Annotated in this window: 34 protein-coding genes and 1 tRNA gene (1 of these 35 running past the window's edge); 16 read left to right on the plus strand and 19 right to left on the minus strand. The window is 48.3% G+C overall.

Features of this window, described 5'->3' with window-relative positions:
• Nucleotides 1-842, plus strand: the 3' portion of a protein-coding gene (locus H6G45_RS03205; RefSeq protein ID WP_190596610.1) for a hypothetical protein. 22 nt of this gene lie to the left of the window's left edge; only the last 842 of its 864 coding nucleotides appear in the window; the start codon falls outside the window, past its left edge; the stop codon is at nucleotides 840-842.
• Nucleotides 843-936: 94 nt separating this feature from the next.
• Here H6G45_RS03205 and H6G45_RS03210 read toward each other — a convergent pair whose 3' ends face one another.
• A complete protein-coding gene (locus H6G45_RS03210; protein ID WP_190596550.1) occupies nucleotides 937-2538 on the minus strand; it encodes a B12-binding domain-containing radical SAM protein in 1602 nt (533 codons plus the stop codon).
• 133 nt (nucleotides 2539-2671) lie between these two features.
• Between H6G45_RS03210 and H6G45_RS03215 the strand changes: the two genes are divergently transcribed.
• The 3 genes from H6G45_RS03215 (at nucleotide 2672) to H6G45_RS03225 (ending at nucleotide 4559) form a co-directional block, all read left to right on the plus strand.
• Nucleotides 2672-3184: a tetratricopeptide repeat protein gene (locus H6G45_RS03215; protein WP_190596552.1), complete on the plus strand. Its 513-nt coding sequence runs from the start codon at nucleotides 2672-2674 to the stop codon at nucleotides 3182-3184.
• Nucleotides 3185-3566: 382 nt separating this feature from the next.
• Entirely contained in the window at nucleotides 3567-3887 is a 321-nt protein-coding gene (locus tag H6G45_RS03220) for a hypothetical protein (RefSeq protein WP_162328734.1), read from the plus strand.
• Nucleotides 3888-3956: 69 nt separating this feature from the next.
• Nucleotides 3957-4559, plus strand: coding sequence for a GUN4 domain-containing protein (locus tag H6G45_RS03225; RefSeq protein ID WP_190596554.1), 603 nt, complete (start codon nucleotides 3957-3959; stop codon nucleotides 4557-4559).
• 158 nt (nucleotides 4560-4717) lie between these two features.
• On the opposite strand, the gene H6G45_RS03230 is transcribed toward H6G45_RS03225, so the two are convergent.
• The 10 genes from H6G45_RS03230 to H6G45_RS03275 all read right to left on the minus strand — a co-directional run bounded on the left by H6G45_RS03230 (nucleotide 4718) and on the right by H6G45_RS03275 (nucleotide 12275).
• On the minus strand, nucleotides 4718-5347 hold the full coding sequence (locus H6G45_RS03230) for a Vat family streptogramin A O-acetyltransferase (protein WP_190596556.1): 630 nt from the start codon (nucleotides 5345-5347) through the stop codon (nucleotides 4718-4720).
• A 65-nt stretch (nucleotides 5348-5412) separates the two neighbouring features.
• On the minus strand, nucleotides 5413-5643 hold the full coding sequence (locus H6G45_RS03235) for a HypC/HybG/HupF family hydrogenase formation chaperone (protein ID WP_190596558.1): 231 nt from the start codon (nucleotides 5641-5643) through the stop codon (nucleotides 5413-5415).
• An 81-nt stretch (nucleotides 5644-5724) separates the two neighbouring features.
• A complete protein-coding gene (locus H6G45_RS03240) occupies nucleotides 5725-6675 on the minus strand; it encodes a heme o synthase (RefSeq protein WP_190596560.1) in 951 nt (316 codons plus the stop codon).
• A gap of 150 nt (nucleotides 6676-6825) precedes the next feature.
• A complete protein-coding gene (locus tag H6G45_RS03245) occupies nucleotides 6826-7767 on the minus strand; it encodes a heme A synthase (RefSeq protein ID WP_190596562.1) in 942 nt (313 codons plus the stop codon).
• Between the two features lie 147 nt (nucleotides 7768-7914).
• On the minus strand, nucleotides 7915-8340 hold the full coding sequence (locus H6G45_RS03250) for an EVE domain-containing protein (RefSeq protein WP_190596564.1): 426 nt from the start codon (nucleotides 8338-8340) through the stop codon (nucleotides 7915-7917).
• Between the two features lie 162 nt (nucleotides 8341-8502).
• The gene (locus H6G45_RS03255) at nucleotides 8503-9249 is read right to left on the minus strand and encodes a phycocyanobilin:ferredoxin oxidoreductase (protein ID WP_190596566.1); all 747 of its coding nucleotides are present in this window, start codon (nucleotides 9247-9249) and stop codon (nucleotides 8503-8505) included.
• Nucleotides 9250-9312: 63 nt separating this feature from the next.
• A complete protein-coding gene (rpaA, locus tag H6G45_RS03260) occupies nucleotides 9313-10038 on the minus strand; it encodes a two component system response regulator RpaA (protein ID WP_190596568.1) in 726 nt (241 codons plus the stop codon).
• Nucleotides 10039-10266: 228 nt separating this feature from the next.
• Nucleotides 10267-10824: a hypothetical protein gene (locus H6G45_RS03265; protein WP_199309549.1), complete on the minus strand. Its 558-nt coding sequence runs from the start codon at nucleotides 10822-10824 to the stop codon at nucleotides 10267-10269.
• 173 nt (nucleotides 10825-10997) lie between these two features.
• Nucleotides 10998-11540, minus strand: coding sequence for a hypothetical protein (locus H6G45_RS03270; protein ID WP_190596572.1), 543 nt, complete (start codon nucleotides 11538-11540; stop codon nucleotides 10998-11000).
• Nucleotides 11541-11639: 99 nt separating this feature from the next.
• Complete coding sequence (locus tag H6G45_RS03275; RefSeq protein WP_190596574.1) at nucleotides 11640-12275, minus strand: ParA family protein; 636 nt, start codon at nucleotides 12273-12275, stop codon at nucleotides 11640-11642.
• A 155-nt stretch (nucleotides 12276-12430) separates the two neighbouring features.
• On the opposite strand from H6G45_RS03275, the gene H6G45_RS03280 reads away from it, so the two are divergent.
• The 4 genes from H6G45_RS03280 to H6G45_RS19775 all read left to right on the plus strand — a co-directional run bounded on the left by H6G45_RS03280 (nucleotide 12431) and on the right by H6G45_RS19775 (nucleotide 18714).
• A complete protein-coding gene (locus H6G45_RS03280) occupies nucleotides 12431-13804 on the plus strand; it encodes a HAMP domain-containing sensor histidine kinase (protein ID WP_190596576.1) in 1374 nt (457 codons plus the stop codon).
• A gap of 14 nt (nucleotides 13805-13818) precedes the next feature.
• Nucleotides 13819-15522: an AarF/ABC1/UbiB kinase family protein gene (locus H6G45_RS03285; protein WP_190596578.1), complete on the plus strand. Its 1704-nt coding sequence runs from the start codon at nucleotides 13819-13821 to the stop codon at nucleotides 15520-15522.
• Nucleotides 15523-15943: 421 nt separating this feature from the next.
• Complete coding sequence (locus H6G45_RS03290) at nucleotides 15944-17215, plus strand: EAL domain-containing protein (protein WP_199309550.1); 1272 nt, start codon at nucleotides 15944-15946, stop codon at nucleotides 17213-17215.
• 152 nt (nucleotides 17216-17367) lie between these two features.
• Nucleotides 17368-18714, plus strand: coding sequence for a CIA30 family protein (locus tag H6G45_RS19775; protein ID WP_190596580.1), 1347 nt, complete (start codon nucleotides 17368-17370; stop codon nucleotides 18712-18714).
• A 58-nt stretch (nucleotides 18715-18772) separates the two neighbouring features.
• Here the strand turns inward: H6G45_RS19775 and H6G45_RS03300 are convergent, their stop codons facing one another.
• The 3 genes from H6G45_RS03300 to H6G45_RS03310 all read right to left on the minus strand — a co-directional run bounded on the left by H6G45_RS03300 (nucleotide 18773) and on the right by H6G45_RS03310 (nucleotide 21084).
• Complete coding sequence (locus H6G45_RS03300; protein WP_190596582.1) at nucleotides 18773-19732, minus strand: mechanosensitive ion channel family protein; 960 nt, start codon at nucleotides 19730-19732, stop codon at nucleotides 18773-18775.
• Nucleotides 19729-20967 (minus strand): AsnC family protein, encoded by a 1239-nt coding sequence (locus H6G45_RS03305; protein ID WP_242018024.1) that lies wholly within the window; start codon nucleotides 20965-20967, stop codon nucleotides 19729-19731. Before H6G45_RS03305 ends, H6G45_RS03300 begins: the two co-directional genes overlap by 4 nt.
• 45 nt (nucleotides 20968-21012) lie before the next feature.
• Nucleotides 21013-21084 (minus strand) — tRNA-Gly (locus H6G45_RS03310).
• A gap of 125 nt (nucleotides 21085-21209) precedes the next feature.
• On the opposite strand from H6G45_RS03310, the gene rlmN reads away from it, so the two are divergent.
• The 3 genes from rlmN (at nucleotide 21210) to H6G45_RS03325 (ending at nucleotide 24852) form a co-directional block, all read left to right on the plus strand.
• On the plus strand, nucleotides 21210-22253 hold the full coding sequence (rlmN, locus tag H6G45_RS03315) for a 23S rRNA (adenine(2503)-C(2))-methyltransferase RlmN (RefSeq protein WP_190596586.1): 1044 nt from the start codon (nucleotides 21210-21212) through the stop codon (nucleotides 22251-22253).
• 41 nt (nucleotides 22254-22294) lie between these two features.
• Nucleotides 22295-23563 carry a precorrin-6y C5,15-methyltransferase (decarboxylating) subunit CbiE gene (gene cbiE / locus H6G45_RS03320; protein WP_190596588.1) on the plus strand — a complete coding sequence of 423 codons (1269 nt, stop codon included), beginning with the start codon at nucleotides 22295-22297 and terminating at the stop codon, nucleotides 23561-23563.
• Nucleotides 23564-23667: 104 nt separating this feature from the next.
• Nucleotides 23668-24852 carry a M20 family metallopeptidase gene (locus H6G45_RS03325; RefSeq protein ID WP_190596613.1) on the plus strand — a complete coding sequence of 395 codons (1185 nt, stop codon included), beginning with the start codon at nucleotides 23668-23670 and terminating at the stop codon, nucleotides 24850-24852.
• Nucleotides 24853-25049: 197 nt separating this feature from the next.
• Here the strand turns inward: H6G45_RS03325 and H6G45_RS03330 are convergent, their stop codons facing one another.
• Complete coding sequence (locus tag H6G45_RS03330; RefSeq protein WP_190596590.1) at nucleotides 25050-26861, minus strand: RNA-directed DNA polymerase; 1812 nt, start codon at nucleotides 26859-26861, stop codon at nucleotides 25050-25052.
• 427 nt (nucleotides 26862-27288) lie between these two features.
• Between H6G45_RS03330 and H6G45_RS03335 the strand changes: the two genes are divergently transcribed.
• The 3 genes from H6G45_RS03335 to H6G45_RS03345 all read left to right on the plus strand — a co-directional run bounded on the left by H6G45_RS03335 (nucleotide 27289) and on the right by H6G45_RS03345 (nucleotide 32489).
• Nucleotides 27289-28365 carry a RuBisCO accumulation factor 1 gene (locus tag H6G45_RS03335; protein ID WP_190596592.1) on the plus strand — a complete coding sequence of 359 codons (1077 nt, stop codon included), beginning with the start codon at nucleotides 27289-27291 and terminating at the stop codon, nucleotides 28363-28365.
• Between the two features lie 75 nt (nucleotides 28366-28440).
• Nucleotides 28441-29703 (plus strand): VWA domain-containing protein, encoded by a 1263-nt coding sequence (locus H6G45_RS03340; protein WP_190596594.1) that lies wholly within the window; start codon nucleotides 28441-28443, stop codon nucleotides 29701-29703.
• Nucleotides 29703-32489: a CHAT domain-containing protein gene (locus H6G45_RS03345; RefSeq protein WP_206754986.1), complete on the plus strand. Its 2787-nt coding sequence runs from the start codon at nucleotides 29703-29705 to the stop codon at nucleotides 32487-32489. The genes H6G45_RS03340 and H6G45_RS03345 overlap by 1 nt, the downstream gene beginning before the upstream one ends.
• Before the next feature lie 47 nt (nucleotides 32490-32536).
• Here H6G45_RS03345 and H6G45_RS03350 read toward each other — a convergent pair whose 3' ends face one another.
• A complete protein-coding gene (locus tag H6G45_RS03350; protein ID WP_190596598.1) occupies nucleotides 32537-34972 on the minus strand; it encodes an HD family phosphohydrolase in 2436 nt (811 codons plus the stop codon).
• A gap of 45 nt (nucleotides 34973-35017) precedes the next feature.
• Nucleotides 35018-36025: a hypothetical protein gene (locus tag H6G45_RS03355; RefSeq protein ID WP_190596600.1), complete on the minus strand. Its 1008-nt coding sequence runs from the start codon at nucleotides 36023-36025 to the stop codon at nucleotides 35018-35020.
• Nucleotides 36026-36123: 98 nt separating this feature from the next.
• On the opposite strand from H6G45_RS03355, the gene H6G45_RS03360 reads away from it, so the two are divergent.
• Entirely contained in the window at nucleotides 36124-36768 is a 645-nt protein-coding gene (locus tag H6G45_RS03360) for a bifunctional 4-hydroxy-2-oxoglutarate aldolase/2-dehydro-3-deoxy-phosphogluconate aldolase (RefSeq protein ID WP_190596615.1), read from the plus strand.
• A 271-nt stretch (nucleotides 36769-37039) separates the two neighbouring features.
• Nucleotides 37040-38557 carry an ammonium transporter gene (locus H6G45_RS03365; protein ID WP_190596602.1) on the plus strand — a complete coding sequence of 506 codons (1518 nt, stop codon included), beginning with the start codon at nucleotides 37040-37042 and terminating at the stop codon, nucleotides 38555-38557.
• A 308-nt stretch (nucleotides 38558-38865) separates the two neighbouring features.
• Here the strand turns inward: H6G45_RS03365 and H6G45_RS03370 are convergent, their stop codons facing one another.
• Together H6G45_RS03370 and H6G45_RS03375 are read right to left on the minus strand one after the other, a co-directional pair.
• Complete coding sequence (locus H6G45_RS03370) at nucleotides 38866-40461, minus strand: diguanylate cyclase (RefSeq protein ID WP_190596605.1); 1596 nt, start codon at nucleotides 40459-40461, stop codon at nucleotides 38866-38868.
• Between the two features lie 294 nt (nucleotides 40462-40755).
• The gene (locus tag H6G45_RS03375; RefSeq protein WP_347338240.1) at nucleotides 40756-41067 is read right to left on the minus strand and encodes a helix-turn-helix domain-containing protein; all 312 of its coding nucleotides are present in this window, start codon (nucleotides 41065-41067) and stop codon (nucleotides 40756-40758) included.
• Between the last annotated feature and the right edge of the window lie 133 nt (nucleotides 41068-41200).

Raw genomic sequence — 41200 nt, forward strand, 5'->3', positions numbered from 1 at the left:
CCCTTTTCCGTCAACATTATCCCCAGGGCAGTCTCTGCTGTGACCTGCTCGAAATTGATCGGGGATTATACATCGTCCAAGCCAGCATCACCCTAGAAGGCATTGTGGTAGCCACGGCCCTAGCGGCCCAATGTCCCCTGGAAGCCGCCGAAGACTTGGCCAAGGAAAGGGCGATCGCCAGCCTTGATTTACCCCATGGGTCGCCGACGGAATTTACTCCAAAGGCGGATAAACCGGAGAAGGGAGTCGCCGAAACCGGCCCAGCCCAGCAATCTTCCCAGGCTTCCCCGAGCAAAAAAGAGACCAAATCTTCCAAGCAGAGCAGTAAAAATGTTGCCCCTGCCCCCGTCCCCGCTAAACCTCCGGTTGTAGAGGCGATCGCCGCTCCGGCCCAAACTGTAACCAGTCCAGTCGTTTCCTTTCCCCCCAGCCCCGACCCAGTATTGCCCTTGGAAGAACCTGCCCCGCTCCCGGCAATGGCAAATACTTCCTTTGAGCAACCGGAAGAGCATCCTCCCGTTGACCCTGAACCCCAACTTGACTTTGCCCCCAAGCAATCGCCGGAGACTCCTGAATTACCTCTACCTCTGCCTGTAGAAACCGAACCAGAGCTTTCTGAGCCCGCCATGGCCAGCGCGGAAGCAACGGATTTACCCGAAGGACCCATGGACTTTTCAGAAATTATTGCCCGCAGTAACCTAGAGCTCAAACGATTGGGCTGGACCAGTGAACAGGGACGCAATTATCTGCTGCAAACCTACGGCAAACGATCCCGCCAGTTACTGTCCGATGAACAGTTGATTGAATTTTTAGCTTATTTGGAACAACAGCCCACCCCATAAAGGAAATGAGCAGAAAAAACCTAGTATCTCCATCGGTTGCCATTGGATACTAGGTCTATATTGCTTGCTGTGTATTTTAGACAGAGCGGAGGAACTAACTTGCCAAAACTTTTTCCCCTTTTTCTGCCGTTGTCACAAGGGAGGGGACGGCTTGCTCCTGTTGCTGGTTGTTAAGGTAATCCTTTAACTGTTCGCCAATTTCTTGCCGGACAATTTCCCGATATTGCATGAAATGTTCGTTATGGGCGCAGAGGGTGATGTAATGCTCAAACACGGCTGGATTATGGCGAAGAATACCAAAGGCATGGTGCCAAAAACGCCACCGGGTATCCCGTTTAAAGCCTTGACGCCAAACCACGATCGCCAAAGCTTTCAGATCAACCAAACTGGGCAACTTAGCTGGGGCTTTACATTTAGGCGCACCCAATTTGAGGAAACAACGGTAGTTGCGGTCTAGATAACCGTGGGGATCATATAACTCCCAAAAGGCTTCCACGTATTCATTGGCAATATCTTCCAAGGGCCGGGTGGGGACAAAGTTCATTAACGTGGTCTGGTTAATATTGCCCTTGCTCTCATCCAGTAGACGATTTTCCCGTTTCAGTCGGTGCCACAGCGCCGTATTGGGCAAAGCCTGGAGCATGGCAAAGGTAGTGGTGGGAATGGCAGTCTGTTCGGCAAAGCGGACAATGCGATCGCCAGCGCCCTGTTTTTCCCCATCAAAGCCAATGATGAAGCCCGCCATGGGTCGGAGACCAGCCTTGATGATTTTATCGACGGAATCCGCCAGGGAATTACGGGTATTTTGGAATTTTTTGGTGAACTCCAAGCTTTCTTCGTCGGGGGTTTCAATACCGAGGAACACCGCATCAAAGTAACATTCCACCATTAAATCCATCATTTCTTGGTCATCGGCCAAGTCGATGGAAGCTTCAGTGTTGAAACGGAAAGGATATTTATGCTCCGCCTGCCAAACCTTGAGTTCCTTCAGCAATAATTTCACATTGCGTTTATTGCCGATGAAGTTGTCATCCACCATAAACACCGATCGCCGCCAACCCAACTCATAAAGATAATCCAATTCCTTAAGTAGCTGGGCCGGGTCTTTGGTGCGGGGCTTGCGACCGTAGAGCACAATGATGTCACAGAATTCACACTGGAAGGGGCAACCCCGGGAAAACTGCACCGACATGGAATCGTAGGCGTCCAATTCCAACAGGTCGTAACGGGGAATGGGGGTGGTGGTGACATCGGGTTTTTCTTCCGCCCGGATAATGCCTTGGCGTTCTCCCCGCTCTAGGGCCTCTACGAACATGGGTAGGGTTATTTCCCCCTCATCCAAAATCAGAAAATCCGCCCCGGCATTTTTTACTTCATCGGGCACCGAAGTCGCAAAGGGCCCCCCTACGGCTACCAATTTTCCGTGGGCTTTGGCGGCTTTGATATTTTCCACCATGTCATCCCGTTGCACGATCATGCCGGAGATGATGACCACGTCTGCCCAGTCCCACTCATCTTCTCTTACATTGCGGACATTGCGGTCCACCAGCTTAAACTCCCATTCCTGGGGGAGAATACCCGCCACGGTGATCAACCCGAGGGGAGGTAATAAAACCTTCCGACCCACTAGCTCCAGAATTTTCTCGTAGGACCAGAAAGTAGGGGGAAACAACGGATAGATTAATAGGGCGCGCATGGCTTCTCGCTAAGGGAAGATTTATGTTAAAAAAATCTAGAAATTGATTAGGTATGGGGTTAACTTTAGCTAAAGCTAGCACACCCTCGCCAGGAAGTACCCGAAAGCCAGACTGTTGGCATAGATAAATCCTATGGTTAACCATGGTTATTGCCTAGGCCGCTCCCTCTTCTCCGTCGCTGTGGTGGGAGCATTGTCATTGGTTTTTCCCCTGCCCCTGCCGGCCCAAGACATGGTGGACAGTGATCGTTCCCTACCCTTGATGGGTGACCATCCCCTGGAGGAAAGGCTAATTGATGGCATGGATGAGGGCATCAAAAAAAACTACCGGGGGGCGATCGCCATTTTTACGGAATTAATTTTGCTGGACCCAAGCTATGCCGATGCCTATTTTAATCGGGGTATTGCCAGGGCCAGGATAGCTGATTACCAAGGGGCGATCGCCGACCATAGCCAGGCCATTGCCCTAAACCCCCAATTGGCGGAGGCCTACAAAGCCAGGGGAAAAATTTATTGGCAATTAGGCGATCAAAGCCAAGCCATGGCTGACCTGGAAACGGCCTTGGCCCTTTTCTCCGCCCAGGAAAATATTGTTAGTCAACGGGAAACCTGGGAACAACTACAAACATGGCGCGGTAGTCCTTAATTGACCTCAAGATTTTTTCGCTTACCAAGAAGAGCTAGGGAAGATTAAAACACTATTGTCAAGGAGAGTTAGGGAGATTTGATTGCCAGAACTCAATTTCCCCAACAGGTTCTCAAGCCCGTGGATAAACTTTTAATTACTCCTACCAACGTCCTAATTTCAAGGGATTTCGGCAATTTTTCTGTTGATTTGAGTGGGGCCTTTTTAAAGCAGTTTGCAGAGCTGTCCTGGTTTCCAGACCATTAACTTGAGTTAAACAAAGTTAAGTTTTATGGCATTTTCCTTTCCCTCCAAATACCCTTGCTAAGATGGCGGGAAAGCTGGGTTTCTAGTCCCATGGTGGCTTTTCTGTTGAGTATAAGGTAAGCATAAATACCTAAAAATGAGACATTTTTGTGACGCTTGGATTGAAGAATGGTGTGAAGCCAACGGTTGGACAGATTTGTTCATGGAAAGACTCAATTACTATTGGGCTTTTCCCCCTGGAGCTGTCATGCCGGAGCCAATTCCTGGCAAAATTCTCCGCGCCATTAAACTAGAAAAAGGTCTTTGCGAAGAGGAAAAAGCTTGGTTAACCGCCGCTGTGGCTGTTTCTGCTTTGGCGATCGGTTCTGCTTTTTTGCTCAGAAATCCCATGCCTGTAGTATTGGCCTTTGCCTTTGATGCGGTGACGGCGGGGCGTTTGGAAATGGAAGAAATCTGAGAAATTTGAGAAAATTAATCTATTGCCTGCAATATCAAACACTCTGATTGGAGTGACTAAGCAACATTTATGGCCGATTCCATCATCCCAGATTCTAATGAGCAGAATTATGCCGAACTGGCCCACCAATGTCAGAATTTGGCTAGCCAAGTCCAGAGCCTCAGCCAACGGGTGGAAAACCTGGAAAGCAAACTGACCTTAATCCCAGACATTGAGCGCTATGGCAAGTTACAGGAATGTTTGATGGCCAAGGACTTCAAAAGAGCGGACCACGAAACCACCCGCATTATCCTCGAAACCCTCAATCGTAATCGGGATAATCTGAGCCCGGAAACTTTGTCTGCTCTGCCCTGTACGGTTTTAACGGTAATTGATCGCCTGTGGCGGACCTATAGCGATGATCGCTTCGGTTTTAGCCGTCAATTGGAAGCCTATCAAAAGGTAGGCGGTAACACTGATACTCTCCGGACCCAAGACCGTAAAGTGATGGGGGCCTTTGCCCAAGAAGTGGGTTGGGTGCAGGAAGGAAAGCTTCGTTTTGAGGAATATGACCAATGGGATTTTTCCCTCAACGCTCCGGTGGGTAGCTTCCCGGCCATTTGGTGGAAGTCTCCCTATGGCCTAAAAATGGTGACTTTTTTCTTCATTCGTTTGTTTGAATGTAACGGTTAGGTCAAGGATTTGGCCCTATCTATTTTGCAGTTGGGAGGAAAACGGCGATACAGCGATCGCCAAGTTTTACCCTACCTGTGGAATTGCGTTACTGAATAAGGCTGGAGGTTGTCTCTTTTTGCCAAAATTTACGGGCAGGGGCTTTAGTTAAACCCTTTCTAAATACAAGTTCTTAGAGCTTCAATGTCAGCGGCGACAATTTTATCGAGATTGCGGGTAATTTTGCCAATGTCCCAATGCCACCAAGCAATGGCTAGCAAGGCCTCAATCACTTCGTCTGTGAAGCGTTGACGGAGCAAGCGGGCGGGATTTCCCCCCACAACGGTGTAGGGCAACACGTCCTTGGTAACAACGGATTTGGCGGCAATAATGGCCCCGTCTCCCACCTGTACCCCTGGCATAATCACTGTTTCATAGCCGATCCAGACGTCGTTGCCAATGACCGTATCCCCTTTGTGGGGCGGTTCTTCCTCTGGTGCCACCGTTTGCCAACCATTGGCAAAAATTGCAAAGGGGTAGGTGGAAAACCCTTCCATGGCATGGTTAGCCCCATTCATAATAAATTTTACGCCCCTGGCTAGGGCGCAGAACTTGCCAATAATTAGGCGATCGCCAACGAAGGGAAAATGGTAAAGAACATTGCGCTCAAAATTTTCTGAATCTTCGGGATCATCGTAATAGGTGTAGTCTCCAATGATGATATTGGGATTAGAAACCGTATTTTTAATAAAACAAACCTGGGGAAATCCCACCATGGGGTGCTTGTTTTTGGGGTCTGGCCCGTACATTACTTTTGGCTCCCAAAAGTTCTATAGGATCGACTAGTTGAGTATTTGTTTTGTTACCCCGGATATTAGATGCCCATTTCCGCCAAATCGGTCAAAGTTTCCTGGGCGGCCACTTCATCCACAATGCTAATGGCAAAGCCTACATGGACAATGACGTAATCCCCCACCTTAACCTCGGGCACGTAGGCGAGGCTAACGGTTTTAATGATGCCACCAAAACTAACTTTTCCCGCCAGCAAGAGGGGATCAGGATGGGGAGTTAAACTGACAACCTGGCCGGGCAAGGCTAGACACATGGGGGAAAGGGAGAAGGAGTAGGACGCAAACAAGTCAGCAGAGCCTTGGGTTAAACCAAACCCAAGCCATGATCTTAAACTTTAACCCAACAGCAAAGTTTCCATTTGGGCCACTAACTGATGGGTGACGGGCAAACTGTCAATCACCATGGCCAGGCAGAGCAACATGAGGTAAAAAATGGAGAACTTGAATAATCCCCGGGCTAAGTCCCGATCGCCGGGAGCCTGCTTGAGTTGCCAAGCTTTGACCAGAAATTGTCCGCCCAAAACCATGGCGATCGCCAGATAAAGGATGCCCAACTGGTGGAGGGGATAGACCAGTAATAGGCTGAAGGGCACCACCAAAAGGGAATAGTACCAAATTTGGCTGACGGTTTTTTCTTCCCCCGCAATCACTGGCAACATGGGCACATTCACCTGGGCATAATCATCCTTGATCATCAAGGCTAGGGCCCAAAAGTGGGGGGGAGTCCAGAGAAAAATCAGCGCAAACAGCACCCAGGGAGTCCAGCTTAAATCCCCCGTAACGGCGGCCCAACCCACCAAGGGGGGAATGGAGCCCGCTGCGCCACCAATGACAATGTTTTGGGCAGTGTGTCGTTTCAGCCAATGGGTATAGATCAGCATGTAAAAGACGATGCCGGACAACGCTAAGCAACCGCTGAGCACATTGATGAAGGCAGCAAAAAGAGTAAATGAGAGTACCCCCAAAACTAGGGCGAAAATCAATGCATGGCGGGGTTGGACTTTTCCGGCCGGGATGGGCCTGGCCCTGGTGCGGAGCATCTCATAATCAATGTCTTGGTCGTAAATACAGTTCAGGGTTTGGGCCGACGCAGCGGCAAGGGTTCCCCCCAATAGGGTGATGAACAATTTGGGTAAATCCACCCGACCTTCCGAGGCAATCCACATGGAAGCGGCGGTGGTAATCAGCAAGAGGGGAATAATTCTCGGTTTGGTTAACTGGTAATAACTTTTGCACACCGCCCCCATGGAATCGTGTTGGCGATGAATTTTTGTCGAAGTAACCATAGAGAATCAAAAGAAAGGGTAAGCAGGGGGAAGAGCAAAAATTTTTCTTGAATTTTAAGCGAGTCTTCCCAAACTGGACAAAAAATGGCAGTTAGATTGACCGCAACAGCAGGAACTTCCCTCCCCAGAAAGATTTGAATATTTTTGCCATCAGGCTGTAATGGGGGTCGTCGGTCGATGGTCTCGCACTGCCAAAACGGCGATCGCCAATAGGGTAGCCCAGAGACAAATTCCCACTGTATGGTGGGCTACGGTTAGGGGTTCAATTTGTAAATGGAGTTTTAGCGTAGCAACCCCCAATAGGATCTGTCCCCCCAACAGGGCCAGGGCTCCATTGCCCAACTGGCGTAGGAAAGGGTTCAGGGCCGGAGTGCGCCTGGTACACCAATAGGTCATAGCCACCCCTAAAGCCGTGGGTAAAACCCCCAACAGATGACTATGCAACACTTGGCAAAATTGCGTGCCGGCGATCGCCAAACACTGATGGGCTGCCCACTGGGAGCCCACCAATCCCCCTAGTAAACATTGCAGATAAATGATAGTGGTGCTAGCTAGGGCCACCGGTCTTAACTTACCGGCTGTTTGATTGCTTTGGTAGGGCATCAGGCAGAGGCCAATGATCACCAAAGAGCCCAAAAAAGCCATAGCTGTCCCCAAATGGGCCGTCACAATGTCAAACCGTAGCAGTTCAATCACCGTCAGCCCGCCCAACAATCCCTGCACCAAAATCAGCGCCAGGGATCCCAAGGTAGCCCAGGGCAACCAACTGGGCAAAACCCGACGGAACCACCAGCTCAAACCAACCAAAATTAGGGTGCTAAAACCAATCAAAGCGGCATCCAAACGGTGGAACCATTCTAAAAATACCTGTAAATTCATTTGTTGACTGGGGATCCACTGACCATAGCACAGAGGCCAATCAGGACAGGCCAGCCCCGCATTCATTACCCTGGTGGCACTGCCCACCGCCATCAATAGCACTGTGGCAATAACAATTTTCCACACCAGCCGACGAATCCAGACCTGAACCTGGACAAAAGCATGGGGTTGACTTTGGGAGCGAATGGCATTGGGGAGAATAGACTCAGCCATAGTTTTGATCTGCAACCTCAACAATAGGGGCAAGGGCGGGGAGAAAAACCCCAGTCACCGTCAGATTCTAACCAACACTCTCCCCAGGGGAAAGAAAACTTGGCTACAGCATCGATATTCTTTAGATTTACTTCAGATTTCCCCGACTCAACCTTTGAGACTATAAACCCGTTGCCATTGCTCCTCTGTAACCCGAAAGTTGGTGCTGTTGGGAGCTCGAATAACCAGCAAATCTCGTAGAATCTGATCCTGTTTAAGTTCGTGGCGGCGGAGGGGTTGTCCCAGCAATTTACGTAGAAATCTGAGTTCTACCCTCGGTTTATCTAACTTAGCCTGGTCAGGCATGAGCCAATATTGCTTATCTGGTAGCTCTGTTTGAATTTCCGGTGGCTTAGTTACTTCGGCAATGGCATAAATCCCCGCTTCTGGCCCGGCCATCCAGACCAAAGCCCGATCGCCAACCTGAATTTCCTTGCCATAACGGGTTACTAACCAGGGCAATTCCTCTTGCTCTTCAATGGCCTGAAGAATGCGATAGTACTTAGGATTGCCTTGAAATAACCAGTAGGCCATAGTTGGTTCGCAAATTGAAATAACTGCAGCGAGATTTGGGTCAGGGTAACAAAATTGAGGCTAAGCAGAACTGACTGCGACAGCTACTTTGACCACTAAAAATTAACCCTACCCTACATTTAATTTAAATCCACGCCAACGTAGTAACGAAGACTTTATTCCTTACTGAATAACATCAAATAACACCTCGCTCATATATCTTTCCGCCCAGGCATCCCCAAAGGCTTTTTCCAGTACCCGACGGGTTTTATCATTTTTCTGTTGTTGTTGGCAGTAATGAATTTGTCCCTGACGGTGTTCCGACGTTTGAGTCTTAGACAAAGGTGCAGCAACCGTTGCTTGGTGGCAGTGAATTTGCAAAAAATCCGCTACCCGTTGCACAAACCGTTCTTCTTCAGTGTCATTGCTGGGGCGGATAAATAAACAATACTCAGAAAATATTTCTCCCCAGGGAGGCAATTCTCGTTGTTGCTCAAATTCTGGTTGGCCTAATTCCGCCAATGCTTCTTGGTACGCTTCAGGCAATTGGCGATCGCCTTGGGTGGGGGATAGATCGGCAATGGCCGCACTCACCCCCGCTGGCCCCGCCACAATGTCACAGCCAAATAGGGGCAGACCGTATAGGGGCTCGGGAAACATCACACAATGGAGAATATCCAGTCCCTTGCCCACCTTGGCCAACTCCAAATGCATTTTGCGGAACTGGGGCGTTTGGTAGCACCGATTTTCAATCACCAACTTTTCCCCTTCCAGTCGCCCTTCTACGTAGCCCAAATCCTCCGGTAACGCATAGGGCTTGAGGGATAAACCCTGCCAACTAGCGGCGATCGCCAGGGCTAGCTGTTGAATCATTGGGTTCAACGTCGGCATCAGGGAAGAATTAGTCAAACTTAAATCAGTGACGGCCATGGTAAACATTCAAATCTAGGGCAAATCAATCTGACAATGGGCTGGAAACTTGGAAACTAAAACCTACGCTGGATTGCCGCCCCCTTCCTCCGTTGACAGTTCTAAACAATAGCCCGCTCCATACACCGTTTTAATGAAGCGAGGCCGACGGGGGTTGGGTTCCAACTTGGTGCGGAGGTGGCGAATGTGCACCCGAATGGTTTCAATATCATCATCTGGTTCATAGCCCCACACTTCCCGCAAAATGTCGCTGGGGGAAACCGTTTGCCCATGGCGTTGCAACAAACAGTGGAGCAACTCAAACTCCAAATGGGTCAACTTAATACTTTTGCCAAACCAAATTGCCTCAAATCTTTCCGGTACCAAGGTCAGGGGCCCCTGGTTGAGAATTTCTGAGTGTTTCGCCGCCTGGGGAATGCGATCAGTGCGCCGCAGTAGGGCCCTCACCCGGGCTAACATTTCCTCCACATCGAAGGGCTTAGTGAGGTAGTCGTCGGCCCCGGAGTCAAAGCCTTGAATTTTATCCTGGATCTGACCCAACGCCGTTAGCATCAGCACCGGAATATCGGCCGTGCGTTCATCCCGGCGTAACCGTTGACAGACCGTAAACCCATCCACCTTGGGCAGCATCAAGTCCAACATGATCAAATCCGGTTGCAGTTGCACCGCCAACGCTTGACCCTTAATGCCATCCACTGCTTGTTGGACATCGTAGCCCGCCATTTCCAGGTTAATGGAGACTAAATCAGAAATTGCCGGGTCGTCGTCAATGATCAGTATTCGAGGCATGCGCAGGGACTAAAGGAAAACAAAATAATTTCAAGGCGCAAACCATTATAAGAGCTTTTAAAGGGCCAAGGCCCTAAATCATTGGCTTTTTATTCTTGACTAATGATTTTTATAGTTTTAAGTAACTAGTTTGAACTACATTGCTGGGCAAATTAGCCAGATTACCGCAAAGCTCGGCAATAAAGGGGGTAAAGACAGGGCTCTTTCCCCTTTGCCAGATCTTAGATTCTATTCCTGGGGACCTGGAGCTACGGGAATGGCGGCCCCTTCCACCGGAATGACCTGAATGAGGTGATCTTCTGCCGGATTTTTACTAGCGGGCGGAGCAATGGGAGCTTCACTGGGTAAAGCCTTTTTCGGAGCAGGATTGCTGATAATGGCCGTGTCCACAGCTTTTTGCTCCATGGGTTTACCAAGGGGGCTATGAAGAGGAGGCGAAGAAGGTATTTCGGTAGGGTCGGAAGGTGGTTCTCCATGACTTTCCCCAGCGGGAAGCAGATTCTCACCGATCGCCCCAGTGGTTTCCGTTTCCAGTACTTTGGCAGTTTCAGCGGCCGGGCCAGGGGTCTTATCGGACTTGTCTGCGGTGGACGTGGTGGGACGCAACTCAGAATTGACCAATTTGGCACCACCATTCTGGGGAGCATTATTCTCCGGCCGGGCGATCGCCGGGGGACATTCGGTACTGCTAAGCCCCACTCGACAGCGCAACTCCTCCCTAGCCAAGGAAACAAAAATGCCGGTGCTGGAAAGAAGTAAAGCAAAAATAGTTAAAGCGTTTCTCATAACCACTGACTTAACTTGAATCGGTGTGTTGTCTTTGCCATTGATCCCAGGTGGTTAGCTGAACAACAGCGAACCCATGGCAACCGATCCTAGCCCATGGGAAGAAAAATTTTCATTTTCCAGGGCCATTTTGGCGATCGCCCCTTAGTGGTAGGTAAGAATTTCGCTTTCAGTTAATCAAACCAGCCAATGTCTTCATCGCTCAAATGGGTGGGGGGTTGTTTGGGGGCCACATAACGGGCCGGCATGGCTCGGGGCAGGGTGGTGAGGGCGGTGCTGGTTGGGGGAGTTAAGTCCTCTTCCAAATCCTGAATTTTGCTGTACAGTTTGCCCACCAAATTTTTTTCTTCCGTCAGTTCCGTTTGTAACTTCTCCACCAATTGCACTTCGTTCTGGAGTTTTTTCACCCGAGCCTGTTCTTGTTTTAAACTTTGTTCCAGTTGTTTAACCTTTTCCTGAGCCTTTTTTTCTTGCCGTTGGCGATCGTTTAACTGTTGTAACTGCTCCTTAAGTTTTTCCCCTTGGCTTTTTTCTGCTTGCAGTGCTGCCTTAATATTATCTAACTGGGCTTTGAGCTGGGCCAGATCTGCTGTGGGTTCAGGGATAGAGGTCTCTGGAGTGGGCTCGGGAGCAGGGGAAATCTCAGCCTTTACCTCCGGTTGAGATTGGGCTTTAACTTCTTGTTTGAGGAGATCCGATAAGCTTTTTCTGGCCATGGCAAAGGGAAAATCTAGAAATATAAAAATTAATGATCAAACTATGGGTTTGGGCTAAGGAAATAAACTGGGCCAATGTTGATTAACGGGCCCCCAGGCCTAGAGTAATTCTCGCAAAAGTTCGTCCGCCACCCGTCGATAATCCGATTGGGCCTCCTTAGCATGTTTGCCCTTCCATTGGGTAATGGCCATACCGTCCAACACAGACCGCTCATGGGCTTTATAACTCCGCACGAAGGCGTGGTAAGCAGGAATACCCAGTTCCAAGAGGGTATTCTGGGCTTCTAATGTTTCATTCAGACTGCGGGAGTCCACCTTAGTCAACAGCACCCGATGGGCCACCCGTAGGGGATTAACAGCGCTTTTTACTGTATCGATCAATGCCGTCAAATCCATGGGAGCTGGGGGTGTGGGCAACACTAGGTAATCAGCTAGCCCAATGACCGTCCTCAAAGCCTCAGAGCGGAGGGCCGGGGGCGTGTCCACCACGATAATTTGGTAGTCGCCTACCTGGGGTAAATTTTTCAATGCCTGGGGATTATTTTCTTGACTGAGATGGAAACCCATCTTGTCACCACTGCGTTCCACCCACCAACTGGCAGAGCCCTGGGGGTCCGCATCTACCAAAAGTACTGATCTCTTTTCCGCTAAAATTGCGGCCAAGTTAACTGCGGTTGTGGTTTTGCCAACGCCGCCCTTGCCGTTAACTACTGCCAAAATCTTTGGTGTGGACACCGATTTTCCCTACCTTGACCTATTGCCGTTGCCCCTCAACATACCATATTGCTCCTCACATTTAGGGAATTATACTGGGGTCAGAAGCGGATTTTTACCCATATCCTGGGGAGTTAGCTGGTGCGCGAAAGTTACCCAATTTGTTGATTGTACGAATGGCAAACCACTTTGCTTCCCTTGGCAAGTCCCTCATTGATCTCGTTTGTCTTCCTCCAGGGAACGAGCCGGTGCCTGTTTTGCTGGCTCATAAGTTAGCTCTGGCCCTACAGTCGGAGGTGGTGGTATGGATAGTGGGGCAGGCCCAGCCTTGGTTTTGGTCCTTGGCCGGCAAACATGGCCGTTGGCCCAGTGAAGATTTTTGGCAGGATTGCCCTCCCCATACTCTGGAGGCGATCGCCAACGGTCAAGGATCAACTTTAACGACGGAAGAATGGCCATTGTGGCAAGAACTTTTTCATTTACCTTGCCCCAGGGTAGAGGGGGTTAAAACGTTTTTCCAAGGACGGGAAAATGGGCTAATTCTAACGGCGCATAGTTGCCCAGTTAAGGAAAAATCGGTTCAAAAAAAGCGGCAATTTCCTTTACAAAAGCTTCAGGATGATTTAGGGGTGATTAACCAATTATTATCAGGAATTGAGTTGCCGAACAATGAATTGCTGCAGGATTTATCTTCTGTCAATCTTGCTGAATTTGACCCCATCAGCACGCCCCATTCCTCCCGCAATTTTTTTGAAGAAAGCCCGATTTTAAAAATCTGGTATGAAGCCAGCCATCGGCAATTAGAACAACAAAAACAATGGAATGAGAAATTAATTAACAATATCATTACCATCATGAGTGACCAGACCCGCAATCCCCTGGCCACCATTCGCATGGTAGTTGCAACTTTGCGAGCCACTCCCCCCACTCCAGAAAAGCTAGAGCAAAGGCTAGAAATCATCGATCAAGCGTGGCATAAACTTAATGATATTAACAGCAAAATTTTACAATTAAAACAACTCAAGCAAGAGGGTAACCAGTTAGAAATACAAAACTTAGAGATGATTTCCTTACTAAAGGAGATGATTGAAGACGCCACTCCCTTGAGCAAAGATAATCACAAAATAGAACTCCATTACGACCATGAAATTAATTCCGTGGCCGCCGACGATAAATATTTGCGGCAAATTTTCCAGGAACTGTTAGCTAATGCACAAAAATTTGCTGTGGCTGACAGTCCTATTGTTGTCACCGTAGAACAATGCGATCACACTGCAATGGAATTAAAAAAAAAGGTTAAATGCACTTTTAGCAATCATACGGTGGCCATAGATGCTCAAAATATCCAACATTTATTTGATCCCTTTTATCGGGAGCAATGGACCATTGATTCGGCGATCGCCGGAGTGGGGTTGGGGTTAACCATTGTCCGCACTTTAATCGAACAACTCAATGGTAAGATCAGCGTTGTGGGAAAGCCCTCCAGCCAGCCAGGCCAGAGTATAATAACTTTTACCTTAATGATTCCGGAGTCTGGGGCGACTGAATAATTTTTCCTCCGTTGATGATGGTCATTTCGCAACCGGTGGCGGATCGGCCCCTCAGTTGGTCGGGCTTGTCCCGTAAGCCCTGGCGCAGACAACTGGCGGTCACTAGAGTTTTTCTTTCCTTTGTGTTCTTTTTGTGGTGGGACCGACTCACGGCTCCCCAGTCTGCCCAACGGCGCTATCGTCGGGCCCAATGGTTGGTGCAACAATTACTTTATTTGGGCCCCACTTTTATCAAAATTGGTCAGTCCCTTTCCACCAGGGCCGACATTATTCCTGCTGAATATATCCAGGCCTTTACCCAACTCCAAGACCGAGTACCTCCCTTTGATTCCCGCCAGGCGATCGCCGTGATTGAAGAGGAATTGCACGGGGCGATCGATGAAGTTTTTCAACAATTTGAGGTTACTCCCCTGGCATCGGCCAGTTTAGGCCAAGTGCATAGGGCCGTATTACCCACGGGGGAAGCGGTGGTGGTGAAGGTACAAAGACCGGGATTAGACAGTTTATTAAATCTAGATTTTGAGCTTCTACATCAAACATTACGGCTGGCGAAAAGATGGTTGCCTGGGTTCCGAAATCTGGCTCAAAAATATGAAGTGGAAGCCATTTATCAAGAATTTTTCTCCCTACTATTTTTAGAAATTGATTATATCCACGAAGGAAAAAACGCAGAGAGATTCCGTCAAAATTTTGCTGATTATCCTCGGGTCAGAGTGCCAGAAATTTATTGGCAATATACTACTCGCATGGTTTTAACCCTGGAATATTTACCAGGCATTAAAGTGGACGATCGCCAAGCCTTAGAAACCGCTGGCATTGATTTAGATTTAGTCATTCAAACAGGCATTTGTGCCTATTTAAAACAACTACTCATTGACGGTTTTTTCCAGTCCGATCCCCATCCGGGTAACATGGCGGTGGATAGCCAAGGAGACTTGATTTTTTATGATTTTGGCACCATGGCGGAGGTGAAAATCATTGCCAAAGATCAAATGATACAAACCTTTTTTGCTGTACTGAAAAAGGATGCTAACCAAGTGTTGGAAGCCTTAATTTATATGGGCTTAGTGGAACCCAAAGGGGATCTCAGTCCCGTCAAAAGAATTATTAACTTTTTGCTCGATAACTTTCGGGACAAACCGATTGATATTAAAGCCTTTGACCAAGTGGGGGAAGAGGTCTATGCCATGTTCCAACAACAACCCTTCCGCTTACCTCCCCAAATGACCTTTATTTTAAAATCCATCTCCACCCTAGATGGCATCGCCCGGGCCTTGGACCCCCGCTATAATTTAATCGCCGCCAGTCAGCCCTTCATCCAAAGCGTCACCGTTGCCCAACCCAAACGTTCCCTGGCCATGGCACTGGTGCAACAGGTTAAACAATTTGCCCTCGACCAATTGAACAGACCATCCCGTAACCAACAATTTCTCCAGGAATTAACCGCCAAATTAGAACGGGGCGAGCTCCAGTTTGCCACCCGCTCCCCGGAAGGCGATCGCCTGTTGCGAAAAATCCACTTGGCCTTGAAAAGTCTAATTTTTGCCTGTTTAACGGGGTTTACCCTGCTGTCAGCGACGGTGCTGTTATCCACTGTGTATGCCCGCTTTGCCGTGATTGGCTTTGGCTTAGCGGGTTTATTTAGCCTCTTTCTACTGCGTTCTTTGATCAAGTTGGCGGTGCAGGAAAGGTTAGACCGACTGGTGCAGAAAAGGTAATTGACTTATTGACGCTGGAAACCGAATCAAGTGTGTCCAGATAAACAAGGTATTTTCTCCATAGGCTGCCCTAGGGAAATTTGCATTGTCCTCTTATTATTGGTTTATTGGTTAAATCACCTTACTCAATTTAGTACACAGACTGTGGTACCTTAAAGATTTCTCCTGTGTTTCTATGTATTGAACAACGGGGCCAGTGTAAGGCTATTAAAGGCTATTATATGAATTATGTTAGGTTGCAACCGATTCAGATAACTTATGTTCGGTTGGGCTGCCAAATACCCAGTCTGTTTTGCCCCCGTAAAAACCTTGCTCCTAGCAAGCAGCAAAGTATGCGCACTTCCTTTTTATAGCAGTTACCGGAAGCCTAACAACCGTCCAAGAAAATCTAACAAGATATTTCTTTTATTAGGAGTGGCGAATGAGTTCCCCAATAGACTCAGCTTCTGAAGAATTAGCGGCAGGGCGTCCCTCCACTCCAGAGGCTCTTATGGCTATCAGTTCAGAAAAATTGCCTAGCAATGACGATGATGTCGATTTGGTGTACGATGCGTTGCGCGCTATTCGCTCCCATCTCATGATGGAGGTTGCCTTCATTTCTGAATTTGCTTTCGGCAAAAGATATTTCCGCTACGTAGATTCTATTTCAGAAAATCCACCAATCAGGGTTGGAGATTCTAATCCCCTGGAAGAAAGCTATTGTCAGCAAATTGTTAACGGGAGTCTGCCCGAGGTCATTCCAGATGCCTGGCTGATCCCAGCAGCCATGGATTTTCCAGTCACAAAAGCCCTGCCAGTTAGAGCCCATATAAGTGTGCCCATCCGGTTTAGCAGTGGACAGATCTATGGCACCTTCTGTTGCTTTAGCTCTAAACCCAACTATTCCCTAGACAAACGAGATTTGTTAATGATGCGTACCTTTGCTGATTTTGCATCAAGGCAAATCGAAAGACGGATTGTCAGTGAAATAGCTTGTAAAGAAAAGTTCGAGAGGGTTAGATTCGTCCTGGACACTTCAGCCTATAAAATTGTTTACCAACCCATTTTTAACTTTGAAGACGACCGGATTGTGGGATTTGAGAGTTTAACCCGCTTTTCCCATTTGCCAATGCGTAGTCCAGATATTTGGTTTGCTGAGGCGGAGGAAGTTGGTCTGGGGGAAGAGCTTGAAATGGCTGTCATCAAAAAAGCCATCGTTGCACTCCACCATCTGCCCCAACACATCTACATTTCCCTCAACGTATCTCCAGATAATATTGCCAATGGGGCGATCGCCCGGGTGCTTGAAAATGTGCCACTTGATCGGATTGTTCTTGAAGTGACTGAGCATACCGCCATATCTGACTACCCGAGGGTGTTATCGATGCTGGAACCATTGCGCAGTAAGGGCTTACGTCTGGCTGTTGATGACGCTGGTGCTGGCTATTCCAGTTTTCGTCACATCCTCCAAATGCACCCTGATTTGATCAAGCTCGATATTTATCTAGTTCGGCATATTGATACTGACTGCAAACTCCGTGCTTTAGCCAAAGCCCTGGTCAGCTTTGCCGATGAAACCGCCGTTAAAGTGATCGCTGAGGGGGTCGAAACCCCAGAAGAATTGGATTCTTTGCTACGCATCCGGGTAAATAATGCCCAAGGGTATTTCCTGGGGCGACCCATGGAGATGGAAGCGGCGATGGCACTTTTGTAGATGGGGTGGATTTGTTGGTCTGGCAATAATTGGGGGTCAGAATGGCTTTTCCAACACCCCCTTAGTTTATTGGTTCTGGTCAAAATTGCCTAGCGCAGAGACCCAGGGAAGATTAGATTAGAAACAATGCTGTCAACCAAGGTAAAAATACTGTGATTTTAGTTGTGGGAGCCACCGGCGGCGTGGGCAAACGGGTAGTTAAGTTGCTCGTTGACGGGGGCCAAGATGTGCGGGTATTGGTGCGGGATTTACCCAGGGCCCAAAAACTTTTCCAAGCTTGGTTTGGGGGTCAGCTACCCGATCGCCTGGAATTTTTTGGGGGCGATTTAACTATTGCTGAAAGTCTGACTCCAGCATTAATGGCGAGAGTGACGGCGGTGATTTGTTGTAGTGGCACCAAGGTTCAGCCGGTGGAAGGGGACACTCCCCAACGGGAAAAGTATTACCAGGGACTCAAGTTTTACCTGCCGGAAGTGGTGGATGTGCCGGAACAGGTGGAGTATGAAGGCATTAAAAATTTACTGGCGGTGGTCCAAGACCATATACAACCCAAGGAAAGTACCTTAATGGATTTTAGTCAGACCAATTCTCCCCGATTGGCCTGGTATTCCGTTGATGATGGGGTGATGGGGGGAGTCAGCGCTAGCCAATGGCGACTGACCGGCGATCGGGCTTTATTCACCGGGGAAGTTTCCACCGTCAATAATGGGGGCTTTGCCTCGGTACGATCGCCAAATTTTGAGCCAGCTTTGGATCTTTCCCACGCTGAGGGTATCCAACTCCGCACCCAGGGGGACGGCAAACGCTACAAATTCATTGTCCGCAGTCAGAATGAATGGGATGGACTGAGCTACTGTTACTCCTTTGATACGTTCAACAATCGTCCCCAAACGGTCTGCATTCCCTTCCAGCAATTAATTCCCGTCTTTCGGGCGAAGACCGTGCCAGAAAAGGGCCCATTTAATCCCTCCCAGGTGTCCGCTTTGCAGTTGATGCATAGCAAATTTGAGTATGACGGTGGCCTAAACCCCAGCTTTTCTCCAGGCATATTTGGTTTGGAAATTGAGTCGATTAAAACCTATGCCAATCCCCTCACGCCCCAGTTCATCCACGTCAGTTCGGCGGGGGTCACCCGTCCCGGTCGTCCAGGGTTAAATTTAGCGGAAGAACCCCCTGCGGTGCGTCTCAATGAACAATTGGGGGGCATTTTGACCTGGAAGTTACGGGGGGAAGATGCCATCCGGGGCAGTGGACTGACCTACACCATCATTCGACCCTGTGCTTTAACGGAATCGGAAAATCCAGAAATGTTGCAATTTGCCCAGGGGGATAATCTACGGGGGCAAGTTAGTCGCTGGGCGATCGCCAAGTTATGCGTGGATAGCTTGCAATTGGCAGAAGCCGGGGGCAAAACCTTTGAAGTCAGTGCCAGTGAGCCGGGCAGTAACCAGGCCGCCTGGCCATTTCTGCTCAGACAACTGAATTTTGATCAACGTTGATTTTCTAAGGAGTACTTTCTTCCACTGTTTATGGTAGCAATCTAAGCTGAAAGCCTATCTATTCAGGGTCTAACTCGTTCTGCCCCAGCTTTAGTTTGGGATAGGGCAACCCCTGTTGGCCAAAGGCCCGTTTAGCCCGACGGATTAAATCGGTTTGGTAGGCAAATTCATCCCGGGCATCCATGGGATAGGAACGGAGCTTAAATTCGGTGCCCCAGATGTGTTCTTTCATCACCACCACAATGGGAATGCTGAGTTGGGTGTAGCGACTGCTGTAGGCGGCCTGGTACAAAATGCGGATAACCTGTTCCACGTCAACGCTGTGGTCAAAGTAAAAGCTAGTGGCCACCTGGGCTTCGAGGTTGCCCCCATTGGCATTGGAAATGGGTTCTGTCCAAGTTTTGTTATGGGGAATGGTGACGTTATTGTCATCCGGGGTCTGTAGACAAATACCCCGCAGTCCATAGCCCGTCACTTCGCCGTAATGATCGCCAATTTGAATCCGATCGCCTACCCGATAGGGGGCTTCAAACAGGGCCACCACCCCGGCAATAATGGAGCTAATGTAATCTTTAAATGCAAAACCCAGAGCCACCGCAATGGTTCCAGTCAAGGCCAATAAATTACCTTCCGATAAATTAAAAAATAGGTTTAATAAATAGGAAATGGTAACCAGTAAAATTAGCGCTTTGCAAAACGGCAAGGATTGTTTTACCAACAGCCGAAAGCGCCGGGGAACCCGCTCCGAAATCCAGTTGGTCACCTTTTGGATCACCGCCATCATGCCATAGGCGATCGCCACAGTAATTACGGCTCGAATAATTTTGCGGATGGTCAAATCCGTCAACAGGCTTTCGGGAATTTCGTCCGGGGCAGTCATCTGGGCCAAGGGCAGGGAGGGCAGATCCTGGAGCCAAAATGTCCACTGATCATTCAGATAAACTACCGGCAAATAATGGGCGATGGCATTCCCATTCAAATCAAAAAAATCTGGCAAAACTGTTACATTTAGCATCATCTTCCCCCCACAAAGAAATTATTATTGGCCAATTCACTTTGCAGTTGTTGATAGTAAGTGGGACAAATAATTAAATCTCCCCAACGACGCTCCAGAATATCTTCCCGCAGCAGCCATTGCACCCTAGCCTGGATTTGACTTTCCGGTTCCCCTAAACTCAGAGCTAGGTGCCCAGGACTAATGCGGCCGTGGATCATCAAAGAATGGAGCAAATACAAGTCTAGGTTGGTAAGGGACGGTAAGCTCGGTTGGGCAGGGCTAACTTGGGACAAAGGAGAGATTCGGTCCTCGTTTTCTTTGGTATTGAGCACCAATTGAGCCGGGTCTTCTGTTTCCATCACTTGCTTTTCTATGCGCAGACTCCGCAACCAAAGTTTAGCTGCAATGGAACTAACCCCCTGGGAGCAGTCCGCTAGGCTTTGCCAATAAACTTCGACTTCTTCTTGGTCATCTGACGACGCTGGATCAGCACTAACCGGGTCGGCAAGGTCTTCGTTGGTGGTGGTGCCCCATTGTTCTGTGAGGGGGGCTAACCAACTGTGGAGCATTTCCCCCGTTAAGGTTGGCAGAGGACGTACATCATCGAAATAGGCACTGATCTGGCCGACAAAATCCAGGAAGTCCCAGGCCCAGGAGTTACAACCAATCAGCCAAAAGTACTGGGGGTTATGGACAGTAATTTCCCGCAAAAAACCAATGCCGTCCCAACCGCTAATGCAACGCAAAAAGCATTGTTCTAGGGAAGGAATTACCACCACGGTGGTGCGCTGTTCCAAACACGCCACATCTTGACTTAGTTCCACTCCCTGGCCGTCAAACTCAATGCCACCCTGGGCTTCGAGGGCCCGTCGTAATTGTCCCGTTATGGTCAAAGGATCGGGGGGGCGACGAAAATCCCCCAGGGGCTTAACCACCGTCACCTCTAAATCATTTTCCCAGCCCTGGAGACTGTCCTGCAAAATTTTGGTGATCGGCTCCACTGGATTGGCCAAAATCACCAGGCTATTGGGGGCCTCTAGGTTCTTTTGCCAGGCCTTTAGGCTATCTTCCAGGGCGGCATGGATAGCTTCGGTGTAGGCGCTGGGGGTAGCAAGGGAGTTAATGGATTGGAGCAATTCCGCTTCTAATGTGTCCGGCAAGGGCACCAAATCCTTGTGGGAATGGTCGTTCTCCTGACTCTTATGCAACCAGAAAAATAATTTCTGCTTAAGAAACTGCCAGGTAAAACCCACCATTGCCATGTTCTTATCTGCTCCACAGCGTGGGGTGATTTTTAGCTAAGCGGGTAACGCGATTCGAACGCGCGACATCAACCTTGGCAAGGTTGCGCTCTACCACTGAGCTATACCCGCAAATTTCAAACTTTTACCAATATGCCAAAGAAAGATTTTTCTGTCAACAATCGGCCAGGATTTTTTTGTGGTGGCCGGGAAATCTGACTTACACTGGCGATGGATGCTTCTTTTCGATTACCGTCATGGCCCCTTCCCCTGTCCCCCTACTTTCCCTTTCCCTGCCGGAGTTAACCTCCTGGGTGCAAACCACTGGCCAACCGGCCTATCGGGGTAAGCAAATTCACCAATGGCTGTACCAAAAAGGGGCCCGTTCCCTCAACACCATGACGGATTTGCCCAAGGCTTGGCGGGAAAAAAATGCTAATTATCCCATCGGGCGATCGGTGATTGACCACTGTGCGGTGGCCCCGGACCACACCAGGAAATATCTGCTCCGTTTGGCCGATGGTTTGATCATTGAAACGGTGGGCATTCCCAGCAGTAAGCGTCTGACGGTGTGTGTTTCCTCCCAGGTGGGCTGTGCCATGGATTGTAATTTCTGTGCCACGGGTAAGGGGGGTTTCATCCGTAACTTGCAGAGTTATGAAATTGTGGACCAGGTGTTGACGGTGCAGGAGGAATTTCAAGAACGGGTGAGTAATGTGGTTTTTATGGGCATGGGAGAACCGTTGTTAAATTTGCCCGAGGTGGTGAAGGCGGTGGAATGCCTTAATCAAGTGGTGGGTATTGGCCAGCGGGCGTTGACCATTTCCACTGTGGGTTTGCCAGGGAAAATTCGCCAACTAGCCGATCGCCATTTGCAGGTGACGTTTGCGGTTAGCCTCCATGCCCCCAATCAAACTTTGCGCCAATCGTTAATTCCCAGTGCCCGGCACTATCCCCTGGAGCAATTGTTGGCAGACTGCCGGGCCTATGTGGAAACCACGGGGCGGCGGGTGACGTTTGAGTATGTTCTGCTGGCGGGGGTTAATGACCAACCAGTCCATGCCGAAGAATTGGCCCAAAAGTTGCGGGGTTTCCAAACCCATGTCAATTTAATTCCCTACAATCCCATCTCCGAGGTGGATTATCAGCGCCCCACGGAAGCCCAAATTAATCAATTTGCCCAGGTTTTGAGTGACCATCGCATTGCAGTCAGTGTTCGTTATTCCCGGGGTGTACAAGCGGATGCGGCCTGTGGCCAGCTACGGGCTTCCCGCCAAGAAGAATTAACCGCTACGGTTTGAGAAGCCCCCTAGTCCCCCAAATGAGCTGGAGCTTTAGTTAGATGATCCATGTGGTGGGCATTGGCCTGGATGGTGCTGAAGGGTTAACTGGGTCAGTGCTGGCATTAATTGCTAAAGCCAAAATGTTGGCCGGTGGCGATCGCCATTTGGGTTACTTTCCCCAGTATGGCGAAAAAAGCTTAGTAATCAAGGATTTTTCAGCGGATTTAAATAAAATTAAGCAAATTCACCAGACTTTAGGGTCAGGGGAAACTATTGTCGTTTTAGCTTCCGGTGATCCCCTTTACTTTGGCCTGGGACGGTTGTTACTAGAAAAATTTTCTGCGGAGCAATTAAAATTTCATCCCCATGTGAGTTCCATTCAACTAGCCTTTAACTGCTTAAAAATGCCTTGGCAGGATGCCACCATCATCAGTGCCCACGGCCGAGTCAACGATTTTCTCAAACAAGCTTTGCAGAAAGGGGCAGAAAAATTGGCCATTCTCACGGACGGGCAAAATCATCCAGGGGCGATCGCCAATTTATGTCTATCCCTGGGGTTAACCACCACCTACCAAGCTTGGGTTTGTGAAAATTTGGGGGCGGAAAATGAACAGATTCAATCCTTTGATTTACCATCTTTAGCGGCACTAACCGCAACAGATTTTGCCTCCCTCAATGTAGTGGTGTTAGTTAAGCAAAAACCGGAAAATGCCGCCATTGATCCCAAGCAATTACCCATTTTTGGCATTGCGGATCATTATTTTGCCAGCTTTAAAGACCGCCCCGGCATGATTACCAAGCAGGCGATCCGGGTGCAAATTCTGGCCGCTTTGGCTCTACGACCCCGACAAATTATTTGGGACATTGGGGCTGGCACGGGATCCGTGGCGATCGAATCTGCTCGGCTTTGTCCCCAGGGAAAAATTTTTGCCATCGAAAAAACTAGCGCTGGCCAACAGTTAATCGAGCAAAACTGTCAACGATTCCAGGTGGAAAACGTGGCTTTGGTGGCCGGCCCCGCCCCGGAATTTTTAAGCGATTTACCTACCCCAGACCGGATCTTCATTGGCGGCAATGGGGGGCAATTAATGCCTATTTTGCAGGCCTGTGGGGAACGCCTACAACGAGACGGCTTAGTGGTGATGGCGATCGCCAGTTTGGAGCATTTGAGTTTGGCCCTGGGTTGGTTTAAGCAACAACAATGGCAGGTGAAAGTGCAACAGGTGCAAATTAGCCAGAGTGTTAAATTTGCTGAACTGACCCGTTTTGATCCCCTTAATCCCATTTATCTACTCACAGCGGCCAGGAACTCCATGGGTCACAGCTAGCCCGGTTAACTTCCCCCAATGGTGTGTTCTACACTAAAAGGCACCATTAACATTTTCCCGTTGCCACTTTGCTATCCTCTGCCCCCCAACAAACCGATTCTGCTTTGGCGGAGCTAAAGAATTTAGCCCAAACCCTACTGCCCCGGCTGGTGGAAATCCGTCGCCATCTCCATGCCCATCCAGAGTTGAGCGGTCAAGAATATCAAACGGCGGCCTATGTGGCGGGGGTGCTGTCCTCCTGTGGTCTCCACGTCGAAGAGGCGATCGGTAAAACGGGAGTGGTGGGGCAATTGTCTGGCAAAGGCGAAGATTCCCGACTGTTGGCCATCCGCACCGATATGGATGCGTTACCTATCCAGGAAATGGTGGGTCTGGCCTTTGCTTCCCGCCATCCTGGAGTAATGCACGCCTGTGGCCACGATATCCACACCACTTTGGGTTTGGGTACGGCCATGGTGTTGTCCCAAATGAGCGCTAAGTTACCGGGGGATGTGCGCTTTTTGTTTCAACCGGCGGAGGAAATCGCCCAGGGGGCCAGTTGGATGATCCAAGATGGGGCAATGAAGGGGGTGAACCATATTTTGGGAGTGCATGTTTTTCCTTCCATTCCGGCTCAGCAGGTGGGCATTCGCTATGGTGCATTGACGGCGGCGGCGGATGATCTAGAAATTTTTATCCAAGGGGAATCGGGCCATGGCGCTAGACCCCACGAGGCGATTGATGCCATTTGGATTGCTGCCCAGGTGATCACGGCTCTACAACAGGCCATTAGTCGTACCCAAAATCCCCTCCGACCGATGGTGCTTTCCCTGGGGCAAATTAGTGGCGGCCGGGCCCCCAATGTGATTGCTGACCAAGTACGTATGGCCGGCACAGTGCGATCGCTCCATCCCGAAACCCATGCCCAATTACCCGAATGGATCGAAGGTATTGTGGCCAGCGTTTGTCAGACCTATGGTGCTAAGTATGAGGTCAATTACCGTCGGGGAGTGCCTTCAGTACAGAACGATGCCCAGCTAAATAAATTGTTGGAAAGCTCGGTACGCCAAGCCTGGGGAGAGGAAGCCCTACAACTCATTCCCGAACCATCCCTGGGGGCAGAGGATTTTGCTCTATACCTAGAACACGCCCCCGGAGCCATGTTTCGCCTAGGCACGGGTTTTGGCGATCGCCAGGTGAATCATCCTTTGCACCATCCCCGCTTTGAAGCTGATGAAGCGGCAATTTTAACGGGGGTTGTCACCCTCAGCTATGCCGCCTGGCAATATTGGCAGAATATCGCAATTTAACAATTTAAAATACTAAATTAACCCCTAGAAATTAAAGGGCAATGCTAGATAATAAACTCTCTTTCTTTTAAGTAGATTAGAGCAATGCGTTATCATTTCTCATTTTGATCGCTCTGTTAACTTATGACATAAACAATAAACGCAGGTGTGCTATGTGACATCGATAAATTCCATAGAACCGAAGATCAAATTATCTTTTAATAAAAATTGGACAATTGTATATCTATCAATGAATGATTTGCGATATATCGATCTTCGTTAGTATGTATTCCATTCTTTTTTGTAGAACCTGTTTTTTCTGTTTTTAGCTTTGATGGAAATGTATATAAATGTAGCTGACCTGACGGATTATAAAATTCTATATCGAAATCTTTCAAGATTTTAAAAAAGTGATTATCTTCAAGAAAATTTGGATTTTTAGTCACCAGCCAACCTTTTTTAATTCCTTCATAGACTAACAGCCAATGTTCAGATAGCAGTGCATTATCATCAAGCTCACTTTCAATTTGTGTAAAATCCGAATTTCCCTGAATTAACTGAGTTGTTTTAGTAATATCAAGTAAAATTAGGAGAGAAACGGCATTGTTCATTTCAAAAACATAATCGACTGTCTTTTGCTCAATGGTAATTTCAAATGTCTTAGCCAACCATAGTGACCACGAAACTTCGAAGTCATGATTCATTTGGCTGTGGTTTTTGATGATTTCTTCAATTATTTCTTTTAGTTTATTCTTAGAATCTTGATCTAAATAATCTTTGTAAGATAGTAAAATTCTTGTCGTAATATCTAATACCGCTGGCTGTATTAGTACTGTTGCAAGCAACAAAGTCTCAAATAATTTCCAATTTTCTTTGGAAATCTCTATTGTTCCAAATTCAAAGGTTTTTAAAGCATATTTGGAGATGGTGTCTGATTTTGATGGTTCTCTTTCAATCATTCTCCAAATCAGACTAAAATAACGTTTTATACTGTACTCAGTCTTTGTGTCATTAAATTTAAATTGAGACAAAGTATAGCTAAACTCATCTTCAAATAAAAATGGAGATTCTCTTATTTTAACTTTTGCTTCATTTATTTCTAATTGAAAGTCGTTTAAGATCTTTTGCAAGGTTTTTAATACTTGGTCTGCCTGATCTTTGCTTTTAACAAACAAGTGATAATCATCATAAAACCTACAACCTTTAAGATCAATATTCTGGAATTTTTCGTGAAGTATGTTGTCAATTCTGCAAGCAATAATTTCTGCAATTATATGAGATGTGTCAGGTCCAATTGGAATACCAATAGATTGCCTATCTTGGCAACCTCTAATGCAATTGTCAATTTCATCCGCTATTGTGTATAAAATGGCATTGTCATCACCACTATCAATTAACTCTATTAATGATTGCTTATTATTAAAATAATATTTTGCTTTTCTCTTTCCCAAGAAAGCCCATGTTATTGAATGAGTATAAATAGTGGGATAAAATTTTGATATGTCAACACGAATTTCTATCAGCTTATTAAATGAAGCATTGATTCTTTGAGTGATAAAATCACTGACACTTTTACTATTAGTTCGGACAGCGCGATTATTTGTTTCTTCAGGAACAGGAAAACTTTTCGAGTATTGTGATTCTTTAAAAATATCTTGAATTTGTCTCCAGTTATCAGCTATTTTTTCTGATAAAAGTATAAAGTGTTTGGGATTTGGAATTCCCAAAAAACGTCTCGAAAACTTTCCCTTAGAAATAGAAAAGCAAATACAACTTGATGAGTTATATTGACTGATAAAATTATCTCTGTACTCCTTTTTTCTTTTTTTAAAATTCTTATTTGACTCTTCAGGATTTTTTATTAAAGCAAATTCTGGGCTATTTATTTCTGTATTGCGCGAATAAGTATTATTCCAACATAAGATAATTTCATTGACTTTTTCTGCAAGTCCAAGCGTGTTAAATGGAGGTGGCAATTCTTTTGGGAAATAACCTTTTCCTATTAAATTTTTTAGCTCTAGATTTTTCAACTTTATAAACTCCTAAAATCTTGGCTCAACAATCACAATCTTGGTTTACGCTTTTTTTACAAAATAAATAGACCATAAGACTAGTTTGATGGCGCTATTTTTAGCATCATAAACAGTTCTTTGTAACCTATAAGAGAAGCTACGGGGAAAAATCGTGCCGAATCCATACACAGAACTAATTCATATAATCATTCATAAGTTCAAAGACTATATTAACTTAAAAACACTATAAAAATTTGCAAATTACAAATTTATTTTTTGGTGGACAAAGCTCCTGGTGATGGGCCGGGAAGAGTTCACCTTGGCTAAGGTAAGTGTTTCCATGGCCATGCCAACAGAATGTTAAGTTTTATGTATGGGTTTAAGGTTCCTGGTACGCAGGATAATGAAAGTAGAGTAGTTTAATTGCCCAGATTTTTTGCCAACGATGACCCATTCCTCTGAATCCAATCCGACTTTGAGCGCTGCTGAAGCCGCTGAACTGATCCGTTCCCTGTTGCATAAAGAGGGTACCTGGGTAGATTGGGGCAAAAAATGTCAGCAATTGCAGAAGTCCGGTTACGGTGCTGAAGAAATTTTTGAGCAGTCCGGTTTCCAAAAAGTGCAGCAAAATTTGGTCATTGTGGCTAGTCAAGTCTATGAAAGTCTGGTTAAGCAGGGCATAGATGAACCAGTCTTGGCCTATTTTCGTGGTCCCAAAAGCGATGTGCTTTACGAGCTCCGCATCCTCAACCATCAACAAAGGGCGATCGCCGCAGTGGAGGCCCAACAGAAAAACCTGGCCGCCGATGAAGCGAAGGAATTGGCCAAAGCATTTCAGGAGTTTGGTTATCTGTCCCAACTGCCAGAAGGTTTTACTGACCATCCCGGAGATGCCCTAGCTTATCAATGTTGGAAATTGGCCCGGCAGAAAAAGAACTTACCGGAAAGAACCCGTTTAATCGTCAAAGGATTGAAATTCGCCCATTCCCCCAACGCCCGCCAGGCGATCGAAAAATTACTGACCGATTTAACTACCCAGCCCAGCCGGAAAGCGCCCCTGGTGCCCGTGTTTCGCCTCGAGGAAGACCAGGAAGCGGCCCGACTCATTCCAGTGGCAGGGACTTTTCCCCTCCAGCCCCAGATAGTGCAGGCAGTGCAACCCCTAGAGCAAGTGGAACCCTTTGGCTTAGTTAATTACCAAGGCAATGGAGCGGTGGTGCCGGTGCCCCAGTGGCAAGCGATTTTAACAGCGGTGGATCCGGTGGCTATTTTCTGCCAAGCAGGGGAAGTGTCAGAATCCTTAGCCCGTAAGGATGAACAGGTTTTAGTGGTGGTGGACCGCAGCCAAACAAACTGGAATGATGGCAGTTATTTTCTGTTCAGCCAGGGGGAAACGCTGGCAATTCAATGGTGTGAAACGGAGCCGGAAAAAGAAATTCTGGCCAAAGTGGTGTTGGTGCTACGGCCGAAGAAAATTTTCGATGCCAATAACCTGCGGGAACCCTGGCAAATGGATGATTAGGCCCGCAGTGCAGTTTCCCATCCCAGGGCAGAAAATCTTGCAGTAAGCTAAAGGAAAAAGTTTGAGTTGCTCCCCATGCGTATCGACCTTTCCTTGCTGTTAAGTGACCAAAATTTGGATGCTGGGGCCCCCACCAGTCAGCGGCAGTTGCGGGTAGCAGTGGCGGCCAAAGCGGACGAGGCCGATCGCCGGTTGCCCCTAAATTTATGTTTGGTGTTGGACCACAGCGGTTCCATGGATGGCCAACCCCTGGAAACGGTCAAAAGTGCAGCCCTGGGATTAATTGATCGCCTGGGGGAGGATGACCGGCTGTCGGTTATTGCCTTCGACCATAAAGCGAAAATTATTATTGAAAACCAACAGGTGCGGAACGGAGCGGCGATCGCCAAGGGCATTGAAAGGTTGAAAGCGGAAGGGGGCACCGCCATTGATGAGGGGCTAAAACTAGGCATTCAGGAAGCGGCAAAAGGCAAGGAAGACCGGGTTTCCCACATTTTTTTGCTCACCGATGGGGAAAATGAACACGGGGATAATGACCGTTGTCTCAAACTAGGCACCGTCGCATCGGATTATAAATTAACAGTACATACCCTTGGTTTTGGCGACCACTGGAATCAGGACGTGTTGGAGGCGATCGCCTCTGCGGCCCAGGGCAGTTTGAGTTATATCGAAAATCCCAACGAAGCATTGCAGACTTTTAGTCAACTGTTCCAGCGCATGAGCAGTGTGGGGCTCACCAATGCCCAGCTTTTGCTGGAGTTAGAACCCCCAGCCCATCTCGCCACTGTTAAGCCTGTGGCCCAGGTATCCCCGGAAACCATGGATTTAACCGTGCAAACTCAGGGGCAAAACTATGAGGTTCGTTTAGGGGATTTGATGACCGACCAGGAAAGGGTATTACTCCTCAACCTTTACCTAGACCAATTACCTCCGGGCAGTCACGTCATCGGCCAGGTGAAAATTCGCTACGATGACCCCGCTTCGGGCCAAACTAATTTGCTGTCCGAGCCTTTACCCTTGACCATTCAGGTGCAAACCCAATATCAACCAAGCACCGATGCCCAGGTACAGGAATCCATTCTCAGCTTGGCCAAATATCGTCAGACCCAAATCGCTGAAACTAAGCTCAAAGCCGGCGATCGCCAAGGGGCGGCCACCATGCTCCAAACCGCCGCTAAAACGGCCCTACAGATGGGAGATAAAAACGGGGCCACCGTCCTGCAAACCAATGCCACTAGGCTCCAATCCGGGGAAGATTTGTCCGAAGGCGATCGGAAAAAGACCCGCATGGTCAGCAAAACCACCCTCCAGGCACCGTCGTCCCCACCGTCGGAATAATGGTTTCCTCTGGGGCTATGGGAAGCAAAACCGCTAGGTTCTGGCAAAGGTTGATCGCCATTGGTCTGCTGTGGGGCGGCCTATGGATGGGGCCCACGGCCAGTCAAACCATGCCCAACAGCGATGCCCGCACTTTATACGAAGCTGGTGTAGAACAATTCAACCAAGAAAAACTTCCCGCCGCCATCGAATTGTGGCAAAGAGCCCTGGCAATATTTGAACAAAATGGCGATCGCCGGGGCATGGGGGACTGTCTCTATGAATTAGGCTTTGCTTACTATTGGTTGGGGGAATATGACCAAGCGATCAGTAATTACCAAGCAAGCTTACTGATCGCCGAAGAATTTGCCGATGTACAAAGACAGGGAACGCTATGGGGCTACCTTGCGGATGCCTATTTCTATGCTCCTGCCTACGCTGGACGCCAGGACTTGATTATCTCTGCGGCGGAAAAAAGTTTAACCCTAGCGGAAGCGAGCGGGGACTACCTGCGGCAGTGGTTTAGCCATCACCGTTTAGGGGAAGTACACAATGGTCTGGGAAATTATGCCCAAGCTCTGCACCATTACCAACGGGCTTTGGCAGTGGCAGAAATTCTTCAAGATCCCTCACTACAACGTTTAGCCCTTGCCAATGTGGGTTTAATCCATATCCGCCAAGAAAATTACCGACCAGCATTGGAAATTTGGCAACGGGAATATGGCCTGCGCCAGCAGTTGGGGGAAACGGAAGGGGCCGCCGAAAGTCTGCAACTTTTGGGTTTTGCGGCCTACTGGCTCAATGATTATGGCCAAGCCATTCATTACTATCAAAAAAGTCTGGAATTAGCCCGGGCCACTGAGCAACGGAAAACGGAGCAGTTATCCCTGGCTGGGCTGGGGGATGCTTATTATTACGTGGGGGACTATGCCCAGGCTCAACAATTTCACCAGGATAGTTTGACCATTGCGGAGCAGTTAGAAGATTGGGAAGTAATGGCAACCCTCTACAACGCTTTGGGCACCGATTATTACACCCTGGAACAGCCAGAAGAAGCGATCGCCTATTACGAAAAATCCTTAGATTTAGCCCAAAAGTTACAGTCCCGGGGCAATACCTTTGCCAATGCCCTATCGGGGTTGGGGCAGATTTATCTTGAACAAAATCAACCTTCCCAAGCCCTGGACTATTTTCACCAAAGCCTAGAAGTTTATCGGGCCATGGGTAATCGCTATAACGAAGGAGCCGCCCTCAGTAACATTGGCCATGTTTACCTCCAACAAAAACGCTATGACCAGGCGATCACCAATTTTCAACGACGTTTAGCCATTTCGGAGGAAATTGAGGAAATCCATGGCCAAGCCCAAGCCTTAGGGGAAATTGGTCTGACTTTAATACTGCAGAAGAAATATGCCGAGGCAGAGGCACCATTAAGGGCAAGTTTGGCCCTATCGGAATCAATCCGGGAAAAGTTAAAGGAAGATCAACTCAAAGTTTCCTTTTTTGATACCCAAGCTTCCGTATATCGCCTATTGCAATTAGTCCTGATTAAGCAAAACCGAGTCGAACGGGCCCTGGAAATTGCCGAACGGGGCCGGGCTCGGGCCTTTGCGGAATTGTTAGCCCAGCAACTAGACCCCCAGGATCGGCGGATTAACCTAGAATCCCCTGACTTAGAAACCATACGGGCCACGGTCCAGCGGGAACAGACCACAGTGGTGCAGTATTCCCTCATTGATGAAGTTAATCAACTTTATATTTGGGTCATACAACCGGACGGAAAAATCCAATTTCGCCAGACGGATCTGGGGGATCTAGAGCAATTACCCCAGGTGGATATTGGCCAAACCGTCACCCTGGCCCAAAGAGCGATCGCCGGTCAACGCCCCCAAGCACTATTGGCTAATCCAACCCCCCATAATCCCCTCTGGCAACTGGAGCAAATTTTGATCGAACCCATTGCGGATCTTCTCCCCCAAGATCCCAATCAAGCGGTCATTTTCATTCCCCAAGGCCCCCTCTTTTCCGTGCCCTTTCCTGCTCTGACCAATGGCAGGGGCGAAGCCTTAATTGACCGCCATATTCCCCGCACCATGCCTTCACTACAGGTTTTGGCCCTCACCCAACAGCTAGAAACAAATCTTCCCCCTCAAGTTGATTCTCCGAACAGTAAAGGCCACAAGTCTGACCTCATTGTCGGTAATCCCATCCTGGCGGATAGCCTGCAACAATCCCCCTATGGCCTAGGCAATCTCCCCCACGCCGAAGCAGAAGCAATGGCGATCGGGCAACTATTGCAAACTAAACCCTGGTTAGGGAAAGAAGCTACCCTGACTGCAATTATGCCCCAGGTGCCAGAGGCCAGAGTCATCCACCTTGCCACCCACGGATTACTGGACAATTTTCGCCAGGGGGGTCTGCCAGGGGCGATCGCCTTGACGCCGGAGGGAGACAATAACGGCTTATGGACCGCCAATGACATTGTGCAACTCCAGATAAAAGCAGAATTAGTGGTGCTGAGCGCTTGTGATACGGGGCGGGGAAAAATTACCGGGGATGGGGTGTTGGGGCTATCCCGGGCTTGGTTAACGGCGGGAGCTAAAAGTGTACTGGTTTCCCTCTGGTCTGTACCCGATGAACCCACGGCTCTGTTAATGACCAATTTTTACCAAAACCTAGCCCAGGGAGAAAATAGCGCCACTGCCCTTAGGGATGCCATGGTGACAGTCCGGCAAAAATATCCCCGACCAGTCAATTGGGCCGGCTTTACGGTAATGGGAGCCAGTGAGACCTTATCCGTACCATAGCTAGGGCCGGGGTAGATCGGCTTTTGACTAACTTAACTTAATCAACCTCAAAATCTGGTGGTGGAAGGGCTAGTTACCTGCACATCCAACGCCGCCTTGGGATAGGCAATCCTTTGGTGGTGGAACTGTTGCCACACCCGCACAAACACATCGGCAATAATAGGCAGTTCTTCGTATTTCAAGCCGCTATCCTGCAATTGGTTGTCCCGCCAGCGGGCTTTAAAAATACGGTTAACCATGGCCATAGCAGTTTCTGGATTAGCTTCCCTGAGGGAACGCAATGCCGCCTCACAACTGTCCGCCAGCATGACAATGCCCGTTTCCCGAGACTGGGGAATGGGCCCCGGATAGCGAAATTCTTCCTCATTGATCGGCGGTTCTCCGGCCTTTTCCGCCGCTTCTTTGGCTTGAATATAAAAATAAGAAATCAACATTTGTCCCTGATGTTCCGGAATAAAGTCCCGCACCACCTGGGGCAAACCATAACGTCGGGCCATCACTAACCCTTCGGAAACGTGTTTTTTGATAATGTCCACACTGACGTAGGGATCATTGATTTCGTCGTGTTTATTGGGGCCCCCCATTTGATTTTCGATGAATCCCAAGGGGTCGTGCATTTTACCAATGTCATGGTATAAAGTTCCGGTTCTGACCAGTTCAACGTTACAGCGCAATTCCCTCGCTGCCGATTCCGCTAAACAAGCCACAAATAGGGTGTGTTGGAAAGTACCGGGGGCCTCCTTGGCCAACCTTTGTAGTAGGGGGCAGTTGGGATTACTCAATTCCACCAACCTAGTGGGGGTCACCACGTCGAACAATCTTTCTAGGTAAGGGGAAACGCCGATCGCCATGGCACTCCAGGCTAAACCAAGTAGGCCATAGACAATGGCACTGGGGAGGGCCGTGTACCAAATAATTGTGACTGCCGACGCGTTAACAATTAGATATGTGAATAAATAAACTATGCCCTGGGTAGCGCCTACCCCCACCCCCAACAGGGCCAACTCATCCCGGGAACGGAGCTTGCTGGCAATCATACCTGCTAGCAAAGCCGCCGCCCCACTACCCAGCAAATATTCCCAAACGATGGATTCCATGGCAAAGGCGGATAATCCCCCCACCAATACCACTTGGGTGATGGCTAGGGTGGGGCCGTAAAAGCTACTGGTGAGTAAGCTAATGGCCGGCAGGTTATTGTAAATCGGATCAAGTAAAAATAAAACGGGTGTGCTAATACTGAGCAGGCAGAGGAGAATGTGATCTCGCCGCCGTAGGGGCCGATGGATGCGTCGACTCACCCCACAGAAAATGATTAAGGCTCCCCCCACTAACCCCGCTGTCCGCAGTAGACCCTGCCAATTGATCTGTCGTTGACTCAGGCCGTAGCCATCCAGCAAAACAAATTGTTCCTGGGTAATGGCTTCCCCTGCCCGCACAATTACACTGTTTTTCTCCGCGGATACCTTGACGGTTTCCATGGCCAATACGGCTTTTTCCGCTAGGTTTTTGGTGGCTTCCTTGTCAACAGTGAGATTATATTTATCCCTGAGTAAATTATTTAAGCTACCCTCCGCTACTTGGTGGGCTTGGGGGGGCAAAATGTTGCGCAAGTGGAGTTGCACTGTTTCCCCCAACAGAGGGGCTGTGATGCCCGCCGGAAGCCCTTGGGTGAGAATGCGGTCATGGACTTGGATAATGGTCTGTTGGGTAGTTTGCCAGGTGGGCCCGTCTAACTTCAACGCCCCTATTTGATTATTGGTAATCTGGCGATCGGCTTTAACCTCTGCTAAGCGAGCCGTCACCCGGCTATATCTGTCCTGGGCCGCTCTGATGCTGGTGAGCAAGCCAGCCATGGTCTGGGGGGAAGTGGTGGCTTTTTGTTGATCAAATAATTGTTGCAGTTTGGCCAACTGGGGGGAGGCCATGGGCAGAGGCTGGCCATTATTCAGGTAATTTTCCAACTGCTGCCATTCCGCTGGCCCCAGACTGCGGAGTAAGTGTTGCTGCTCCAGGGTAAAAATATTGGTGTCTATGTAGGGAAAGGTGCCCGCCAGATAACGAAGCTGATTGATGGCATCCAGATATTGGCTTCTTTGTTGCTTCAGTTGGGCGGTTAGCTCATTGTCCCGTTGTAGGCGGGGAATGGTGCCAGCCCGCACTTCTTTCCGCTTTTCCTCTGTGGTTCTTTCGTCCACAAAACTGCCATCTTCCGGAGCATAGATGGTGTAGGGGGATTCGGTCCCAACGCTGAGTTGGGGTTGGTTATAAAAACGGTAGCCCACTACCCCCGTGAGGGAAACCACAGTAATACCCAACATGACTGGTGGGTGGGCAATGCGGACAAACCTAGAGCGGTGGATTTTTTGCCAAATGGTTTCGTCCTGGGACGGGGGCACCGTTGTCCTGGGGGAGGGGGGGCTGGGCGAAGTGGACTTTTTTAGTTGGGAAACCACTGCTTGGCGGAGGGCAAAGATTGCTTTCATAGCACCAATGGGTGGGCAACAGCTGGAAAATGTTGGGCTATCCAGTTAGTTGCCGTGGGTGGGGAGGATTTGTCCATATTCCTGTTGAGAGACTAATTTTAGACTAGATCGACGTTGCATTCCCAACGGGGGGGCCACGGCCAAGGGAAGGTGTTCCTGGCCGGAACCAATGCAAAGCTGACCGGACCATCTTTGCCAAAGCCGTTGCCCCAAGGGCAAAAAGTTGGCGCGCACTGCGGAGCGATGGTCTGTTGTTAAGGCTTGTTGGCTAATCTCCATACCATTATAAGCTCCCACTAGGGCGAGGGTTAAGGGGGGTAAAATTCCCGGGTCAGGATTCAGGTCGGGGTCATTCGCTTGATTTTCGTTGGGAAGTGAGTCGACGATCGCCTTGGGGGGAGGCTGGTCCACGCTCTGTAATTGGCGAATAATCAACCGGGGTTGGGTGGGATTTTTACCCCAGAGATAAATGGCGGTGCCCACTACATCGACCCAGGGGTCTGGGCTTTGGCCCATGGTTCGGCGGGGGGCATGATTTTGCAAATATTCGGCGATCGCCGTTAGATGGTTAAGGAGCATGGGAGAGAATGTTGGGGCTGGGCCAATGGGCCACCATTTCTCCGGTTGCTTCAGCAGGACGGGCAACTGGGGGACAGTAAATCTCTCCGACAGGATGAGGGTCAATAACCTTTGCCACAGTAATAGGGCTGGCTGGGCCTGGGCACCACCAACCCATTCAGGGCAATGATTCTGACAAAGATGGCACCAGTGGGATAAATCCTGCCTAAAGCCCAAGGGATTTTCGTGGTGGTAGAGGGCTAAAACAATTAACCAATTTATCAACTGGGGCGGGGTAAAAGTCGGCTGGCGGGATAAAGCATTTTGCCAAAATGTTTGCGGTAAACAGGTTTGATAGGGGGAGGCCAATAAATTTCCCCAGGGTTCTTCCCATGGAGGCAAACTGTCTAGGCTTGGTTGACATTGCTTTTGGTCTTTTCCCCCCAGGGCCAGGAGTAAACAAGCTTGGAAACGGGAAAGGGGAGAAAGGGCCATGGTGGAGCGGTAATCTAAAACAGTATTAAGTATGGGAAATTTGTAGTTTGTCCATCGTTGATGATTTTGCCCACCCCCAAGGGGCCGCCATCGCTGCTCTGCGATCGCCATGGTTAAAAACGTTGCGAAAGCACCGGGCGATCGCCGTTATTCGTACAGATTCCCTCGACCTTAGTGTGCAATTGGCCAAGGTGGCCATCGAAGCAGGCATGGGGTTAGTGGAAATTACTTGGAACAGTGACCGGCCAGGGGACACCATTGCCCATCTGCGCTATCAATTCCCCCATTGTGCCATTGGTACAGGGACAGTGCTCTGCCGACAGGATTTGCTCCAGGCCATTGCCAGCGGGGCCCAATTTTGTTTTACTCCCCACAGTGAGCCGGAGTTAATTACCAGCGCTGTGGCCCATGGCATACCGATTATTCCCGGTGCCTTTTCCCCCACAGAGATTGTGCAAGCCTGGCAGAAGGGCGCCACCGCCGTCAAAGTTTTCCCCATTAAAACCTTGGGGGGAGTGGACTATATTCAAGCCCTCCAGGGGCCCCTCGGACAAATTCCCCTTATTCCCACCGGAGGGGTAACCTTGGAAAATGCCCAGGCTTTCCTGGCCGCCGGGGCGATCGCCGTTGGTCTATCCGGCCAGCTATTCCCGCCCCATTTAGTGGCAACCAAAGCCTGGACAGAAATTGGCGATCGAATCCGCACCTTGCTGAAGCAAATCCAGACCGCAAAGGCTTGTTAGTACAAAAAAACGATTGGACCCATGGCAAAAAGCCGGTCAGTCGGCAAAGTCCGCAGGTTTACACCGAATTTTCCATTTGAAAAGTAGTAAATCATACAGAAAACAATCATGTAAAAATTGAATACTCTAATGGTTTGATGTCCGAAAAAGTCTAGTTTCTTCTATTCTTCGACCAAATCTATGGCAAGGCACTATCACAGAGCTGGCTTAATAATTTGGGAGAAATGAGTGGCGGAGGACTTTCGTAGAACAATGTAGATTAAAGTACAAAATGTCTAATTCGATATTGTCTAAACTAAATGTGGGTGAGAGGAGTCCTGTTAATCGGACACATTCCTCGCGTATAGGGGCAGAAAAATCCTCTCTTTTTCGCTTTGTACGCCGTAAAATAAATTCCCCCTGGTTGGCCTGTGTTCCCTTAACGGCGCTGATTGTGGCGATCTGGAATGCTGCGGCGATCGCCCAAGATGTGGAGGTACTCGACATCACGGTGGTCAACGAGAGTGTAGCCACCCTCCAGGGAACCCTTAATGCCATCTGGATCTTGATAGCAGCCATTCTGGTCATTTTCATGAATGCCGGCTTCGGTATGCTAGAAACTGGCCTTTGCCGCCAGAAAAATGCCGTTAACATCCTGACTAAAAACCTGATTGTTTTTGCCTTGGCAACCATTGCTTACTGGGCGATCGGCTTTTCCTTGATGTTCGGCAGCAGTGGCAATCCCTTCTTTGGCTTCGGCGGATTTTTCCTAGCTGGTGACCACTCCAACTATGGATTAAGCCCCTTTCCCGAGGGCTTACCTGTGGCGGTGTTTTTCCTCTTCCAGGTTGCGTTCTCCGCCACCGCCGCCACCATTGTTTCCGGTGCTGTTGCTGAGCGGATTAAATTCAACGAATTTTTAATCTTCAGCGTTCTCTTAGTGGGTATTGCCTATCCCATTACCGGCCACTGGGTTTGGGATGCGGGCGGCTGGCTCTACACCATGGGTTTCATTGACTTTGCTGGTTCTACAGTGGTCCACTCCGTCGGAGGTTGGGCCGCCTTAGCTGGGGCATTCTTACTTGGGCCTCGTTTGGGTAAATTCGTCGATGGCCGCCCCGGTGCTATCCCCGGCCATAACATGGGTTTTGCCATGCTCGGTTGCTTAATTCTCTGGATCGGCTGGTTTGGTTTTAACCCTGGTTCCCAGTTAGCGGCGGATCAAGCCTGTGCTTACATTGCCGTCACCACTAACTTGGCTGCTTCTGCTGGTGGTATCACTGCCACGTTTACTTCCTGGCTCAAAGACGGTAAGCCCGATTTGACCATGGTAATCAACGGTGTTCTTGCTGGTCTGGTAGGCATTACCGCAGGCTGTGCCGGAGTATCCTACTGGAGTTCCGTAATCATTGGGGGCATTGCTGGCATCATTGTTGTCTATTCCGTTGCTTTCTTCGACAAAATCAAGATCGATGACCCGGTAGGTGCCCTTTCCGTTCACTTAGTTAATGGTATCTGGGGAACCCTAGCGGTAGGCTTATTTAACATGGAGAAAGGTTTGTTCTACGGCGGTGGCATTAACCAGTTAATCATCCAGATTATCGGTATTGCCACCATCGGAGCTTTCACTTCTATCTTCAGCTTTGCCGTATGGATTATTCTCAAACAAACCATGGGTATCCGGGTATCCGGCGAAGAAGAAATGATTGGTTTGGACATCGGCGAACATGGCATGGAGGCCTACACTGGCTTCGTTAAAGAAACCGACTCCTTTGGGGGAGCTGTTTCTAGTGCCGCTGTGTCTGAATAGCTCACTCTGGGTGGAAGGATAAATTTTATCCCTTCACCTACCGAAGACAAATTAATTTTCATCAAACTGGCAAAAAATAATAACTATCTCCAAGGGGGTCGGGTTCCAACCGCTCCCCTTTTGCTTTTGCTATTTGTTGGAAGAAATGGATAGTTAGTGGAAAAATTTCACCATCCAAAGAATGCCAAATTACCGAAAATCGCGGTAAAGCCCCTAGCTTTAGCTATGGGGAGATAAGGCGAGTGAGCATAGCGAAGAAATCCTGCGCCCCAACAAAAAGTCTAAATGCGCCTGCTGAAAACCCAAAATCAAATCCCTTCCCCTTCTTCTAAGGATAAATTTTTTATTGGTGACGGGTGGGATTTGCCATTAGCTGAAGGTTGGGTATCATCAAAAACCACAAACAAATTACCGTTTCGTTTGGCTTCATACATGGCAGTATCGGCATAATCGATTAAACGTTCATAATCAAACTGGTCGTAATTGCTGATCACAACACCGATACTAGTGCTAACAAGCAATTGAATCCCCTCCACCGTTAACGGACGGGAGAATAATCGATGAATGCGATCTGCACATTTTTTCGCATCATCGCCTGACTGGGTTGACTTCAAAACGATTATAAATTCATCTCCACTCAGTCGAGCAACCTGGTCACCTTCTCGCACACACTCCAAGAGGATTTCTGCTACCCGTTGTAGCACTTTATCTCCAAACAAATGCCCGAATCGATCATTAATGCTCTTAAATTTATTCAAGTCCAGCATCAGCAGTGCAAATACCTGATCACCATAGTTGTCTCCGGCATGGACATTCTGGTGTAGGTTTTCTAAAAAAAGAGCCAGGGAACGACGGTTAGGTAAACAAGTCAGACTGTCATGGTGAGATTCATAATAAAGTTGATCATTAATGGTCGCAAGGGATGTTATGTCGTTTAATAACCAATAGAAACCATTAATTTCACCATTGTCATCTCTTTTTTGGGTAGCTTGAATATCCACACTGATGGAAATACTGCTTAGGGATTGGAGTTGCATTGACCAACAATAGGGCACCTGCCATTCACTCTGATCTTTAACTATATTTTCCAGATGGTTTTCGAGTAATGAAATTTGTTGTTGAGGTGCATAGTAAATAAAAGGTTTTCCCCTTAGGGATTCTCTATTGGTGTTAAGCAAACGACAGGCATTTTGGTTCGCATCTTGGATTTTTCCATGGCAATCAACAATTAAGTAATTTCCAGGTAACAGCTCTAATAATTTGTGGTAGGAATTTTCGAGGATTGACTTTTGTCGATAAATTTTTTTATAAATTTTCCACAATCGTTGCTGATCCTGTTTCAGATCTGCTGGTGAGTCAACCAGGGTTAAGTTACGGGGGCAGTCCTGTTTAATATCAGCAAAAATACCGATGGCCTTTTCTGCTCTCAAATCTTCGAGATAACCAGGATAAGCCGTGCTAGCTTCTTTTTGATCGGTGAAAGGACCAAAGTAATAGGTTACACAGGGAATAATTGTGTGTACCCTCACCCACCAATTCGTATTCAGATAATGTGAATTTGTTTGGGTATCTTGGTCGATAATTTCCCCTGAATCTTCTTGACGAACACGATATCTAAAATCATCAATCATGTCTGGCATTGTCCGAAGAATTCTTTCCTCAATGACCAATCTTTCTTCAATTACGCCGGTATAGTCATGGACAGAGGTAAATTCTAAATCTTCGTCTGTTCTAACTTTATGGCGATTAGGAATTGTGCTCAAAATCTTGGCTTTGAGTTGTTGACGAAAAGAGGGCAACGATAGGGCCATGACATAGGGGTGGTCACGGGGAAAGTCTATCAAAAACTGATCAATTTCTTGTTCCACCACCGCCAGAGTTTCGTTTACAAGATAGGAGGACATTGCATCACACCAATTATTAAACTGGCAATAGTTGTACGACCGAATGGCGGGAAACTCTAAAAAAGCCAACGTTATGACTGGGTCTGATGCTCCAAGAAGCTTTAAGGCTTGCCGTCGCCGCAAAGTTTCTAGACAGTTTTTGAAAACATTTTATCCGGACTTAATCCAGAATTCCTCACCCGGTAATGGTGTGTCTATCTCTAAAGAACCTTTGCTTTTTTACTCATTATTCCCCACACCCAACCTAGTAAAAATATTGCTTTTTGTCTGTACGATCATGCTCTTATCCTTAGCTTAACCCCGACGAAAACCAAGTAAACGAATATATTCATCTTGTACTAATTGGTAGCATTCACAGCTAGTTTTTTTAAGGGCATCGTAGTCTAACAAAGTTATTCTTCCCCGACGATAAGCAATCATGCCGGACTGTTGCAGAGAGTTCGCTGCAATGGTTACCCCCGATCGCCTAACTCCAAGCATATTGGCGACAAATTCTTGGGTGAGGGGGATTTCGTCCACTTGAACACAGTCATGGACGGACATTAACCAGCGGGCCAGACGTTCTTCAATTTTATGTTGACGATTGCAGGCGGCACTCTGGGAAATCTGGGTAAGTCTCGCTTGGGCTGATTGACTGACAAAAGTTTAAGAGGACTCGTAGGAGTAGACCTGGAGAGTAAACTCAAGGGCATAAAGGCGGCGGTGGTGCTGACGACGGGAAGCCATAGCCGGTTGAGGG

It is taken from the genome of Synechocystis sp. FACHB-383 (genome assembly GCF_014698605.1).
GTDB lineage: Bacteria > Cyanobacteriota > Cyanobacteriia > Cyanobacteriales > Microcystaceae > Synechocystis > Synechocystis salina.

Coding starts and splice junctions, on each gene's coding strand:
- H6G45_RS03210 (WP_190596550.1), bottom strand. CDS start 2,538: ATGCGCGCCCTATTAATCTATCCGTTGTTTCCCCCTACTTTCTGGTCC.
- H6G45_RS03215 (WP_190596552.1), top strand. CDS start 2,672: ATGGTTAACCATGGTTATTGCCTAGGCCGCTCCCTCTTCTCCGTCGCT.
- H6G45_RS03220 (WP_162328734.1), top strand. CDS start 3,567: ATGAGACATTTTTGTGACGCTTGGATTGAAGAATGGTGTGAAGCCAAC.
- H6G45_RS03225 (WP_190596554.1), top strand. CDS start 3,957: ATGGCCGATTCCATCATCCCAGATTCTAATGAGCAGAATTATGCCGAA.
- H6G45_RS03230 (WP_190596556.1), bottom strand. CDS start 5,347: ATGTACGGGCCAGACCCCAAAAACAAGCACCCCATGGTGGGATTTCCC.
- H6G45_RS03235 (WP_190596558.1), bottom strand. CDS start 5,643: ATGTGTCTAGCCTTGCCCGGCCAGGTTGTCAGTTTAACTCCCCATCCT.
- H6G45_RS03240 (WP_190596560.1), bottom strand. CDS start 6,675: ATGGTTACTTCGACAAAAATTCATCGCCAACACGATTCCATGGGGGCG.
- H6G45_RS03245 (WP_190596562.1), bottom strand. CDS start 7,767: ATGGCTGAGTCTATTCTCCCCAATGCCATTCGCTCCCAAAGTCAACCC.
- H6G45_RS03250 (WP_190596564.1), bottom strand. CDS start 8,340: ATGGCCTACTGGTTATTTCAAGGCAATCCTAAGTACTATCGCATTCTT.
- H6G45_RS03255 (WP_190596566.1), bottom strand. CDS start 9,249: ATGGCCGTCACTGATTTAAGTTTGACTAATTCTTCCCTGATGCCGACG.
- rpaA (WP_190596568.1), bottom strand. CDS start 10,038: ATGCCTCGAATACTGATCATTGACGACGACCCGGCAATTTCTGATTTA.
- H6G45_RS03265 (WP_199309549.1), bottom strand. CDS start 10,824: ATGAGAAACGCTTTAACTATTTTTGCTTTACTTCTTTCCAGCACCGGC.
- H6G45_RS03270 (WP_190596572.1), bottom strand. CDS start 11,540: ATGGCCAGAAAAAGCTTATCGGATCTCCTCAAACAAGAAGTTAAAGCC.
- H6G45_RS03280 (WP_190596576.1), top strand. CDS start 12,431: ATGGCAAACCACTTTGCTTCCCTTGGCAAGTCCCTCATTGATCTCGTT.
- H6G45_RS03285 (WP_190596578.1), top strand. CDS start 13,819: ATGATGGTCATTTCGCAACCGGTGGCGGATCGGCCCCTCAGTTGGTCG.
- H6G45_RS03290 (WP_199309550.1), top strand. CDS start 15,944: ATGAGTTCCCCAATAGACTCAGCTTCTGAAGAATTAGCGGCAGGGCGT.
- H6G45_RS03300 (WP_190596582.1), bottom strand. CDS start 19,732: ATGATGCTAAATGTAACAGTTTTGCCAGATTTTTTTGATTTGAATGGG.
- H6G45_RS03305 (WP_242018024.1), bottom strand. CDS start 20,967: ATGGTGGGTTTTACCTGGCAGTTTCTTAAGCAGAAATTATTTTTCTGG.
- rlmN (WP_190596586.1), top strand. CDS start 21,210: ATGGCCCCTTCCCCTGTCCCCCTACTTTCCCTTTCCCTGCCGGAGTTA.
- cbiE (WP_190596588.1), top strand. CDS start 22,295: ATGATCCATGTGGTGGGCATTGGCCTGGATGGTGCTGAAGGGTTAACT.
- H6G45_RS03335 (WP_190596592.1), top strand. CDS start 27,289: ATGACCCATTCCTCTGAATCCAATCCGACTTTGAGCGCTGCTGAAGCC.
- H6G45_RS03340 (WP_190596594.1), top strand. CDS start 28,441: ATGCGTATCGACCTTTCCTTGCTGTTAAGTGACCAAAATTTGGATGCT.
- H6G45_RS03345 (WP_206754986.1), top strand. CDS start 29,703: ATGGTTTCCTCTGGGGCTATGGGAAGCAAAACCGCTAGGTTCTGGCAA.
- H6G45_RS03350 (WP_190596598.1), bottom strand. CDS start 34,972: ATGAAAGCAATCTTTGCCCTCCGCCAAGCAGTGGTTTCCCAACTAAAA.
- H6G45_RS03355 (WP_190596600.1), bottom strand. CDS start 36,025: ATGGCCCTTTCTCCCCTTTCCCGTTTCCAAGCTTGTTTACTCCTGGCC.
- H6G45_RS03365 (WP_190596602.1), top strand. CDS start 37,040: ATGTCTAATTCGATATTGTCTAAACTAAATGTGGGTGAGAGGAGTCCT.
- H6G45_RS03370 (WP_190596605.1), bottom strand. CDS start 40,461: ATGTCCTCCTATCTTGTAAACGAAACTCTGGCGGTGGTGGAACAAGAA.